The organism is Microcoleus sp. Pol7_A1, assembly GCF_036701085.1.
Lineage (GTDB): Bacteria > Cyanobacteriota > Cyanobacteriia > Cyanobacteriales > Microcoleaceae > Microcoleus > Microcoleus asticus.
Map to the genome: position 1 here is coordinate 1 of NZ_JAUBQD010000009.1, position 57671 is coordinate 57671.

A 57671-nucleotide genomic window follows, 5' to 3' on the forward strand; every position below is an offset into this window, starting at 1 on the left:
GAATATCTACCAAAATGGAATTATCGTGCAGTTCCGACTATTTAGCAGACGCTAATGTTATTAAATTTTCATTCCTAGGGAACTTGATATCTGTTTGGAAGGTGTTTAATATAGATTTCGACAAAATCTGTTAGTTTTACCACAATTCATCGAGAGTTAAGTTGTGGGGGTTTTTGAGGATGAAGGCGTTGTCGTCTTTGATTAAGTCACCGGTACAGAGAATCGGTAAGCGTTCATGATAAGCTTTAATCGCCAGGATATAATCTTTGTCTGCGAGTGAAGTTTGAATTTTCCGCAATTTGGCAACTACAAGGCCGAGGAGAGTAATTTCGCCACTTAAATTTTTGGTATTTGGGGTGTGAATTTGCATAACAATTCCCTGAATAGTCGTGTTGGGAATGCGGGTAAGTAGTTCGCTTAAAATTTCAATTTGAGGGCGATTTTCTGCGTTTTCTAGGGTTTGGATTGCCTCGCGGATGCGGGCTGCATAATCTCCCAGGTTTTCCCGGTTAGGTAGCAATATTTCAAATTCTTCTGCATCGGCTGTTGGTTTGTGCCAAAGTGTGGCATTATCTAAAAAAGGTTGTTCTTCATGCCAGCCGTGAGTTTGTAAGTAATTTCTCAGTTGATTTAGCTCGATTGTTTCGAGAGTTTGGCTATCTTTTACGGTGATTTTCATGGTTGAACTCCTTGGCTAATTCCCTCCATAATTGACTGAAGGGCGGCGACTGTAAATTGGTTGGTTTTGGGGATGGCGACGGTGACAGCGTTTGTGTTTTGTGTTTTTGGCTTTCCCCGCAGCGAGATCCAATATCCGCAGCCTCTGATGCAGAGTTCTGTTTCGGACTGGGTTAACCAGTCTTCGGGTGTTTCGGGGATTAAAACGACAACTAAAATTCGGGGAATGGCGAAGTCATCCATTCTTAAGTCGTCGTAGTTTTTGAGCTTGAGGGGGTAGCGGATAAAGCGATCGTCTTGGATATCTCTTGATGTAGATTTTCACTGCAATTCTCAGCGAGGTGCTCTGATGGGGCCAGTCGTGCCTTTGGCAGCTACTCCCGAATCCACGCTATCATCGTCTACGAATGGTTTGTAGAGGGAATAGCCGGCAACGGTGGTGACAGCTTGCAGGTAGATGTTGCTTAATTGTTCTTTTTGTTGGTGGATGTCATTAATTAATTCTCTCTGTATTTTAGTAGTTTACTTGACTAAGAAAGAAGATAAAATTACGTCAATTGCGGACAAAATAGCAGCGCATATTAGTGCCCAGATAGCCCCTTTAAACAAATCTGATATTTTGTCTCTATTTTTAGCCAATTCCTTGATGGATTGATTCCAGTTTTCTATGATTAAGAGTCTATACTCTTCCTCTGTTATGTCAAAGCATTTTTCTATTAATTCGGCGGGCAAAATTATTTCCCCTGCTATTTGCGACTTAAATCCCAAGAAACAATAAATCAAAGAAATTATTAAAGCCAGGTAACTTGAAAATTTTAAAACCAAACAAAAATTACACTCCAAAGAAATATCCAAAGCATCAATATTTACTGCAAGCGAACGATCTGGCAAGCTGGAAAAAAAGCGAATTAGAGCTGCATCAAATCCCAGCACTATACCTAGTTTTGTAGCAAGCCTATTGCTACTCATATCTAAATCTTTTAATGCCTGCTCTGCGTATTCGTAAATTAGCGTTATATTGGGATTACATTCATTATTACTCAAAGGAACCTCCATGTCTAATAATTCAGCAGATCAGCAAGAGTCTAATACTTCTCGAAAACCTCCAGAACGTCCAGAACCTCCAAAACCTCCTGAACGAATCAAGTTTGAAAAGACGGTGCATAGGAGAAATGATGGTGCGGGTTCCTGATATTTCTAGCTAGGTTCTCTAAATCCTTCACCCGAATCTCACCTGAGAGAACCTTGGGCAGCAAAACATCACGGGTTACAGCTAGGGTGAAGGATTGCTCTAAGATTTTTCATAATACTTATCTTTACTTCGCACTATCTAATTTTATCATTCCTCCTCAATTTCCACATCCACCGCTTCTAACTGCTCAATTGTCGGCAAACATCCTTTCAGGAAAAGCTATTTGTAAGTAAACAGCTAAATTGTCTATAACTTTTGCTCCCCATCCTCGCGGCTGTTGCCTGTTTAAAATATTCCGTCCAATTGGCCAGTAAAGCAACACTAATTCGCAGTTGACACAAAGTACGGTCCGCACTTGATATTGCACAATACGTTCCTTAAGTTCTCGCCAAAAATCATGATAATCATCAGCAATTGACGAACTATCTGCCAGAACCCACCCTCTGCCGATTTTCCCGAATCATCGCCTCTAACTTGGCACTCTCGGCAAATTGCCTCTCCAACTTCGCCGTCAAATGCAGCATCTTCTCGTCCAAACCCTCCTCCTCCTCCAATGCCTCCGCCTCCGCCCCCACATACCTCTCAGGAGTTAAAACATCACAGTTACCGTTTTGCTTTTTTGTTGCCTTTTGACTCCGCACAAGTGTTACAACTCTTCTGGAAAGTACATTTGCAGCAAATTTGCCCCGCCCTAACCCAACTAGCCTAACTTCTCTAGGACTTAGGTAAAAAGCACCTAAAGTATGATGCGAAACTAGGGCAAAACTCTTATTCTATAAATCGATCGGGCATTAAACCGATTATCCACAACCGCCAAGATTTCTTGCCAAAAATTAAATCTTTCCGGCGAAAAGTTGCTATTTAATGAATAAGACTTTACAATCCAGCAAGGTAAATGAAACTCTCAACGAGCAGCCCTGCAAGCACGAACCCGAAATGGGTCGCAAGTGCCAAAAAGCAGCAAAAGCTACCTTTTTTAAGTCTTTCAACAGCAAAGCATTGGCAAAAACACCAGGGATCGACGGTTGGCATCTTGGAACGAATGCTTTGCTAGCAATACTACAAATGTATCAAAACTTATCTGCCAAAATTTACCCCTAACAGATGCCTCGCTACAACTCTTGCTGCGTAAGGTTTCAGTTTCTAATTAGGCTGGTTTTATTGTCTTTAACTACTTGAGGATTCGATCGCATGGTTTCGATTTCTACAACTCAATCCGATGTGCTACCTTTGTCTGCGCCAACCGTAAAGGCTGCAACCCAAAGCAGTGTGGCTGCTGCAACTGGGGTCTGCGTGACGGTTCACGGTCACTTTTACCAGCCACCCCGGGAAAACCCTTACCTGGACGCGATCGAACGCCAAGCCAGCGCCTCTCCAGCCCACGACTGGAACGAACGCATTGACAACGAGTGCTACCGCCCCAACGCCTTTGCCCGCATAATCAACGATCGCGGCGAAGTCACGGGGATCGTCAACAACTACGAGTATATGAGCTTCAACATCGGGCCGACCCTGATGAGCTGGCTCGAACGCTACGACACGGAAGTCTACCAGCGGATTCTGGAGGCCGATCGGAAAAGCTGTCAGCGGCTCAACGGTCACGGCAACGCGATCGCCCAAGTATACAATCACATCATCATGCCGCTGGCTAACGAGCGAGACAAATACACCCAAATTCGCTGGGGGATCGCAGATTTTCGCTCCCGGTTCGATCGCGATCCCGAAGGAATGTGGCTCGCCGAAACCGCAGTAGACTACGCCACCCTCGAAGTTTTAGTCGCTGAAGGCATCCGCTTCATTGTCTTAGCCCCCTCCCAAGCCGAACGCTGCCGCCCCCTTATCGGGCAAAACCACGAAGGGGAACCAGGGCATAATTCCGAATGGCACGAAGTCGGCGGGGGTCAAATCGATCCGACTCGCCCGTACCGCTGCTATTTGAAACCAGAAATGCGATTGATGGCTGACCATCAACTCTCGCCGCTGAGCACTCACTATTTTGGCCGCCAGCACTCCCACAATTCTCCAGCCCCAACTGCCAACACTCCCTACATCGATATCTTTTTCTACGACGGCCCGATCTCGCGGGATATGGGCTTCAATGACGTTCTCAGCAGCAGCCACCACTTGGTCGGCCGCTTGGGTCAAGCAGTGCGGGGAGACCACCGACCGGCTCAATTAATCTGCGTGGCGACGGACGGCGAAACTTTCGGCCACCACAAAAACGGTACCGAAAAATGTCTCGCTTACGCCTTCACAGAAGAGTTTCCCCGTCGAAACTGGACGGTGACGAATTTTGCTCATTATTTAAGTCAAAATCCGAGCGCTTGGGAAGTGGAACTCAAACCCGTGACGGCCTGGAGTTGCTCTCACGGGGTCGATCGCTGGCAAGAAGATTGCGGCTGCGGCGGCGGTGGCGAGTGGAACCAAAAATGGCGCCGCCCCTTGCGGGATACTCTCAATTGGCTACGCGATCGACTGATTCCGATTTACGAAGAAGCGGGGCGCAAGCTGTTGCGCGATCCCTGGAAAGCCAGAGATGAATATATTGAGGTCATCCGCGATCGATCGCCCGCTAACGTTGACAGTTTCCTCGAACGCCATCAAATCCGCCCCCTCGATGCCGGAGAACAGGTGGACGTCCTGCGACTGCTGGAAATGCAGCGCCACACCCTGTTAATGTTCACTAGCTGCGGCTGGTTTTTTGAAGAAATCTCGCGGCCAGAAGGCGTGCAAATTCTGCGCTACGCGGCCCGGGCGCTGGAATTGGCTGCCGAAGTTACCGGCGTCCAGCTAGAAAAGGATTTTGTCGCTCAACTAGCCCTCGTACCCAGCAACGTTGACTATTTCAAAACAGGGGCGGAAGTTTACCGCAAACTCGTGGTGACAGCCCAAATTAGTCTCAGACAAGTGGCCGCCCACTACGCGATCAGTTCTCTGTTTGCCAAATATCCCCGGGAACAGCGAGTTTACTGCTATCAGGCCCTGCAGGAAGATTTCCAAATTCAGCGCATGGGCTCGATGACTCTGGCTGTGGGTCAATTGCAGTTAACCTCGGAAATTACGCGGGAAACAGAGGTTTATGTGTTTGCTGCGCTGCACCTCGGCGGCTGGGACTTCCACTGCTGCATTCAGCCTTTTGGCAGCCGCCGGTCTTACACTATGCTCAAAGAGCGGTTGTTTGGAGTTCTGCAAGAAGCATCGGCGGCCCACGCGATTCTGGAAATGGTGCGACTGTTTGGGGATCAGTCCTTTAGCTTGCGGGATTTGTTTGCTGAGGAACGCCACCGGATCGTGCAGTTGCTGAGTCAGGAAAATTTGACTCGGTTGGATCAGCTTTACACCCAGGTTTACCGCGAAAATTACGGGGTGATGATGGCGTTCCACCGCGACGAGTTGCCAGTGCCGGTAGAGTTGCAGGTTGCTGCTGAGGTGGCTTTGGGACACCGCTGTTTGACGGCGGCCAAGGCCCTGGAACTGGAAACGGAGGATGTGGAACCGCTGCTGGCAGAAATAGAGGCGATCGCCACTGAAAGCGGCCATCTCCGCTGTCGGTTGAACGTTCCCGAAGTCAAGCAAATTTTGGAAAAAATGGTTTGGCGATCGCTTGACGCGCTGCTGCAAGCAGGCTCGGGCGCGGAGGACCGCTCGCCTGTCAAGTTAGAAACTGATATCCGCACGATCGAGCGTTTGATTGCTGTGGGCGATCGGCTGAGTCTGGGTTTGTGTCTGGATCGATCGCAGGAACTGTATTTCGATTCTCTGTACAGTCAAATTGTGCCTCTGTGTTTGGGCTGGCTGCAACTGCAAGATGCCTCGGCGGGCGATAGTGTGGTCGCTGCCGTTGCCTTGGGGATTGCAGGTTCCGGCGTCGGCTGGGACTTGCCTTCGATCCGGCAGTTGCTGGAGTTGGGCCGAACCTTGGCCGTTGATGTTGAGTGTTGGTTAAATCAGTTAAGTTGATCGTTTCTCGATTAGCCAAGGCAATCAATTCCCGCGCTTGAGAACCCGCCCGATCGGGCTTTAAATGCCGATCGGGCTTGCGGGATCAACCCAGAATCATCAACATTTCGGCTGGCGTGGATCGGGGCTGGGGATCAAATCAGCGACAGGGAACCGCCAACTTTGTTTAAGTTTTCGCTCTACTTGTGGGAAGATAAGAAGACTGTCGGCAAAGCCTACAAGTGTTAAGCACCCGTAGGCTTTGCAGAGTTTTGAAGAGAGAACACTAAATATAAGTCTATGAAAGTTGGCGATCGCGTTTGCATTAAAAACTCTGTTGTTGTCTACCACCACCCTCAAAATCGCAGTCAACCATTTGATATTAAGGGTATGGAAGGAGAAATCGTGGCGATCGTTCACGAATGGCACGGCCGACCTGTCAGTGCCAATTGGCCGGTTCTAGTTCAGTTTGACAAAAAATTTCGAGCTCACCTGAAAGAGGATGAGGTCGAAGTGATATCTTAGGAAGTCTAGCTGTCTCAAAAGTTGAAGCCGGAGGCAAAAGACAATATCCAATCCTGTCAGTAGATTTTAGATTTTAGATTTACTCCACAGATGAATCTGGAAGCTTGAACTAGGGTCTAAAATTTTGCGCCGCGACTCCTGTCGTTCGCAAGTATCCGTTTTTGGGCGGGAGTCATATAGCTGTTGTACAGTTTGTAGTGAGGACTTCAGTTTTTTCTATAGCTTTTAGTCGATCGGCCGGACTAAAGTCCTTACTACCAACCATCTTTTTTATTTAATCATTAATTTTTCGACCGTCCGCGGCTGAACCAACCGAAGATATTCAAATCTCCCTGCATTTTCTGCAATTCCTGCTGATGCTGCTTGGCTGTAGCGTAATACCACTGGCAGTGAAGTTCTAGTTCTTGACGGTACTTAATTTCATCGTAAAACTCCCGGACAATTTGGTGTCTCTGAAAAATTTCGGCCGCGGGAGTCGGTTCTGGGGCAATGTTTTGCAACTCGTGGGGCAGCATGATTGTTTGGGGGCGACTGTGGCTAATATTTGCTGTAATGACTTTAAGCTAACACAATAAATCATAGGATTTTAGATTTTAGATTTTAGATTTTAGATTTTAGATTTTAGATCGTATCAGTTTGATTCGGAATTTTATCTGATGAAGTTTTGTATGGGCGGGTTCGCCCAGATATTTGATAAGTATAGACAAATTATATAAACCCGCCCCGCCCCTATAATTGGGATGCAACCGGATTTGATATTAGTTTAAATTCTTCAATCTAAAATCCAATATTTAAAATATAAAATTTTGTTAAAGCCATCCCCGCAGACGATAAACTATTAAGCCGAGGTATTCTTTCAAAGCTTTAGTTGACTGGTGTAACTGATAAGTATCCGGCAATAAATCCAAGGCGACTGCTTGCCAATTGCTTTGGGATGCTGCGATATCCTGCTGCGTTATCTGAAAGTCTGTTGGTGCGGCAATTGCTTTTATTCCCTGACGCTGGAAAATTAAGAGCGATCGAGTCATGTGCATCGCCGATGTCACTAGCAAAACCGGCCCTTTTATAGCTTTAGCATCTAAAATTTTCCGCACGTTGACGGCATTTTGATAGGTGTTGTGTGAATCGGGGTCTTGCAGAATTGCTGATGCCGGTACGCCGATTGTTTGGGCAATTTCTGCCATGTCTGCCGATTCTGGAGACCCCCCACCTTTCCAATCTACTCTACCGCCGCTGAGAATTAACAGGGAAGCTTTGCCTTGCTTGTAAAGTCGGGAACCGTAGATTATTCGATCGCCTGCTTCCGCTAATTCTACCCAAGGACGGGGAGGTAAAGCTGCTTTGACACCGCCGCCCAAGACGATAATCGCTTCAGCTTGGGGGAGTTCGGCGGTTGGCAAGTTTTGCCATTCGAGCGATCGAACTAACGATTTTGAAACCCAACCGCTACTTCCGAGCAGTAAAATAATTAGAGCCATAGCAATTGGTGCAGCCACCCATTTGGGACGCTTCCAAAGTGTGATTAAAGCCGCTATCATTAACAGGCAACTCAACCCCAAAGGATAAATAAACAGCGGCAGGAGTTTCGATAGAAATACAAACATTAAGCAAGTAATTCAAATTGCTCGTTAGCGGGAAGGGGTAATGGGCGGTAATCGCTAATCAGTAATTAGTAATTTAGGTGGCGAAAGTTGTTAATTTTTAGTATTGAGTTTTGAATTCTGAACTCTTTAACTTCAAACCCCGCAGCGTTGCGAGGAAATAAGCAATCTCAATACTCAAAACTCTTTTCGGTGCTAGCGGCGATCCTCTGGCCCTGACAACCAGCCAAACAATGTAGCAGCATCACTCCTAGAGGTTTTGCTATATTTATGGCCGTCCGTTTGCACTACGTCTTTATTGAGGATAGCATCCGAGGTTTTATCCTTGGAATTTAAATTCGGGTTGAGTATTAATTCGTTGTGCCACCAAGCGACAACTAAACCTGCTGCCACGCCGCCCATGACACCAAAGCCGAGACTCAGGGGCAGCGTACATCCTACTAAGCGAAACCCAACGGTAAACAACACAAACCATATCAGCGCGGGGCTAAACCCCTTGGAGTCTCCGGTAAATTTTGGCATGAGCTGCAAGTTTTGTTTGTATTCACACAGAAAGATATTTACAATATTAGCAGACAATCAAATTGCCAAGGGCGATCTATCTACAACTACTCCCTACAAATCAAGTTTAATTGTACCTCTAAGTCTTGCGCGGTATCTACTATGTTTACAGAAATTTGTTCTTTTTCTGTAAAAGGTTCAAAAGCTGCTTGCTGCGAACTCAATAGTTCTGCTGTCGCGTCGGCAATATCGCCCCGGCGCTGTTGCAGCCGTTCTCGCAATACTTCAATTGGTGCGGTGCAGTAAATAATTTGCAGGGGCAAGCCGCGGGATTGAGCCTGATTAATTGCATCCGTTCTCAAGTTTTGGCGATCGAACTTTGCATCTAAAATCACATCCCAACCTCGGTCAGCCAAAATTATCCCCAACTCTAACAATCTACCATAAGTCTGCGCGGTCATTTCATCCGAGTACAAATCTTGTCCGCCGCGTTCATTTAAAGAAATCCCGCCTAAATGTTTGCGAACAGCATCGGATCGAATATGAATTGCCCCAGTGCGGCGAGCCAAATATCGAGCTGCTGTACTCTTGCCAGAACCAGACAAACCGGACATCAAAGTTAACTTTCCCCGGCGCGGTTGTGTGTATTGCCAAGCCAGTTTATAGTAATCAGCGGCAGTCTGTGAAATCTCTGCTTTTTGCGCTGTTGAAATAGCGGCATCGTCCAACATTAACGAAGTTACTTTCGCTCTAACATAAGCTTGACGGCTCAAATACAGAGGCAACAGTTGCAGTCCTTTCCAATCCCCTGTTTGTTCGATGTAAGTATTGAGAAAAGCATTGCCCAAGTCTCTGCGCCCCCGCGATTCCAAATCCATTACTGTAAAAGCGACATCGTACATGACATCAACAAAGCGAAAATCTTCATTAAATTCAATGCAGTCGAACAGCAATATTTTATCTTGCCACAATGCTATATTCCGCAAGTGCAAATCTCCGTGGCACTCGCGAATTTTATTATTGGCAATCCGCCGGTTAAATAATTCTTGATTTTTTTCAAAAAACTCATCTGTATAATCTTTAGTTTCCTGAAATTGTACCTGAGTCTGCGGCCCGCCGATATATTTTTGCGAAATCAGATAATTGTTGTCTATTGCGATCCGAATCTGATTGACTTCGCCAAATGTGCGAATGTAGCTATTACTAATTGTCGTGCTGTGAAACTTGGCAACTTCCCGCCCTAAGTCTGCCATAATTTGCTCGGTCAACATTCCATTTTCCAACAAACTAAGCAACAGCGAATCTTGAGGAAACTCCCGCATTTTCAGCACATATTCTACAGCTATTTTGGCGGAATTTATAGCAGGTAAGTTGCTGCCCAATTGGAACGAATCGCCACTTTGAATAACGGGCAAAACTTCTAGATAAATTTCTGGTGCAGTGCGTCGGTTCATCCGCAATTCTTGGGTGCAGAAATGCTGCCTTTTATCCAAGGTTGAATAGTCGAAAAAGCCAAAATTGACTGGTTTCTTGATTTTGTAAGTATAATATCCTGTCAGCAGGATAAAGGAAGCGTGAGTCTGAATTAGCTGCACTGGTTCTGTCACCCCGTGCGGGTAAAAGCCGGGCTGCAACATTTGCTGAATCAGAGGTGGGAGACAAGTCATAGCGATTTTAGATTTTGGATTTTAGATTTTAGATTGGGGATTTTGGATTGTGAATTTTAGATTTTAAGTTGGGGACTTTAGATTGGGAGTGGGGATGTTGACTTTAATACGATTTATTATAGAGTTGATAGTTAGTGTAAAAAAAAGCAGCGATGACAGAAAATAATCAAGAATCTGGTTCCGTGGATGTGTTTGGCGTGGGAAATGCCCTGGTAGACATCCTAGCATTGGTGCAAGATGAATTTGTACTCGGCCACGGGCTGAATCGCGGCGGGATGACGCTGATGAATTCGGAAACGCAGGGGGGGATTTTGCACGATTTAGAGCACAATTCGCTGCAAATGCGATCGGGCGGTTCGGCAGCAAATACGATGATTGGTTTGGCTCAGAGCGGCGGTAAAGCGTATTATTCGGGGAAGGTTGCTAAGGATACTAACGGGGAATTTTACCGGCAAGATTTGCTGGCGGCGGGGATTGATTTTAACGTGCATCCTGCTGCTGAGTCGAACGAGCCCACTGGTACTTGTGTAGTGCTGACTACGCCGGATGCGGAACGCACGATGTGTACTAATTTGGGTGTTTCTACTACTCTGGCGGCGAGTGATATTGATGTCGATCGCCTGGCTCACTGCAAGTACAGTTATGTTGAGGGCTATCTTTGGGATGCTCCCGATCCGAGAAAGGCTAGCATTGAGACGATGGAACAGTCTAAGCGTCTGGGTGTGAAGGTGGCTTTTACTTTTTCGGATGGCTTTTTAGTCGATCGATTTGCTGATGATTTTCACAAGGTGGTTTCGGAATATTGCGATGTAATTTTTTGCAATGCTGATGAAGTTCGGAGCTTTTTTAAGGAGGAATCTCTGGAAGAGTGCGCTCGGAAAATGAGCGAGATTTCGGATTTGGCTTTTATCACTAATGGGGAGAAAGGCTGCATGGTGGTGGAGAACAAACACATTGTTGATGTGGCTGGATTTCCGGTAAAGGCGATCGATTCTGTGGGTGCTGGAGATGCTTTTGCTGGCGGTGTTTTGTTTGGAATTACTAACGGTTTGAGTTCTGCACAAGCGGCTCGCTGGGGCAATTTCTTGGCTTCTAGGGTGGTGCAGATTCATGGGCCTCGGCTGGAGGGTTCTCAGGCTCATCTTTTGAGTGAGGTGATTTCTGGTTAGGAATTGAAAGGGGCGATCGCACTTTTTGCGTTAAGGGCGATCGCTCTTTTTTGAACCGCAGATGAAGGCGGATGAACGGGGAGGGATAAAGGGCGATCGCACTTTTTGTCGTAAGGGCGAGCGTACTTCTTAATATTGCTGTGACTCAACTATTGGGCGACTTTCCTACAACATTCCTATCTGGGTGATTGGGTCGTTCAGGGGTATAGTGAACGAGGAACTTTTCACAATATCGGGCGGCGTGTTGATGACAACACCAAAGATATTTGTATATACACCAAAAATTTGACTGGTTTCTGTGTATTGGATAATGGTGTCTGGAGTGCCATCTTGATTCACATCAGTAGGAGTGAAGATGAGAATGTCTATGGGTACGCCTCCATTGATACCAATGCGATCGCCCTCGCTAGCATTGAAGTCAATTAACAAATCAGCAGTAGCAGGATTGGTTTCTTCTGTACCTGTGTCTGTTCTCAGGATAAAGATATCGCTTCCACCTCCACCAGTCAGGCGATCCGTTCCTCTTTCACCGATTAAGATATCTTCTCCATCATCGCCAAAGATTTGATCGTTGCCTTTTCCTCCCCTCACTAAATCATCAGCAACACCTCCTGAGACGAAATCATTACCTTTATTACCAGCGAGAATGTCGTTAGCATCCTCTCCTAAAATGCGATCGTCACCTTTTCCTCCCAGCAAATAATCGCCACCAGCAGCACCTTCAAGAGTGTCAGCACCCCTAGCAGCTAATACCACATCTGTTACGGAAGAGCCGATAATGCGATCGTTATTTTCAGTCCCCAGCAGCCCTCCGGGATATTGAGCTATTACTGCTTCAGTAATCTGAAAAGTTGAATTTTGCTCGGCTGAGGCTTGTAAGTTTTGGGCAACTCGTGGTGGCGGAAAAAGAACGCTAGACACATTAGCAGATAAACCATCCAACAAGCCTTTACTAAAATTGGAAACTCTGGTGTTAAAGTCATCTATTGTCTCTCCTATCTTATTTGTTATCTTCTCTGGTAGCTTTGCTGCCAACTCAATCGCAATGTCGTTTTCGTTTCCAAAAATTGATACTTGTTTAATTTGACCAATCAACTGAGCCTCAGAAAATTGTTGTTCAGGCGTATTAAATCGCCCTAGTGTTGTTTGACCGCTATCAGCAGAAAATCCCACTAATTGCAGTCGATAGTCTGTTCCTTGAAAGTTGAATTTTTCTTTAGCAATACCATCAGAAAAGCGAAGAATATCTCCATCTTTCACAGGATCGAGAGTTGTATTTTCTGTAGTAGTCAAGTTAAATGGGAAATTAAAAGTCTGGGTGTTAGGTACAGGATTAGTGAGAGACAGCGTGACATTGAGAGGAAAATCACCTTCAGGTTCTGAACCAAAAACAGTAAGTCCATTGCGGTAGGTCAGATTGCCAAGCTCGAAAGGAATATCAGTGGCTGTGATCAATCTATTGCCGTCAAACTGTACATAGCTTTCACTATCTCCACCAGCAGGAGTTCCTAAAATTTTCTTATTCCCGCTGCTGCCAAAAGTTCCCGATGTTGAGCCTGTAAAAAGAGCTTTAGTGCTGTCAACGTCTATTTTATCAGTTTCAGCAGAATTCAACCTATTCAGATCTAAAACTTTTCCATCAGATTGAGGGAAAACTGTTCCTTTAATGAGGTCTGTGTATAGTTCATTCGCGTAGCCATGATTATCAACAAAGTTTGATTTACCTGGCTGAAAAAAATTATTCCAGTTGACAAAGATATCAAATTCTCCTATTGCATCATCATGTCCTAAAGTCTTGCTTGTATGGAGAGCCACTACTCTCTTAGCATCATCGGGGTCTAAGCGATCGCTTGGAGGAACTGGCTCCCGCTCTGGAACTTGGACAGTTCTAAAAGTACCTGACCTCGCGCCTGGCACTAACACTGTTGTAAAATTCCCTGTTTCTCTAGTTTCAAAATTAGGCCCTGCTGGGTCTAAACCAGTGATGCGATTTAGTTCGTTGCCTGTGAGTTCTTCATATTTAGCACCAGCAAAACCTGATACATGAGCGCCTAAACTGTGACCCATAAGCTCTATTTTGTTTGGGTCAAGATTCCGTGCTTTTAGATATTGAGCAAGTTGATCTCCCACTTCTCTGGTGTTAGTGGCTGCTTCATTATAAATGTTTAAACCCAGTGCAGGTTTAGCACCGTCTTCCCAATCTACGAGAATGATATTAGCATCCGGTTCTCGTTCTCGAAGAGCCTTAGCCCTTTCTGACATCCAGGTTTCAGGTATAAATTGATTATTCTGATTACCACCCGTGTCAATTTTTGCATTACCACCCTGGTTTTGAAATCCATGAATGATTACATAAGTATTTTTATCGGCAGTTGTTCCAAATGGCTGATTGATATCAAGGAGCCCAACTGGGTTGGCAGACCTTAATGCAGAATCATCTACTCCCAGTGTGCTAGGAGTAGATTGAACTATTCTGTCCTTACCCCATATATTGAAATTCACATTAACCATAATCCCATCTCCTCAAAAATATAGTTGCGTCAAATCCAGCAAAGCCCGCCTAGCAAGCTTTCCTAAATATCTATCAGGACGTTCATCTGCTTTTTATGCAAATCGCCCTGTTTTTGTAATAAAACTTTACATTGCTCCAACAGCAGATAAGCTGTATCCCCGATCGCCCGCCAGATGCACCGTCAAACGTAGCTGACAGCCAAACACATCATTTCACAATACTCCACAATCCTGAATCTGTATCGGCTCAACGGCTCACCATTTGGCTCAACATAAAAGGATCATTTGGCTCATTTGGCTCACTTTTTGGCTCACAAAATCAGGTAATATTCTTTACTAAGGCATAATTTCCGTAGAGGAGTCGCAATGGCAGGTTTGCTCAGAGCATCCGAAGAAGGGCTAAAAATCATTGACATGGTAAGACGCAATCTCGGATGGAATAAAGCAGATGAGCTCTGGTGTCAGGCTGCTCTCACTTCAAAAGCAACTTTAAAGCGATTTTGGACGCAGCAACCAATTAGACGAGAGACTTTTATACACATTTGCAAAGCTGTAGGTGTGAAAAACTGGCAAGACATTGTTGCGCGGGAAATTCAAGAACCAGAATTACTATCAGCCGCGATCGCAGATATCCCCCTAGACAACCAAAACGATCGCACTTTCCCCCTCCCAGAAAACTTACCCCCCGTCAGAAATTGGGTACAGCGCACAAAAGAAATCGACATCTTAAAAACTACGATCGTTAACTCAGACATCACCGCCATCTCAATTGTCGGATTACCGGGCATCGGAAAAACCACCCTCGTCAGCCAACTAATTCGCCAACTCCACACAGAAAATACCCCCTTCACCTGCGCCGCTTGGCAATCCTTGCAATCGGCAACAGGCAAATCACCCCCCTTCGATCGCACAATTGACTCGCTGCTATTCACCCTCTCCAACGGCGACATTACCGCAGCCGTCAATGCTCAAAATGACTACTTCAAAAAAACCGAAAATCTGCTCAAAATCCTCAGAGAAAAACCTTGCTTGCTCGTTTTCGATCGCGCCGACACACTTTTGAAAGCTGGAGAAGCCAAAGCCGCTGGTTATTTCGCCGAAGATTGTGCAGAATATGCTTGGTTATTCAAACAACTATTAGAAACTGAACATCAAAGCAAAATTATTTTCACCAGTCGCGAAAGCTTAGCCGAATTGCCGTCAACAGTCACCCGCGAAATCCAGCTAAACGGATTGGATCGAGATGCCGAAGTTGCCCTATTGCAATCTTTTAATCTGACTGCAAATCCAGAAGAATTAGCCGAAATGTGCGATCGCTATTCAGGACATCCCAAAGCCTTACAACTCGTCGCAGCCTTGATTCGAGATGATACCGAGTTTCAGGGAAATGTCGGGATTTTTCTGCACCAGAGAGACTGGTTGCTGATTCGAGATATTGAAAGAGCGATCGATGAAATGATAGTGCGTCTCAGCGACGGCGAGCAAACTTGTCTCAGCAGAATTTCTGTCTACCAAACCTCAGAATATCCACTATCTTTTGCAGGAATTAGCGCTCAAATGCCAGAAGTTAGCAAGTATGAGCTTAAAGAAAACATTATTCAAGGACTGAAGCGCCGCCAATTGCTCTATTACGATCGCCACCTCAAATCCTATCAGTTGCATCCGCTAGTCCGAGAAAAGGGCGAGTACCTGCTAAGTCAAAACCCCGAAAATATCCGTACCGCCCACAGCAAAGCCTATCATTATTATATCAGCATTCCGCTCAAACCAAAATCGGAATGGCAAGATATCGAAGATATTAAACCATTAATCAGAGCGCACTATCATGCTTCTCAAGCACAAGATTTAGATGCAGCAAATGCGATTATTTCTGAAGTTTATGAGTATCTGCGGCAGTGGAATTGTGCAGAGTTAGTATGTGCAAATCTACCGTTGCCATTGTTAACGGAAGTAAAAAACATTAGCCTTTCAGAGGCAGGAAAGATGCCCACCCCGCAAGAAATTTGATGTGTTGTGGAACGTGCATCTTGCCCGTTTTTTTATTATTAGTCAGGGCGGGCAAGATGCCCACCCCACAAGAAACTTGATGTGGTGTGGAACGGGCATCTTGCCCGTTTTCTTAGTCCGCGAAGGCGGACTTTGTATGTGTAGCCACTGGGTTTCAACCGCCCGGTTTCAGCCGCCAATTTTATAAACTTCAACCACTAGAATAAATTCCTCTTTCTTGCAGTTGCTGCATAAAAAACTCTTCCAAACTAGGCTTAGCCAAATTCATCCCAATTAGCTGCCCTCCCGTACCGTTCAGACTAGAAAGAAACTCCTTCGGCTCGCCCTGCAAATGACCGTACCACAAATCATTATCAACTTCCATATCCGGTATCCACTTTTTCAGGATATTCAAGTGACCCCCCCTACCTTCAACCCGGTAAGTTTCAGTATTGCCGAGGAGTTGGTCGATCGCACCAATGCAAATTAACTCACCCTTCGCTAAAATTGCCACTCGATCGCAAATCTTCTCCACATCAGACAATATATGCGAATTAAAAAAAATTGTTTTTCCTTGATTTTTCAGAGATAAAATTATCTCCCGCATCTGATAGCGTCCCATCGGATCTAAACCCGACATCGGCTCATCTAAAAATACCACATCTGGATTGTTAATCAAAGCTTGAGCCATGCCGATCCGTTGCAGCATTCCCTTAGAATACTGGCGCAACTGTTTTTTAATTGCTGCCGATTGAGATAGCCCAACTAGGTCTAGCAAATTCGGAATTCGCTGCCGCTGAATTGAGGGGGGAATTTGAAATAACCCCGCCGCAAATTGCAAGAATTCCCAGCCCGTGAGATAATCGTAAAAATAGGGATTTTCTGGCAAATAGCCGACTCGCTGCTTCACAGTGCGATCGCCCAAAGGCCTTCCCAACAGCAGCGCCCGGCCAGAAGTAGGGCGCACTATACCCAGCAAAGTTTTCAGCAGCGTAGTTTTCCCCGCTCCATTTTGCCCTAACAACCCGAAAGTTTCCCCTTCAGAGACAGTCAGAGTGCAATTTTTGAGCGATTCAATTTTTTCATTCATCCAAAAGCCAGTACGGTAGAACTTGCCCAGATTAAATGTTTCCACTACTGGGGTAGCTCCGGGCATCTCGGTGGGAGTTGGCGCATCTAGAAGAGGTTCCATTTTCGTAAGCGAAATAAGTAGCACCTGATTATATTCTATGGCACAAGTTCATTAATAATTGTTCTTTTTAATGTTAAACTAATATTAGCTGCACTTAAATATTTCTGAATATGGATCGTTCAAAAATTATTGCTATTATCACTGGGGTGATTTCTATAATTTTAGCAGTTGCCTATCTGCTGCTCGTCACCATCCTCGACTTCCGAGGCGAAATGCTGCCCGCACCTCAAAGTCATTTGCCGGTCTCGCTGCCGATTCAGCAATTGGCTAATGCTACTCTGACTTTACCAGCACTGAGGATTTATCCTCAATTGTGACACAAATAATATAATTTAAATTCCGCAATTTCGCCCATAAATTATGTACGTAAAACTGTGGGCGAAATGCTGCTATTTGTAGGGTGCGCAATGCGCACCTTACCACTATTTAGTCCGCGCAGGACGTTCGGCAAATCGAGCGTCGAGCCGCGGACGAAAGTTTGAATCTTGAGCGGTTTCAACCGCCGAGTTTTCTCAATTAATACACGTGAATTGCTTTCATCATGTGATACGCAACCAGCAACTGCGTCAAAGCTAGCGGGTAACTTTGCAAAACTTCGCCAGTTGTGCCGATCAGTTTGCCAATTTCCGGGTTGCCTTGGGCGGTGCAAAATCCCCGCAGGTGTGGCAACTCGCTGCACAAGATCATTTCCAGTTCGTTTACTTGATCGCTGGTAGCGTGGGAGTCTACTTCCAAAACGTCAACAGGTTTGCCCATATCCCGATCGAGTTCCAAGCGAATTGCAGGTTTAAAACTCTCGCTGCCTAGACCTAAAATTTCAGTAAAATCAGGGTGAGGAATTGTCGGCCTGAGCACTAAACGGACGCTCAAATTCGATTCATTGTCCGCTTCGGGCGGGTAAAAACTAACTACAACGTCAGCCGATTCACGCTGAGGACGAATGAAGTCTTCCGAGTCCGGTTCCCGTTTTTTTATTTCTGCAAGCACCTGTTCTTCAGTATAACCGCGCTTCATGATATCCCGCTTAACTTTCCACTGAGTTCGCAACTCTTCGGGAGGAGCGAGATACACTTTTACGTCGTAAGAATCGCGGATTGTTCGGGTTGCGTAACCCAGCAAACCTTCAACTATGACAAATTTGCTGGGCTTGATGTATTCCGGCGCGTCGAATGTACCTGTGGTGTGGTTGTAGATGGGTTTGAGAATTGCTTGTCCCGTGCGCAGCAGGCTGAGGTGCTGCTGCATGATGTCGAGGTGATTGCAGTCGGGATGCAATGCTGTGATTCCGATTTCTGCCCGCTGCTTTCTGTCGTAGCGGTGATAGTCGTCAGTGCAAATCACAGTGACATTTTCTGGTCCCAATACTTGGGCAATTCCCCGCGTCAGGGTGGTTTTGCCCGCTGCGCTGTCTCCGACAATACCGAGAATAATTGGTCGATCGCTCATTGTTTTTACCCCGACGGACAATAGCAAATTTTGTTGTGAATCTTACATCTTATCAAAGTTGTGTTCGATCCGATCGCTCGATCCGATGGTTTGACCCGATCCCCCGGACTCTCCCTAATGTGTAAAATTATTGTCATATTTCTTAATATAATGCGGCACCTGAGACTGAAAGAGTATCTGATTAAAAAATCACGCCCATTTCTCAACTGCCCGCGATGTCGATCGTACTTTTGAATCCGGCTATTGTGGGAATTTCGGGAAAATTACCCCTGCACAGTGTCCCGGTAGTCTCTTTTCTAGTGCAAATTGCACCAGCGGTGGGAATGGTGGGATATTTTTGGTTTCAAAACGGCCAGCAAGCAGTAAATCAACTTGCCAGTCCATCAATCGACGCCGAAGCCGATCGAATTTACTCGCAATATGAAGTTTTAGCCACAGCTTTCGCTGTGCGCGACCAATTAGTATAAATTTGAGTTCAGGACGCAATCATGCTCTCAAAAACCTATTTCTTTTACTTTTGCTTGCTTGCTGTAACGAAGTTTTTCCGTGAAAAAAATCGGTTTCGACGCACCCATGCGTAATTTCTAAATTTAAAGAAATAAAAAATAAATTTTCGGTTAAAATGCGTGGTGCTGTTGAGATTAAAGATCAAGGAGAAATGATGGTTTATTTATGGCTGGGGCAACATTAGTTAATTACCCCTCAATCTGCGGTTTCAACCGCTCCTTGTCAAACAAAGTCGGCCTGCGCAGACTGAGAAATCCGGGCCATATTTAAGCCGGACTTGATATTACTAATTACCACTCATCGTTTCGCTTGTTGGTGTGGGTTTCCCAATCGTCGTGTTGCGGCGACTGATACAAAGGTTCTGGTTCCAATTCGGCTGACATTTCTAATTCGGGTTCGGATTCTTGCTGATAGATGTTCAGAGGTTCGACAACGCGGGCGATCGCATCTTTGACAAATGCTTTGACAAACTCGTCTTTCCGATTTAACTGAAACTGCCTTTGCACAACTTCGGTGATGCCACCATCGCCCCAATCTTGGTCGTGACGGAAATATTCAATAAAACTTTTACCGGCAATTCGGGTTAAATAAGCGGCGCTGACTGCTTGAATTGCTTTGCCAAGTACAAACCCGGCTACGCTTAATTGCAGCGCCCTTGACACTACTTGAATTACGCCTTCAACTATTCCCAAACTGGCTAGGGTTTTTGCTAGAGACAATGCCAATTCTTTGGCGCGATCGATATTTAATTCGCAGCCGTAAATCTTGGCAATTTCTACTACCATCTGAGCGTTAACTGCTGCTGTCGCTAACAAATCCACAACTGGCAAAGGCGTTACAGCAATTACTCCGGCTCCGATCCACTGAAATCGCTCTACTGCTTTATCAGCTTGCCGTCTCCTTTGAGCGTCAATTAACTTGCGCGCTTGGTCTCCCAAGTGCTGAGATTGCAGCAAAATATTGTCGGCAATTAAGTCTTCGCCTTCGGCTCGCAAAATCGCAGCGACGCGCCGAATTAATGGCATAATATCCGGGTCTGGCTGAAAAATTGTGCCGTCTTCTAGTACAACTTTTTGCGGATTGGCGCTAATCACTACTACATCCATTGCTGATACAAAACCTTTGACTCGCTGCCGCAGCCTAGTGAGAATTTCATCTCTGTCGGTGTCGGGATAAAGGTCAACTTTATTAAAAACCACGATCGACCTTTTGCCAATTTCCGCCAAAGTCCGCAGCGGTTCGTACTCGGATTTGCGCAAATCGCCGTCCAAAACAAATAAGATCAAATCTGCCCTCGCCGCCAACTGCCTCGCCAATTCCTCTCTGTAAGTTCCCGCGACTCCCGCTTCCAAGATCCCTGGGGTATCAGTAATTGCTAATTCTCGATCGATTCCTTTCAATTTCAGAGTGTAAGTTTCGCCAACTTCGGTAGTTCCCATCGGCGCGCCCACCTGTCCCGCCATCCGCCCCACCAGCGCATTGACAGCGGAAGTTTTGCCCGCAGAACCGGTGCCGAAAACAACTACTCGAACGCTGCCGCGAGCCATGCTAGCTTCAATTTCGCGAGCTCTCAACAGCAAAGCTTGCCGCGCTACTTCATCTTGAATGCGATCGACTTGCTGCCTGATTGCTTTGAGATTTTCCGAAGCAGCTTCACTTTTTACAACAGGAACCTTAGGATTAATGGGTCGTTTTCCCTTAACTTTCTGCGGGCGTTGCAGCAGCCTAAAATAGTAAAATAGCGCAAAAATTAACGTTCCCAAAAGTACAATTATCAGGAAAATCAGCAAATTAGCCAGCAGCGGAGAAGCAGACCACGCAACTTGACTGTAAAGCCCTGTTAAGGAACTCACCAGCCCAATAATCAGCCCCAGGGCGAGGCAGAAAGCAGCAATTAAGGTTAACAGGCGCGGCAAAGGCATGAGGAAAGCGGCAAATAAAAGGGTTATTCTTTGATTTTTACATTTTCATGAGAATTCGGAAGTGATAAGCTATTGGCATTTAGATTGAAGCTCGATCGCGGGTTCTCCTCCCCGCGCCACCAGAGTTTAAGTAAACAGTAGCTTACAAATTAAATGCGCGACAGCTTACGAGTTAAAAAAAAGAATGCAACTGTAGGCAAGCCGCAAACCCCGATAGTCATCAGTCATTCCCCATCTAAAACCTAAAATCTCAAATCTAAAATGCTATGGCGAAGCGCCCGATCGTACTGCACCAGCCCGCAAACCCGATTCTGTCCGTCTGCGGGCGCGATTTGCGGAGTTTGAGCGCCAGCGGGACGGACAAATGCGATCGCCCTCTTGCTGAAATTGTAGCTTGCACGACTACTCAGCTACAGCTTATCACCTGCCCGAACCGCAGACCAGTTTATTTGCATCTACCTACTTATTTATTTAATAGCGAGTCGAGCAATACTTTTTTATTAAGAAACCAATATGACATTAAGTACACAGAAACCAGGTTTTTTAACGCCAGTGCGTCCTGGAAGCTCCGAAAGTAGAAACGAGAAACCGGGTTTCTCAGGCAAGGTAAAAGCGTCCTAATTCACAAAAATTATCAAATTAAGTATCCATGCCGTACTCTCAAATCAGTCACGACTTAAGTTAGACTGAATTGTCAGTGCGTGAATTATTCACAGGTTAGCATCTATGCAGCTCAAACATCTGAATCAGCCTTCACAAACACTCGCTACCTCTTGCGAGCATAACATCAAAGAGAGCCAGCCAGCAAAGCTTAATTATTTCGCTCAAATAGCCCGTTCCTTTAGCAACCTCAGTATTAGCGACAAAATCTGGCGTGGGTACGCACTGGCTCTTTGTGTTGCGATTGGGGGAACGACTGTCGGGATGTTGGCGGGGAATCATTACTATCGCAGAACGAACAATCAAGTACACATCGATCTAGAAAGTCGGCTTTTAAATAAGTTGCAGGTGGCTTTACTGCGGACGCAAAACAGCCAAGAGCGGCTGATTTACTGGATCGAACAGCCTGAAATATTTGACCGCAAATACCAACAGCTACAAAACAATACCCGCAGTTTGAAGTTGTCCATATCTGAAATTGAAAGTCATAAAGACATGGAAGATGTAGAAGGTTTACAAAATTTTAAAACCAATTACGCTTCGCTACTGTCTAATTACCTTGATCGGCTAGAAATTGTCAATCAAAAAATAAGTAATTTGCCAAATAACCCTGCTCAAAAAAGTGTTAAACGCAAGTTGCTGTCGAATTTAGATCGAGATAAAATTGGGTTGGAACTAGATAGGGCGGTCAATGATATAGCAGAAATTATCGATCGCGCCCAAGAACAAGAAGATGCAGCGGGGGAGGCCCTGCTGCGAGCGCAGGCGCTGCGGGTGCAAATAATTTTTGGTAGCATGGCACTGTCGATCGTCGTTGCAGCACTGCTGGCGGGCTTCACCAGTCGGGCGATCGCCAAACCCCTCGCCGCTGTAACTAATATCGCTCAGCGAGTGACCCAAGAGTCTAATTTTCAGTTGCAAGTACCTGTTACCAGCACCGATGAAGTGGGAGTATTGGCAGCTTCGCTGAATCAACTGATTCAGAAAGTAAATCACTTGCTAGAAGAATTGAAAGCCGGACAAGAAAGCCACATACTTCAAAATGAGAAAATGGCAAGTTTGGGGCGGATGTTGGCCGGTGTCGCTCACGAAGTTAACAACCCAATCAATTTTATCTATGCCAATATCGACCCGGCGAAACATTATGTTGAAGATATTTTAGATTTGCTCAACACTTACGAAACAGAAATTTCCAAGCCGCCTGCCGCAGTGATCGCGAAAGGCGAAGAAATAGACATCGATTTTCTCAAAGAAGATTTGATGAAAATATTTGACTCGATGCAAGTAGGCGCTGAAAGAGCCAAAGCTATTATCTTAAGTTTGAAAGATTTTTCTCGCCTCGACGATGCGGCCCCTCATCCCGTCGATTTGCACGCCTGCATAGACAGCAGTTTGCTGATTCTCAACAGCCGAATCAAACAGGGCATTGAAGTGGCGCGAAATTACGGGAACATTCCGAATGTTGAAGGCTATATGGGTTTGCTTTACCAGGTGTTTGTGAACATTCTGAACAATGCACTAGATGCTGTCGAAGAGAAAGCAAAAAGTGAGAAAACAAGTTTTGAGGAGGCGAAAAAACAATCGGCTTCGGAGTCAATCAAACACGAAGCACCGAGTTTTTTGCCCAGGATTGTGATTGCTACAGAATACTTAGACGAAGACTCAGTGGTAGTGCGAATTTCCGATAACGGTACCGGAATAGCGCCAGCAAGTCAAGAAAAAATGTTTCAAACATTCTTTACGACTAAACCGAGAGGTGTAGGTACTGGTTTGGGATTGGCAATCGGTCGCGAAATTATTGTCAAGAAACACGGTGGGACAATTAACTTTTGGTCGGAGGTGGGAACGGGGACGGAATTTACGATCGCCCTGCCGATTAAGCAGGATGATTTAATGCCAAATACGCTCTTATAACCTCCAATTTCTCGCGAAGATAATTCCCTCTACAACGAGAAATTGTCAACCAAGTCCGAGGAGAGAGGAACTGTAAAAAAATAAAAATTATCAGTTTTTAGAGCCCTTTCAAAAAAGAAGACCATTCTCAGCCCGCAATCTAAACTCTGATGTCATAATTCATTCCAAATCTCAAATCTCAAATCTCAAATTGTATGAGATTGCTTACTGACCGAAAGCATCCAGGATACAAGCCCCCGGATTCATCAGTGGAGAAATAAAAAACCTGTATCCGATAAACAATCCCCCGAATTTATCCGTGGGATCAATTCTTCAATTATAAAATCTAAAATCTAAAATCTAAAATCGATTGACTGGCTGTCGCTACGCCAATAGATGAGTGATAAGACCCAACTCAAAACAATTTTTTGTAATCTTGAAAAACAGGAGTTGCTATAATTTAAAGTTGAGAAACAACTGTACGGAGCAAAAATTATGGGACTATTTGACCAAATTTTGAGCGCGATCGACAATCCCAACCAACAAGCAAGTCCCAATGAGTTGGGCAACATTCTGGGTGCGGTAGAGCAGTTGAGCAGCAACCAGGGCGTCAATACGGGCACGACTCAGCTAGCAATGTCGGTTTTGGGCGGATACGTGCGATCGGCATTGCAAAACGTGCGATCGCAGTCGGGAGACGCCCAAGCTCAAGAAGTTGTCAACGAATTTAGCGGCACAAATCCCAATCCGGAAGCGGTACAGAGTTTGTTCGGAGCAGGCGAACTGACGCAGATAGTGAACGATATCGCCCACAGAACCGGTTTGAATAACGCCACAGTGCAGGCGATGATACCTGTTTTGGTGCCGCTGGTGCTGAATTTGCTAAAAACCGGTAGCAACGCCCAAAACCCAGCCCCAGGCAGCAATCCCGTTTTGAATACGTTTTTAGATGCAGATGGAGACGGCGACGTAGATATTACTGACGCCATGTCGATGGCAGGCCGCTTTTTGAATCAGCGCAGTTAATTTGGGAATTTTGTAACCGCAGATATCAGCGGATGGAAACAGAGGAACGCAGATAGGATTTTATCTGCGTTCCTCTGCGTTTATCTGCCTCTATCTGCGGTTACAAAAACTCCTACTTTAACCCAAACCCAAATCAGTCACAGCACCAACACTGCTAGAAGAAACCAACTTAGCATATTTAGCCAAAACGCCTTTAGTATACCGAGGTTTAGGAGGCTGCCAAAGAGCGCGCCGCTGCTCCAATTCTGCATCAGAAACATTGAGCTGCAACAAGCGATTTTTAGCATCAATTGTAATCGAATCGCCCTCTTTTACCAAAGCAATTGTGCCGCCAACTTGCGCCTCTGGTGCAACGTGACCTACAACCATGCCGTATGTTCCGCCAGAGAAGCGACCGTCAGTAATTAACCCCACAGAATCGCCCAAACCTGCGCCAATAATTGCCGAAGTTGGTGCTAACATTTCGCGCATACCCGGCCCGCCTTTGGGCCCTTCGTAGCGGATCACAATCACATCTCCGGCTTGAATTTTGCCCGCTAAAATTGCATCCAAACAATTTTCTTCAGATTCAAATACCCGCGCCGGGCCGGTAATTATCGGTTTTTTAACGCCAGTAATTTTAGCAACGGCTCCTTCTGTTGCCAGATTTCCCCTGAGAATTGCTAAATGTCCTTGGGCGTAAAGCGGGTTGTTCCAAGGGCGGATGACATCTTGGTCGGTGCGGGGTTCGGCTGGAATATCTGCCAACACTTCAGCAACAGTTTGACCGGTAATTGTCAGCGCGTCGCCGTGCAGCAAACCCTGTTCTAACAGCATTTTCATTACTTGAGGAATGCCGCCGGCTTTGTGCAAATCGGTTGCTACGTATTTGCCGCTGGGTTTGAGGTCGCACAGCACCGGCACTTTCGCTCTAATAGTTTCAAAATCGTCGAGGGACAACTCAACTCCGATCGCATTTGAAATGGCCAATAAATGCAGCACAGCGTTCGTTGAACCGCCGATTGCCATAATTACCGCGATCGCATTTTCAAAAGCCTTGCGAGTCAAAATCTGGCTGGGTAACAACTGTTTGCGGACAGCTTCCACCAAAACTTTTGCAGATTCGGCAGCGCTGTCAGCTTTTTCGGCATCCTCAGCAGCCATTGTCGAAGAATAAGGCAAACTCATGCCCATCGCTTCAAAAGCGCTCGACATCGTATTTGCGGTGAACATTCCGCCGCAAGAACCAGCGCCGGGACAAGCTTTGTGTTCCACTGCATTGAGTTCTGTTTCGTCAATTTTGGCGGCGCTGAATTGACCGACTGCTTCAAAAACGCTGACTACGGTTAAATCCCGTCCGTTGTGGTGTCCGGGCTGGATCGTGCCGCCGTAAACAAAAATAGCAGGAATGTTCATGCGGGCGATCGCAATCATCGCCCCCGGCATATTTTTATCGCAACCGCCGACAGCCAGCAACCCGTCCATACTTTGGCCGTTGCAAACAGTTTCGATGGAATCAGCAATCACATCTCTCGACACCAGAGAATATTTCATCCCTTCAGTTCCCATCGAGATCCCGTCGCTGATAGTAATCGTGCCGAACATCTGCGGCATCGCGCCGGCTTCTCTTGCACCCGCAATAGCCCGCAAAGCGAGGTCGTTCAATCCCATATTGCAGGGCGTAATCGTGCTGTACCCGTTGGCAATCCCCACAATCGGCTTAGTGAAATCGCCGTCGCCAAAACCGACTGCCCGCAGCATTGCCCGGTTGGGCGCGCGCTGCACGCCTCCAGTCACAGCTTGGCTTCTCAAATTTTCAGGCATTTTAAAATTTCCTTTGTCAGTTGTCTGTTGTTGACTTGTCAGTTGTCTGTTTTTCTTTGCTGCTGGCTGTTTGAGTGCCCAGTGCCGAGAGTTTTACCCTATTGTTGATTTTCTCAGAAGCGTTGATATTTGTCAGGCCTTTTAGGAGGCAGCAGCACAGCATTGCCAGGAAAGCAGTGCAAAGATTCTACAGATACTACACGTGCAGGGTGAATACCGTAGTTATCTGGGATGATGTGGTAACACCCATCACTCTAACGTTTGAAAACAATTGCGAGGCGAATGACATGGAGGCCGATCGAATTCTGAGGCAATATGCGGCCGGAGAAAGAAATTTTCGAGAAATTAACCTCGCCGGGGCCGACTTACAAGGGGTAAACCTCAGCGAGGCTAACTTTACCAGAGCGAATTTCCAAGACGCAAACCTCAAAGGCGCTAACCTGACGGGAGCGAACTTGCGCGAGGTGAAATTGCCAGGGGTGGACTTGACGGAAGCTAATTTGACCGAAGCAAATCTGATCGGTACTGATTTGAGCCGCGCCAATCTCAGCGGGGCTAACCTGATGGGAGCAAACCTTCGCGGCTCAATGGCGAGAGAAGTCAACATGACCAAGGCTAATTTGACGGAAGCTAATTTGACCGAAGCCAACTTTACCGAAGCGAATTTGTTTGCGGCCAACTTAACCGACGCTAGCATGATTCGCATTAATTTGATGAAAGCAAATTTGAGTTGGTCAACTCTCAAAGCGGTAAACCTGACAAATGCCATCCTTAGCGAGTCGCTTTTAGAAAGAGCTAACCTGAATCAGGCAATTCTTAGCGGGGCTATGCTAAGCGGGGCCAACCTGACTGGTGCAGACTTGCGCCAAGTAACGATGGTTGGAGCTAATTTGAGCGAAGCTAATTTGAGCAATGCTAATTTGAGAGTTGCTAATGTGAGTTGGTCAACGCTGGCAAGAGCTAACTTGAGCGGTGCTAATTTGTACCGGGCAAAGCTTTGCTGGTCTAATTTTAGCGGGGCTATTTTGATGGAAGCGGTTTTGATTGATGCTAATCTCAATCGAACTAACTTCCGCGATGCAGATTTGAGGCGGGCAATTATGCCCGACGGCACAACTAATGATTCTTAAAATTTGATTGTTGATTGTTAACTGTTGACTGTTGACTGTTAACTGTTGACTGTTGACTGTTGACTGTTAACTACAGACTAATGACTAATGACTATCAGTGAATTATTGATTCTGGGTGCGGCCGGACTTTTTGCCGGAATTCTAGCTGGTTTTTTGGGTATCGGCGGCGGTACGGTGCTCGTACCTTTGTTGGTGGCTCTCAATTACGCTCCGGTGCAAGCGGTTGCTACTAGCGGTTTGTCGATCGTCATTACAGCTATTTCTGGCAGCATCCAGAATTGGCGCATGGGCTACCTCAGCTTGAGTCAAGTCGCCGGCATAGGATTTCCCGCCGTCATCACAGCACAAATCGGTGCTTATTTGGCGGGGATATTTCCGCCTTACTTGCTGTTACTTAGTTTTGGGCTGTTGCTGTGGCTGAATATTTATTTAATTGAAGTTCGCAAGCGCGTGACAGCTAAGAAGAAAGCGGAAGCAGAACAAGGGGAACTAGGAGAACAAGCGGGACAAGGGGAAAATCCTCAATTACCAATTACCAATTACCAATTACCACAAAATTCAAATATTTTATTCCATCCAACTTTTGCTAAAATTGCTACCGGCAGTGCTGCGGGTTTATTAGCGGGTTTGTTTGGCGTAGGCGGCGGCGTGATTATGGTTCCCCTGCAAATTTTGCTGTTAGGAGAAAGCATTAAAACTGCAATTCAAACGAGCTTGGGCGTCATCGTCATCACGGCAATTTCCGCGACGGCTGGACACGCGGCGCGCGGGAATGTTTTGTGGGTTGTGGGGTTGATTCTGGGCGGCGGCGGTTTGTTGGGGGTGCAGGTGAGCACGCGGTTTTTGCCGAGATTGCCCGATCGTATTGTTAGTTTAGCTTTTCGATCGCTCTTGGCAATCTTATCGATTTATATTTTCTGGCAAGCTTGGCAAAAATTTAGTAATGGGTAATTGGTAATTGGTAATTGGTAAGGTGCGCGGCCCGGCGCACCCTACGAAAGAAGGAGGGAAAGTGCGCGCAGCAGCCTACGAAAAACTCATAACTAACGACTAATTTGTTGATAGTTTCTTCACTGCGCGAGTCAGACGCTGCAAATAAGGCTTGACAATTTCTTGATTTTGCCGCTGCAATTCGGAAACTTGCTGCTGCAAATGCTGCATCTCGGTTTGCAGCATTTCTGTGTCTATTGTGGGTCTATCGAGCAAATCCTGCAATTGCTTCACAGAAGCTTGGATTGTATCAAAGTCTACTTCGTTCGATCGCTCCTGCAACTGAGCTGTAAGAGTTTTAACTTCAGTTAACTTTTCGTTCACCAATAAAAATCGGACGTTGACATTTTCCCAATCATGCTCTCTGAGGGCACTATTTTCCAAAATGCGCACTTTTTGCTGCAAATCCAACAGGATGGTGTTGAACTCCTGAGAATCTGCCGGAAGCGCCTGCGCTTGGCGTTCGAGGGAGGCTACGGCAGCTTGTACCTCGGCGATGGCGCCGGATTCCAAGCCCAGGATTTTGTGCTGCAAGTCGGAGACAGCGGTGTAGAGTTCCGCAGGTTGTCCAGGTAGTATCTGAACTTGCTGCGATCGACGTTCTACAGCGGCCTGTACGTCCGCGATCGCAGAATTTGCCTTGTGTTGCATTTGTTGCTCGAAACGCTGGCGATTGGCGAGATTCAGCGAGAGTGCTGCGGTTAAAGGGGCAACAGCGTAGAGAATTTGGCCTGACAATCCAGCAGCAATCGCGCCAATCGCTGAACCGGCAACAGAGGCGTATTCTGCGAATTCTAGCCAATCCGGCTGGTTCGGGGCACTTCTCAAAGCTGGGAATGATGCTTTTTCAATCTTCTGCATAGCCTTTTAGTCGTAGTCTGATAGATGGCGATAGGGACATGATAAAAGCGATCGGCAAATAAATCAGGGCTATTTGTCAAATTTTCGGGATTGTGGTATTTTTATTGACCGAAAGCATCCAGGATACAAGCCCCCAGATTCATCCGTGGAGAAATAAAAAACCTGTATCCGATAAAGGAACCCCCGAATTTATCCGTGGGGGCAATGCTTCAATCTAAAATCTAAAATCTAAAATCTAAAATCGATTGACCTCATGCCGAATACCTTGTGCGTTCAAAACGGTCAGTCTCAGGTAAAATTCAGGATTAAGTCGATCGCTCAATCAACAGTTAACTGATAACTGATAACCGTTAACCGCCGTCTGTCAGGAGTACACAGAAAATGGGTCTTAAGATTATTGAAAGCTACGATAGCAGTTTTGTCCTCGAACCTGATGCTAAAACTGCACTGTTCGGTTCATTAACCGGTGACAGCTTTCTCCAACAAGTAGCCCTACAATTGCAATGCTCGCGCATTGAGTTTGCCGAGTTACTTTTTCAGCCCGTCCCTTACAGCAGCGAGACGCCGAAGGGAATGCCTGCTGAATTTGAAAAGTATCACGAATCGAGCGATTTTGCGATCGTCAACGTCCCGCCTAATTTCATGTTCCAAGCCAAAATATTTAAACCCAGCCGTCTCTGTGCCGTTTATCGCGTTTTCAAGAGTTAGGTCAAGGCTGGTTCATCTGTGGTTTAATCTAAAATCTAAAATCTAAAATCTAAAATCGGATGACAGAAGACATTCACTCTCTCGCCAGCTTAGAATTCATTCCCTACATTGACTCCGAGGGGAAATTGCCCGATTTTATCCAGGGAAAAATTGGCGTTTACGCAATTTTTGACAGCGAGAAAGTCCTGCAATTTGTCGGTTATTCTCGCGACATTTACCTCAGCCTCAAACAGCATTTGGTACGGCAAACCCAATATTGCTACTGGCTGAAAATCCAAACTATCGACAAACCCAGCCGCACTATTCTAGAAAGCATCCGCTCGAGTTGGATTGCGGAAAACGGTTCCCAACCCCAAGGCAACGGTGTCGATGCTGCCAAGTGGAACGATCCCATCGACACCAAAACTGTGATGACTGCCCAAGAAACGGCAAATTATGAAGGTATCTTCGCCGATGAAATTGCCAAAGATAAATTGTTGAAAAATGTGGCGCGGCGCGTAGAAAATGAAATTTTTTCGCTGCTGAAAGCTCGCGGTGTAACTGAAGAAATCCGGTTTAATCCCAAGCTAAAAACTAGCGGATTGCTCGATTTAAAGTAAATACAATAGTCCTTACTGCGAACAGTAGGGAAACGACAATGCCGTTTCCCTAATTCCCGCGCCGGACACGGCATTGCCGTTTCCCAACAGATTCTCGGCTACAATCTATCTGATATATAGCACTCCTAAATCATTTGTGAAATTCTTACTCCCTCCCCTTACTAAGGGGAGGGTTGGGGTGGGGTAAAAAATTTACGACTCATTTAGGATTGCTATATCATCTCCGTCTGTTAACATTTTAACCGTTAAGATTTAACACAGATCGGAATCTGCACAATTAACTTGGCTCCTCGGCCCGGAGCAGAAATACAACTGATTTGCCCTCGATGTTTTTCCACTACAATATCGTGACTGATTGCCAACCCTAATCCAATACCGCTGCCTACAGGCTTCGTAGTAAAAAATGGGTCAAATATCTGGTGGCGCACTTCCTCACTCATCCCACAACCGTTATCGGCAATGTGAATAACAACCGATTTATAGTTGTGAGTGGCTAATTTTGAATCTTGATTGTGCAGGGCCGATTCTGACTCACAACTTACTGAAGTGCTGATGGTAATTTTTCGGGGAGACGGTTGAGTTTGCAGGGCATCAATAGCATTACTTAGCAGGTTCATGAACACCTGATTTAATTCACTGGCGTAACAGGTGACTCTTGGCAGTTGGCTGTAGTGTTTAATGACCTCTATCTCACCAGCTTTGTTTGCTCCCTTCAGCCGGTGCTGCAAAATAACTAAAGTATTGTCAATGCCTTCATGAATATCCACTGACTTGTACTTTTGTTCGCCAAGGCGGGAGAAGTTGCGCAAAGACATCACAATTTGACTGATCCGAGAAGCACCATCTTTCATCGAATTCAGCAGTTTTGGATAATCCTCTGCGATGAAGTCGGGTTGAATTTCGTCCAATTCGCCGATAATTTCTGGAAGGGGGTGCGGGTAGTAATGTCGGTACAATTCGACGAGGCGAAGCAAATCTCGCGCATAGTCCGCCGCTAGAGCAAGATTGCCGTAGATAAAGCTGACGGGATTGTTGATTTCGTGAGCAATCCCTGCCGCTAGCTGACCTAAAGAAGCCATTTTTTCCTTCTGTATTAACTGAGCTTGAGTCTTCTTGAGTTCAGTTACGGTTTGTTCGAGTTGCTGGGCATAGGATTGCGTTTGTTGAAACAACTGGCGCTGCACGAGTTGATTTGAGACGCGGGCCAGAACTTCTTGTTCGTGAAACGGTTTTGTGATATAATCTATACCACCAAGTTCAAAGGCTTTGACTTTATCAAACACTTCATTTAAAGCACTGATAAAAATAACCGGAATGTCCTTGGTTGTGGGAGAAGCTTTCAACGCTTGGCAGACTTTGTAGCCGTCCATACCGGGCATCATGATATCCAGCAATATCAAGTCAGGAGCAGTTAATTCGATCGACCGCAGAGCTAGTTTGCCGTCGGGTGCGGTGCGTGTTTTGTAGCCTTGCTGCGAGAGTATTTGAGCTAAAAGTTGCAAATTAGCCGGAATATCATCAACAATTAAAATATTCCCTTTTAAGACGGGAGTTGGTTCGCGATTCATATCTAGTTTGGTAAAATAACATTTATAGGTTTGTAGTGAATACGACCGTCCGAGCGGGTTTTATGAGGACGGTCGTACTCAATAAAAACCCGATATAATATCGTTTTTATTTTATTTCGGGATGGATGAGAGCTAGTATTTGGTTGAACTGAAACTCGTTAGCCAATGCGGCTAGAGCGCTAGCTAAAGCGTCATTTCGATCGCGAATTCGTTCAATTTGGATAAGTATTAACTCTAAATCGCACTCAATTGTGGCTTTCTCTAAAGCTGCGAGCCAATCTGCGGGTAAAGCTGCAACAGTCTCTGGAGTGGGAGCTTCGATTTGAGTTGAGTCGGGAACACTCTCCGGTTCATCGTAAATGTAACGCACTCCGAGATGTTTGTGCAGGGTGGCAAAGATTTCTGTATCTCGAAAGGGTTTGTGGATAAAGTCATCGCAATCATCTGATACAGTAACGGTTCGCGCTTCGTCGGCGTTACCGGCACTCAGGGCAATAATGGGGGTAGCTTGACCTTTAACCGTGGCTTTAATACGTTTCGTCGCTTCCTGTCCATCCATCACGGGCATCCACATATCCATAAAAATTAAGTGTGGCTCAAAACTCGACCACATTTCAATAGCTTCTATGCCGTTGCTGGCTTCTTGGAGTTCAAAGTTAAAGGCAGCGAGGAGTTCGATCAGCAGTTGGCGGTTGTCGGCTCGATCGTCCACAATCAAAATACGATAGCGCGGTTGGTTGCGTTCTAGAGCTATCACCCGACGCGGCGGCTGTAGGGGTTGAGTCGCCGGGGCCTCAACGGCGCTGACGGAGATATCAAACGCGAAAGTTGTGCCGCGTCCTTCTTCACTGCGCACAGTAATGATGCCACCCATCAGCTTGATAAACTGTTGGCTGATAGCCAGTCCCAAGCCTGTTCCCTGCTGAGATGCTGCCCCTGTTTTGGTTTGCACAAACGGTTGAAAAAGCCGCTCTAACTCTTCAGGAGCAATGCCGAAACCAGTGTCTTCTATTTCAAAATGTAATTGATAATTAGTGATTGGTAATTGTTGGTTTTCACCCTCCATCACTGCACTTACTCTTACCGCAATGCCTCCTTCTTTCGTAAACTTAATGGCGTTAGAAAGCAGATTAATTAAAACTTGGCGCAACTTAAGTTGATCTGTTTGCACGTATTCGGGAATATCGCTAGAGCAGTCAAATGTTAACTGTAATTGTTGCTCCCGTGCCTGAAGTTGGAACATCTCTTTTACATCGTTCAGCAAGCTGCTTAATTTAAAGTCTGTTGGGTTGAGGGTAATGCGTCCCGCCTCTATTTTGGCTAAATCTAATATTTGATTGATCAGAGCTAGCAAGTGTTCTCCGCTGCAGTTGATAATGCGGATATTTTCCTGCTGTTCGCGACTGAGGTTGGTAGAACGCTGCATCAATTGGGAGAATCCCAGAATTGCGTTGAGCGGGGTGCGGAGTTCGTGGCTCATATTTGCCAGGAAAGTGCTTTTCGCGACGTTGGCGGCTTCTGCTGCCCAGGCGGCTTGTTGGAGCAGTAGCGATTGCTGCTGAGTGGCTTCGAGCAATTGAGCTTGTTGTAAGGCGACTCCCAGTTGAGTGCTAATTTGCACCCCAATATTGATTTCTGCTTCGCGCCAAGTGCGGGGTGCAGAATTTTGATAGCTGGCGAGCAAACCCCAAAGTTGACTGCCGCAAAATATAGGAAAAATAACGTAGGCTCTAGCTTGAAATTGCTCTAACAGTTGCAGGTAACAAGGAGTCAACCCAGCGCTGTATATGTCTTCAATTATGTGGTAAGGAACGCCTCTAGCATACATACCGCCTTGATTTCTTTGTAGATAGGTATCTCGCACTGGTTCACCGGAGGCTTGCATAGTTTTCACGGTACAGCGAGAGTCTTCGAGAAGAGTGTTTGGAAAATTAAAATCGTCGGTTTGTTGCATCAGAGATATCCAGCCCGGAGCCAGTGACTCGGCAACAAATTCCCCGCTCCAATCAGGATTAAAACGATAGATACCGACACGATCGCATTTTAGGGTTTGTCGCAGTTCAGAGGTTGTAGTTTTGAATATTGTGTCAATATCTAAGGATTGACGGATGCGATCGATCGATCGGGCGATGGCTTGTTCCCCCTGCGCGCTTTCTCGCAAAGCTGACTCGGCTTGTTTGCGATCGCTAATATCCAAGACAGTGCCAAACAAACGCATCAACTGCCCTTTTTCATCGTAAAGCGGTTTCCCTCTGACTTCTATGTAACAGAGCGAGCCATCTCTTCGGATCAGCCGCAGATCGATTTCAAAGCTTTGTCCCGACATAGCTCGATCGCGAAGTATTGCGACATAGCGCGATCGATCTTCTGGATGAAAACGCTCGATTAATTGTTCGGTTGGCAGCGGTTTTTGAGTCGGATCGAACTCGTAAATGCGATAGAGTTCCTCACTCCAAGTGGTTGTATTTGTGGCGATATCGTGTTCCCAACTACCAATACGGGCAATTTTTTGAGCTTCCAGCAGTCGGGATTCGGCTAACTGGCGATCGCTAATGTCGCGCGCTACCCAAACCGCAGAGCGATCGGACAGCGGCGAAATTTTAGCAGCAAACCAAACTTCTTGATTATTAATCTGCTGACTGTAATCAAAACTAATCGTTTGTTTAATTTCCAATGCCTGTCGAACTTGAGCAAAATAAATCTCCTCGCTTTCCTCATGAAAAAATTGTTCGATGATCGAGTCAATCTGACTCGTCTGATAGTTGTAGTGAGAAATGCCCTTGGTGGGTATAATTTTGATCGTTTTTTCTGGCAATTCAAAAATTAATACAATATCTGCAATTGACTCAAATATTTGTAGAACTTGCTCGGTAGAAGTGTAAAGTTTTTGCTCGATCAATTGGCGCTCGGCTATTTCATATTCTAATATTTCGTTAGCACGAGCTAAGGCGTCGGTACGTTCCGCAACTTCGGATTCTAAAGTGCGATTGTAGTCAGTTAATATTTTTTCAGATTGTTTGCGCTGTGCGATGTTATAAAAAATAATCAGGGCATAAATAATGTTTCCGCCTTCGTCGAAAATTGGTGTGGCGCGCACCTCAAAAGGAATAAATTTCCCATCTCGATGAAGTTCTAAATCGTCAAGGAACACCGTTTCGCCGCGCAGCGCTCGGAATGCGGGCAGTTCTTCAGTTGGATACGGCTGGTTTTTGCGGTACATTTGATAAACTTTTACTGCTTCTTGTAAAGTCGCATCGGGGATAGTTTCTACGCCGAGCCAATGCTTGGCAGTTTCGTTGAAGTACACGGCTTGACCGGAGGCATCGTGGATAGCTACTCCCGCAGGTATGGCTTCGATAAATTGCTTGAGTTGGCTCTCGCTCTGCGCTAAAGCTTCATTTAAAGATTTTTGGTCTGCAAAAGCCTGTTGCAGTTGTGCTGCCATAAGATTAAAGGAATTGGCGAGTTCTCCGACTTCATCGAAGCGTCTAATTTCTAAAGGTCGATCCCATTTTCCTTTGGCAACATTTTTGGCGGCGGTATTCAAGCGCATAATTGGCTTTGTCACCCAACGGGAAGTCAACAATGCGATCGCGATCGCCAGCGGCAGCGTACAGGCGCACAACCACAATGTGTTGCGCGTATTTGCTTGAAGGCGAGCGATGAAATCAGACTCTGGCACCACCACCACAATCAACCAATCCAAGCCGCGGAAATCTCGATAAGGAGTGACGCGGACAAAATGCCGCTGGCGATCGCGGTTGTTCGCCAGGGTAAATTTCTGGGTTGTTTGCAGCGTGCGGAAGTTGCCAAATCGGTTGGCGAGTTGTCGAGCAATATCTCGCGTTCGGGCGTCCTTGCTGTTGATGGCTAGCAATGGCGTCGGTTGGTTTTTTGCTGGCGTCACCAAGGGTGTTTCTCGTGTGGATGTGGCAATCAGATTCCCCGATCGATCCATTATAAAAGTCTGTCCCGATGCAGAGAAGTGCAGCCGAGTCAGAAAGGTATTGATCGCCGACAGCCCATCAGGATCGGTGAGGCGATCGCTAATCCGTTCTCCTACTTGTTCGATTAGCTGATGCGCTACATTCTCAACTGATTTCTGACCGTTTTTGAAAGAAAGAAAGCTCGCTAGCGCGACTACACTTATCGTTTGCAAAACAAACGGAACAATCAGAACCGTTCGCAGGGGCAGCTTGCTGAAAAGTTTGGCTGCTGGGCGGTTGAAGAAATAAATGGGCATGGGTGTGAACCAATTGTGCTGGCGATCGAATTTTAACTGCTGTGGTCTGCCTTCACCCCGGCAATTGTCGCGCCTGGTAGGCTCTGAAATTTTCCTCCGGGTTCAATATAGCCAACTACCAGCGAAGATTGGGCGCGGCTGTCAAAATTTGCCTCTGTCAGTTCTGTTTCTAGCTGTTTTGCTGTTGATTCATTTCTACTAACAAAAACAGCCAGAGTTTTTATATGTTGTTTCTGTGTATGGGAAATCATATCTTTAATTAACAGCTCGATTAACGGCTTATTATTCGGCAAATAACTGCCCATAACTTGAATTTTAATTTCTGTTTGATTTCCCTCTCCATCTGTCAAAATCAAGCTAGAGGAGCTTTCGGAAATTTTATTAATAGTTTGATTGGGATGCTGGAAGTGCAACCATTTAACAACAGCAGCCTCAGTTGCGGCTACTGATTCGTGTAGCCGATCCGCCAAAGCATAGAAAGCCTCATTATCTTCTCGGTGAGCAAGTACATAAGCTCGCAATTCCTTTCTGCTCATAGCTTGAAAATTAGGCTTGTTCATCACAGTATCTCCATTGCCCGTTAGGATAAATCTCTATTTCAATAGTTTCACCAGCCAAAATATACAGGTAATTTGTGCGTTCATCGAGTCGCACTATGTAGATAGGCTGATACATATTTGTTAATTCATAGCAAACTACAAAGCATTTGAGTAACTGCGCTGCTGTAGGAATAATTTTTCCTCCTTCACTCTCGCACTTTTGGTTGTTTAGTTTACAAGAGTCAGAGTTTGCAGTAACGCCCGATCGCGTTACTGCAAATTTGTTAACTTTGCTAAAACGGCGGCGAATACAGCGGGTTCGATCGGCTTTGTTAAATGTTCGTTGTAACCGGCGGCGATCGCCCGAGCGCGGTCTTGTTCGCTAGCATAAGCTGTCAGCGCCACGGCCGGCAAGCGCTTGATTTTGTCGGATGCGGACGATCGCACTTGGCGGATCAGCGAGTCGCCGTCCTCATCGGGCATAGCGATATCGCTGATTAAAATATCCGGCGGCGACTGCTGTAAAATGTCGATCGCCTCCGCAGCCGAAGCTGCCGCAGTTGCAGTCGCCCCCAACTCTTCGATCGCCACAATCAAAAACTCGCGGTTGTCGGGTTCTCCATCAACTACCAATACCTTTAAACCTGCCAAAATACCCGGACGGATTTGAGGGGATTTGCTTTCCTCTCTCAACTTTGGCTGGTGATTCCGACGCTGTTTGAGCGGCAGTTTCACCGTAAATGTCGCACCCTTGTTTTTACCCGGACTTTCCGCAGTCACAGTGCCACCGTGGAGTTCCACCAAGTGCCGGACGATCGCCAATCCCAGTCCCAAACCGTTTTGATGCTTAGTAATCGAGCCGTCTGCTTGTCGGAAGCGATCGAACACGTAGGGCAGAAACTCTTGGGAAATGCCCTTTCCGGTATCGCTGACAGTAATTTGCACGTAATTAGGTGATGAGGAATCGGTAACAGCTACCGCCGATAAGCGCAGTTCCACATTTCCCCCCGAAGGCGTAAACTTGACGGCGTTAGTCAGCAAATTCGACACTACCTGCTGGACCCTCGGGGCGTCGCCCCACATCAAGCTGACTGCGGGGTCAAATTCTGAGGAAACGGTGACAGACTTAGCCTTGGCCGCCAAACGAACTGATTTCAGAGCAAACTCAATCGTCTGTCTCATGATGAACCAGCCGGGTTTCAGAGCCAGCTTACCTTGAATAATCCGGGAAACATCGAGCAAATCTTCCACTACCTGCACTTGCACCCTCGACTGACGCTCGATCGCTTCCAAACCGGAAGCTAAATCCTCTGCGGTGTACGGGCGGGTGCGCAACCTCTGTGCCCAGCCCATAATCACATTTAGAGGCGTGCGCAGTTCGTGGGAAAGAGTGGCTAGAAACTCGTCTTTCAGGCGGTTGATGGCTTCTGCTTGGGCCCGCGCGGCCTGTTCGCGATCGAGCAACTGAGCGCGTTGGGCCTCCAATTGCTTGCGATCGCTGATGTCGGTGACGATCGACATACAGTTGATGTTCCCGTTGCTGTCGCGGACTTGAGTTGCCCACAAACTGATGTCGATCGAGCTGCCGTCTTTCCTTTGGCGCTGGGTTTCCATGTCGGCGATCGCGTTTCCTTGGCGAATTCGTTTCAAATTCGCCATGAATTCCTCCCGCTTGTCTGCGGGAACGCTGGGCGCAAATTGATCTAACGCCTCTGATTCGGACCAGCCAAAAATCCTCTCGGCGGCTGGGTTCCACATTTTCACAGTGCCGTCGTCGGTGTCCAAAACGGTAATTGCCAGGGGACAAGCCTGAATCAAGGCTTCTAAAGTTTGATTGAGGTGCGATCGCGCTGCTTCTGCTTGTTTGCGATCGGTGATATCGACGTTCACGCCGATCGTCCGCCAAGGCAAACCGCGATCGTCGGGAAACCCCTTAGCCCTGCAAGCAATCCAGCCTACGCTTTTGTCGGGGCGGCAAATGCGGAACTCAATGTTTAATTCCTCCCCGGAAGCCCCCGCAGCTTTTACCTGCTGTTCGGTAACAGCGCGATCGTCTGGATGCAGCATTTGGGCCCAACTTTGATAGCTGTCTAAAGCGCCGACCGGCAGCCCGTACAAAGCCTCTAACTCCGGCGTACACGCGAGCTCGTCGGTTTGGACGTTCCATTCAAAAGTTCCGATTTTGCCTGCTTGCTGAGCGATTTGCAGCCGTTGTTGATTGTTTTTGAGTTCTGCTTCCACCCGCGATATCTCGGTCAAGTCGATGTAGAATGCGACGATCGTCTCTGGTTCGCGAGCGTCCGGGCACAGGATCGTGCCGCCCATCAGAATCGGCACGCGGCTGCCATCTTTGCGGATGTACTCTTTCTTGAAAGGAGTTGCGACTCCCTTAACTCGCAGTTCTTGCGCCGCCACGGCGTCGAGGTGCAGGTATTCGGGGGGGGTCATCCTGTCCCACCGCATTTGACCGGAGAGCAAATCTGAGCGGGTGTAGCCGACCATGTTGAGCAGGGATTGGTTGGCGTAGGCGATGCGGCCGCTCAAATCGCCGATCGCGACTCCGAAAATATTTGACTCGAACAGCCGCCGGAATATGGCTTCGCTTTGCTGCACTACTCGTTTTGCTTGGTTGCGATCGGTGATTTCGGCAACCACGGTGCTGACTCCCAGCAGTGTTCCGGATTCATCGATCGCGGGGTAAAAGCTGATTTGCCAATCCCGCAAAACTCCGGGCTGTTGCAGGGTTTCGGCCTTAATTTCCAAGTCGAGCACGGGGGTTTGCGTCGCCAGCACTTGGCGGTAAATCGGCTCTAGCATATCGGCGATTTCCGGACTCGCTTCTCTAACGGTGCGCCCGAGGTACTCTGCGATCGAGCGGCCGTTGATCTGAGCGAGGCATTCGTTGATGCGGATGTAGCGCAAATTGGTATCGACAAAGCACAGCCCGACTGGTGTGGTGTTGTAAACTAAGTCGAGTTCTGCTAGTTGGCGGCGAAGGCGTATTTCGTTTTCTAGAAGTTGGTTTTGGGCTTGTTTGCGATCGGTGATATCTAGTACGAAGAATGCTCCTTTGTCTGTGCATCCTTGGAAGTTTCCGCCGCCGACTAAAACTGGGAAGCGCGTGCCGTCTTTGCGGATCAATTCTTTTTCATAAGGCGGGCAACTTCCTCCGGCTGCGACTTGCGCGACGGCGGCGCGATCGAGTTCTCCGTATTCCGGCGCCGTAAATTCGACCCAGCGAATTTGTCCCGAAACTAAGTCTTCCCTCGTATATCCAATCATTTCCAGCAAGGCGTCGTTAGCGTCAGTAACTTCGCCGTTGGCCTCCCAGAAACCGATGCCGATCATGTTAGATTCTACCACGCTGCGGCAGCGCATTTCGCTTTCCCGCAAAGCTAATTCTGTTTGTTTTGCTGCGGTAATATCTGTGAGAATTAGGCCGACTCCGATTATTTCTTCTCTTTCATTTTTAACTGGGTAATAGTTTGCTACCCAGTAACCGAAATATCCCGGTTTCCCATCCGGTTCGCCACTCATTTCTAAGTTTAAAACAGGCTGGCCAGTTTCTAAAACTTGCTGAATTATCGGCGCAAATTTGGCTGCATATTTTGGCAACAATTGCCGGAAGTCTTGGCCGAGATGCTGTTCGATAGGCAAACCGTTGAGTTCTGCTAATACTTGATTGATATGGATGAAGCGCATTTCGCGATCGAAAAAGCAAATCGCTAGGGGAGATGCTTCTAACAGCGCGTCAATTAAGGCGAAGGATTGCGCTGTTTGAGATAGTGCTTGCTGCGCTTCTGCATAAAGTCTGGCGTTGTCGAGGGCGATCGCGACGCGGTATGCTAAATCTTCTAGCATTGCCATGTCTTCTGCACTGTAGCGGCGGCCAAACTTTGAGGTAAAGCAAGTGATCGAACCCATTACCCGCCCGCGCGCTTTCAGCGGTACGCAAGCGTGCGAGCCGATATTGAGCGATCGCAATATTTCCATTTCTGCTGCATTTTCGCATCCTGCTGCTAAAATTTCCTCATCCACTTCGGCAATTAGTTCGGATGTTCCGGTGCGGATTACCAGCGGATAGCCGTTAATAGCATTGTCGGCGATCGGACTGCGGATTCTCAAGTTATTCAGACTATCAACTATAGAGGCTTCTGCGTGAGCTGCTGCGACTCCGCGCACTTTTGAGTCGGTTTCGGTCAAATGAATGCAGCACCCGTCGGCGATCGAATTTACTGCTAATTCTGCTACCTTTTGCAGCACCGTTTCCCCGTCAAACGCATCAGCCAGCATTTTGCTGACTTCTGCTAAAAATGCCGAGCGCTGCTGTTGTATTTCCGCTTTTTCTCTCGCTGCTTGCTCGATTGTTAACTGCAATCTTTGAGTTTCTGCAAGTTTGAGTTCTGTGATATCGCGGCCGACAATTAAGGCGGATTCTGGTACGCCGTCTTTGCCAAATTCTGGAACGACGCGGGATTGATAACTTCGGATACCGTTGGTTGAGAATGCCTGAAATTCGATGATTTCTTCTCGACCTGTTTCTAACACTTTTTGCAGCGTTTCATCCCACACCTCGCACAGGTCCGGCGGCACTCCTATTTCTTGACTGGTTTTTCCCAGGAAGAATGAAAGCGGTTTTTCTTGGCTTGTTTCAACTGCTTTATTGACATACATATAACGCAGTTTTTTGTCCGTGCGGATAATGATATCTGGCGTATTTTCTAGCAGCGTTCTCAGTTGCTGTTCGCTGCTTGCCAAAGCTGCTTGCGCTTGTTGTCTTTCCGTGATATCTCTCACCGTACCCACGTATCCGATGAGTTCGCCGGAGTCGGAGAACATCCGCGAGGAACAAACGTTAATCCAGCGCACAATCCCCTCTGGTGTTTGCAAGCGATACTCGATCGCATATTCCCCACCTTCCCGAGTATAATCTAACCATCGGGCTAATACGCGATCGCAGTCTTCCGGGTGGATGCAATTCTCCCAACCGTCTCCTAAAAGTTCTGCCAAACTCAAGCCGCAAATAGCCTGACAGTGCGGGTTAGCGTAGGTGTAGCGCCCCTCAAAATCGGCCATAAAAATGCCGACTGGCGAACAGGAACTCAAACAGCGAAATCGTTCTTCTTGAGCTTGCAGCGCTTCTTTAGCTACTGTCAGTTCTGCTGTGCGCTCTTTGACGTGGCTTTCTAGCTTAGTGTAGGATAAAGCCAGGGCTATTTCTGCTTTTTGGCGGTCCGTAATATCGATGCCAGTTGCTATCACATATTCTACTAATCCCGCGCCATCGGTCGTCACAGTATTCGACCAAGAAATTAAGCGTTTATCGCCCTTTTTAGTACGCCAATAGTTTTGATATTCGCTGTGAAAATGTCCGGATTTTAGTTCGCTAAAAAAGGTTTTAACTGGTTCTATTTCTTCCGTAATCAAAAACAAATCCCACACATATTTATTGACAACTTCTGCTGTCGAGTAGCCTGTGGTTTTTTCGCAAGCTTGGTTGAAGCGGACAATCCGTCCTTGGCTATCGAGAACTACAATCAAGGAAGCCGTCGTGTCAATTACTTTTGAACTAATTTTACGTTCTATTTTTAATTCTTTTTCTGCGGACTTTAAGCCAGCATACCAAGCGCTAACCACTGCTGCGGTCAAAAGTAAGATTGCAGGAGCGACATTGAATGAAAACAGTAAAAGAGCGGTCAGCAGTAAAGCCGTGCCGGCACTAAATGTAGCAATGCTGTAAGATTGAATGGGTAAGGGCAAGACCTCAAACTGGCTCATTTTTTTTTGACCTGTAGCGCTGGCGCGATCGCACTATTGCTTATGTCGATGAAACAACCTTGTTAAAACTAAGCTAAAACTAAGTTAAAACTAATCATCTATTTTTTCTCTAGAAAACCACATTGGTCGGCGCTGTGTCATCTTCCCCGCGACAGATTTGCAGCGGGATTAGTGCTAAATAAACTGCTATTCTAGATGAAGAGACAAATTCGATCGGCTAATTTCTGGGAGTAATAAGCGAGTGAATAACAAGCGGGCAAAAATTATCGGATTATTTTTCGCAGCCGCCACCCTCTTTGGATTCGTCGGTTACGCGCTTCAAAATCCCAACTTCGCCAGCAACTCAGCGATGTCGATCGGCTTCCCCAATCTTACCATCGCGGCTGTCGGCGCGATCGACAACAAACGCGACCAAATCTATCTCAACGGAACTTGGCAATTTGTCCCCGCAGTTGGCAACTCCCAAAAACCCCCCGTCTCCCCAAGTTGGGGTTCCATCCAGGTGCCCGGAGACTGGCAAAAAGAAAACAACCAATCCGTACCCGGAATTATCACTCGCGGCAGCGGCAAAGATTGGGAAAACTTCAACAGTAAACAACTATCAAAAGCTTGGTATCAGAGAAATATAGACATTCCCGACAACTGGAGAAACCGCCGAGTTTTTATCGACTTAGCCAGAGTCAGCACCGATGCAGTCATCTTTGTCAACGGCATTAACTGCGGTCAAATCGCATGGCCTTACGGCACTATTGAAATTACCAAAGCAGCAAAACTAGGTCAAAACACCCTGTCTATTTTAGTCGTGGCAGTATCCGACGAAAAGGAAAAAGCCGTCATCATGGGCCCCAGTGAAATCTACACAGAAAAATCTAAGTTGCAATCGCGGGGAATCATCGGCGAAGTGCGGCTTCTGGCCGTTCCTCCAGGCCCGCTAATTAGCGACGTGTTCGTCCAAACTTCCACCAGAAAAAAGCAAGTTAAATTAGATATAGAACTCAAAGACGTTGCCCAAAGCGGTCAAGTTGAACTAATCGCACAAATGCTAGACGACCAAGGCAAAGTCGAACAAAAAATCACCGGAACCGCCAGGGTTCAAGCTAAAGCAATTCAAACCGTACAAGTCCAGTGGAATTGGCCAAATCCCCGTATTTGGGAGGTCGGCAAACCAAACCTTTACACCCTCCAATTAGAAGTAAAAGGTAGCGGCGTTAACACGCAATACGACCAACCTTTTGGCTTCCGGGAATTTTGGATAGAAGGGCGCAAATTTTTCTTAAATGGAACTGAATTTCGGCTGCGACCAAACTTGCACTCCGATTCTTGGCAAGGTGGGACAGTAGAAGTTTCTGACAGCCTAATTGATGGCTACGTAAAAGCCGGTTTTAACATAACAGAAATGTGGCCTTGGAATCATGACGAACGGGGTAGGTGGCACTTCCGAGAGTTATTTGCGGAAAGAGCAGACCTCAAAGGTTTTCCAATTATGGCTCCCGCTTTAGACATTAGTCCTATCGCTTGGAACGGCAAGTGGAAGAACCCCCTGTGGAAAAACCGCTGGAAAGCCCGAATGGTGACTGAAATGCGTCGCTACCGCAATCATCCATCAGTATTAATGTGGGCGACAAGTCCTAATTTTTTCGGCAACGGTGACGACCTAAATCCCCGTCGCATCGGCACAAGAAAAGTAGAAGGAACTCTCAGTCAGTCGGACAACGAGCGTTTGCGGGTGAACACTCCCCTAGGAAATGACGCTATAGCTGCGATTAAATCCGCAGACCCAACCAGACCTGTGATGGTACACCAAGGCGCAAACTTCGGCGATGTTTATGCGCTGAATACTTATTTAAATATGATTCCGTTGCAAGAACGGGAAGAGTGGATTTCTGAGTGGAGCAAAACCGGGGAAAGGCCCTACATGGCAGTCGAGTTTGGGACTCCTCTGCACGCAACGATGATGCGGGCCCGCAAAGGTTTTGGTCAGGCAATTCTCAGCGAACCTTGGATGACTGAGTTTGCGGCAATTTATTTTGGCAAGCAGGCTTACGAGTTGGAAACGGCCGCTTATAAAGCTAAAATTCGCGAGCAATTTGTTAAGGGTCAGGAGTATCAAAGCTGGCATTTTAAAAAAGAGTTAGATTTTGCACCAGCTTTTCAAAAGTTGCAGGAGTTATTCAGTACAAATACTTGGCGGAGTTGGCGGACTTTTGGAATGTCTGGCGGGATGATTCCTTGGAATGACGGACACGGTTGGGAAGTTTCCGAGGCTGGCAAAAAAAAGGTGGATATTGGGCTCTTTCAACCTGGCCGCCGGGGAGTTTATTTGAAGCAAGTCTCGAATAATCTTTTGAATTATTTGCAGCCAGAAGGTTACACTGTCCATCCTGGGGGCAAGGCAATTATGAATAATAATAGCTCGACTTTGGCTTGGATTGCTGGTGCTAGCCCGGTTTTTACTGCGAAAGAACACAATTTGTTGGTGGGCGGAAAACTGGCAAAGCAAGTAGTGTTAATTAACGATACGCGGGCGCCACAAGAATTTTCGTTTAATTGGCGGGTTTTGGTGGGGGGTAAAGAAGTAAAAAATGGCGAGCAAAAAGGGACGATTGAGTCGGCAGTAACGCTGTTTTTTCCAATAGACGTAAATTTGCCAAATACCATTTCTAGCAAGACTGACGGCGAAATTCGCTTGACGGCACGGGTGGGCGAGCGATCGCATTCTGATACATTTGCTTTCCGGGTTTTCCCCAACCCAGCCAAAAGCAAGGATACGCTGACAATCTTCGATCCAGCGGGCAAAACATCGGCAATGTTAAAAGAATTAGGTCATCAGCTTGTCCCGTGGAATGGTTCGCAAGTTTCATCGCTATTAATTATCGGTAGGGAAGCATTTTCTAACGGGGAAAATTTGCCAGGAAGTTTAGAAAGTTTTGTGCGAAACGGCGGCAAAGCAATTGTGTTTCCTCAGCGCAGGGAATGGCTGGAAAATACGGGTTTCCGGGTTGCTGCCCACGTCAGCCGCCGCGCTTATCCAGTTAACAGCAACCATCCCGCAATTAGCGGTTTAGACAGTGAAGATTTGCGGGATTGGGTGGGGGAAAGCACGCTGCTTGAAGCTTATCCAGATACGATCCAAACTGGCCCCAATTTGAGTCCGGCAAATAAACATTGGTACGGCTGGCGTTGGGGAAATCGCGGCGGTGTCAGCAGCGCTTCTATTGAGAAGCCCCACCGCAGCGGTTGGCGCCCAATTTTGGAATCTGAGTTTGATTTAGCTTATTCGCCGCTGATGGAATTGGATTACGGAAAAGGGCGGTTGATTTTAAACGAGTTGGATTTGGAAGACCATTATTCGGTAGATGCTGGGGCGGCGCAGTTACTACAACAAATTGTGAGTTACGGGATGAATTCTCCGGTACTTGGAAAGCCGGATAAAGTGGTTTTAATTGGCGGAGATGGGGATGCACAAAAGCTGGACAGTTTGGGGGTAATTTATCAGCGCGCTAATTCGCTTTCTAATGATGTTGGTTTGGCAATTGTGGGGAGAGAAGCGAATCTGAAAGATGCAGATTTGCGCGGTTATTTGAATGCTGGCGGGAAGGCGTTTTTCTTGCCGCGTCAAGTGCCTGTTGCGGGTTTGGACGTGGGTTTGCAGCAAGCGCAGGATTTTGGGGGTTCGCTGGCGGTTCCGAGTTGGGATGAGGTGAAGGGGATTAGCGCTTCAGATTTGCGATCGCGCTCTTTTTATGATACTTGGTTGATTAAATCTGGGGGAGAAATCGGTGCTGACGGTTTGTTAAGTCGGGTAAAAGTTGGCAAAGGTGTGGCAATTTTTTCTCAGATTGAACCGGACAGTTTGAATGCGGATACTAAGACTTATTTGCGCTTTACTCGCTGGCGGCAAACCCGGGCAAATGCTCAGATTTTGGCTAATTTAGGGGCGAGTTTTAAGGCGGATGGATCTGTGTTTAACGGTTCGAGTCGGGAGTTTTATCACTGGGATTACAAGACGGATTTTGAGAATGGGGACGATCCTTATCGGTATTATCGATGGTAGGATTTTTTAACAGCAGATTAGCGCGCATTAACGCGGATGGTATGGAGGATATTACAGGTCAAAGTGACGGCGGAAGCGGGGGTCTAGTTTGTCGGTTTTCTTTTGGTTGCAGATGCCGCAGAGGGTTTGCAAGTTGCTGATGTCGTTGCTGCCGCCGCGCGCTAGGGGGATGATATGATCGATCGTCAGTTGGGTTTCTAGTTTGGTTTGGCCGCAGCTTTGGCACTGGTATTTATTGCGATCGAATACGTATTTTCTGACTTCTGGGGGAATGGGAATTCTGGGCGTTTTAGACATGATGATTTTTAACCGCAGATGAACGCGAATAAACGCGGATGTTTGATGGACTAGCTGGGTGAGTTTTCTTGATTGAGAAGTTGGCGACGCAAATCGTCAAGGGGAGATTCTGGTTTGCTAGTTTCTGATTCGTTGTTTTCTGGTGTTTCTTCAACGTCTGGTTCGTCTGGGCAAAATTCTATAGTGACATTGAGTTTGAGCTTAATCTTTCCTTTCTTCCAGCCATTAGCACCCACTCTGAGAATTTCACAATCTATACCTTCACCAAACCATTTCTCATATAAATAACGTGTTTGGTCAGTAGTTAAACCGACATCAATATTTAGATTCTGTTGGCTTAACGAACGATTAAGTGTCTCTCCTAACCCATTTTCAGGCAAAACTTTATTTACTGTTTTCTTGAGTGTTTCTATTTTAAGCATTGCGTTACCAAAAGATAAAGCATCATCATTACCGCAGTTGTGAAAATCAAATTTATCTTCCATATTGATATCTAACCTAATAGGTTTTTTAGCCATGAGTTTTAACCACATATGAACGCGAATGAACGAGAATTTTGGAGGGTTCAGTCTGCAAATAGTGCGTCATAAATGTCATTTTTCGCACTCAGCCAATCTTGATAAGCTTGGGATACAAGCATCGGCTGAATAGGTTCTTTTCCACTTTTCAAGAAGAGGGCTAGGTTCAGAAGTGTTGCTAACTTATCCTCTGGAAATTGCTCGATTATTGTTAGAAGTTTTTGGCGAATGTTCATAGGATTAAAGTCGCTCTTTGTTGGCTATTATAGCACAATAAACACCATAAAGAAACCAGGTGAATATAATTCACCCGGATTTCAATCATTCACCATCCACCGAAACGCTATCATTTTGTCCAATTACAGGCAACAAATGCTCGTGCAACTTCATCGCCTGCAAACAACTATTAATCCCCGAAACTGCCCGATCGTACTCTTGAATCTTTTGCTCATTCTCAGCTTGCCGCCGCAGATTCCCAGCAATCTTTTCCTCCGCCTCCTGTGCCAAAGTTTGCTCCAAATAATCGCGGGCTTGACTGTATTTCTGCAAAATGTCATCAGCTTGCTTTTGGGCCAGCGGCAACAAATGCTCTTTCAGGGTTTGGTTGACAGTTTGGCGAAAAGTTTGCCGAATAGTTCTAGATACTTTCGGCTCGAAATCTAGCCTTAATAATTGCCGAATTGCAGGTTGGGCGTCCACCATGTTTTCGCAGTCAAAACCTTGAGAAGTTTGCTGCAATGTTTCCCGGAATTGATAAATTGAAAATGTGCCTTCGTCGTAAAAACGGGGACTTTCTCGCACGTAGCGATCGCACTCAACGCCCGCCGCATTTACCAAAGCATCAGAAACCCGCTTGGATAACTCCTCTAACTGCTGTTCAATTCCCCCGTCGTTCCCCAACAACCGATAGAGTAATCGATAGTATTCCGACTTGCGAACGCTGTCTTTCAAATACTGGAAATAATTATCAACCAGTGACTTAGTAGCCTCTACTAAAATATCTTCCAACTGATTCGCTAAATAATAAAGTGCTTCAACTAAAACAGCAATTAAAGGTGCTGTGGCATTGCGGGGATGATTCCGCAAAGTGCGTCCGTAAGCCGCCTCAACAGAAAATCCGTCTAACAATTCATCCAAGCGCCGGATCATCCGAGATTGCAGTTGCCGAAAGTCTATATCGAAAATATCGCATCTGTTCATAATCATTTCATTGACTTCTTCGGCGATATGTTCCCGAAAATCCTGTCCGACTTGCTGCAATTCTTGATTTAGCCGCAAAAGTTCTTGTGCTTTCATCGCTTCAATTTCGCGGGGCTGGCTGTCCAAATTCCGCTGAATTGTTTGGTAATGTTTCCGCAGTTGAATGCACAAGTCTTCTAAGTCGTCAGCTAAATTTTTGAACAGTTGCGGGCGTTTTTCTTCTGTGAGGTAGCGGGTGATGGCTGTGCGAAAATCTTCGATCCCGCTATCTTGAATTAATTGACCAATTAATGGTTGTCCTTGCTCTGCAAGAATCCGCACGTAGTTTTCATTGGGTGTTTCGTAGCTGTTAACTGAAATCCGAAATCTGCTCGGAGATAGCTTGCCGGAATTCGCACAGTAGCGATTAAATTCACTAACAAATTGCGGAGTTTCTTCACTATTACCGAGCAATTCTGAATCTAATTTATCATCTCCAGAAACTCGCCCTTGACTGTTGGCAAAGATTGTATTTAAACCAAAGCGATCGCGCCCTGTTGTCCCTCGAATCAAACTCCCGTAAAAGCCCAACAATCCGCTAGTTTTGTAAACTCTGGCAGTATCGCGAAAGTCGGAATTAATCAGATTTTCTAAGCGCTGTCGCAGTTGTGTGTTGTACCAAGTATCGTCGATGCGGTTAAAAATGTAAAAAAGCCGATCGCGAATTCCCGGATTTCCCCGTGTTTTTTCCATCAACTCGGTTTCTTCCGTCGTCATTTCCCCAGACGAAGCCGCTTTCAAAACACAGACAACTGCCGAAGTATCGGGGCTTTCAATCTTATCATAAGTCAATTCTGCATCCCGCTGCACCGGCGCATCAATTCCCGGCGTATCGATAATAATATTGCCATCTTCCAGCAGCGGATGATAACAGTAATATTCTACTCGCTTGAGTACAGCACTGTTGCTACCGCGACGGGCATAACTAGCAGCTTCTTTGAGATTGGAAAAGTTAAACTGTTCCATCGAGTAGGTAGCGTTTTCTACACTTTGGATGCGATCGCGATTTGCCTTAAAACCTTCTAACAGCAGCATCAAAGCCTTAGCTTGTTTGGCTATCTCCGATTTATTCTCGCCGCCTTCCGTCTCAATAATTATGTTACATCCCTGAGACAACAGGGACACTACATCTGTTTGATTAATATTAAGTTCAGTAGGTAAACCTAGCTGATCGCAAAGCACAGAAGCTTGCTGGCTAATTTCAAATTCGCTCAAAAAAGTGAGAACAACGCGTTCTTTTTCCGGCTCAGCAAAGGCGATATAACATTCAGTACCTGTCGCGTGTCCTTCTGCACTGTAGAGCAATTCTCGCTCCAGCAAAGCATTAATCAGCATCGATTTTCCGGCACTGAAAGCACCCGCAAATACAATCTCAAATTGGGGAGAAATTGCCTTTTTCAGAGAAGCTTGTACCGCCGTGATATCTTGTTGTCGCAAAGACGATTCCTGACGCAGCAGTTGCAGTAAAGATTCAACTTGCTCTTGCAGATTGTTGCATTGAGGGGGCATTTGAGTCATCGCGGCAGACTGCTCCAGATTGTGGGAAAATTACCTTATTGTTAATTCTCTGCTAGTTCAGGAATAATCACAACAGTAATTTTACTTATGCGATCCAGGATTGCTGAAAGTGTGATCGGCTATTCTGGGGACAAATCATATCGTTTACGGTTGTTTCGGAATGATTAAACCGCAGAGGCCGCAGAGGGCGCTGAGGAAGAGAAGAGAGAGATGAATAATTGCTATACCCACGGATTTGATATCATCTATTTACAGCCAAGTGGCTAAATCTGATATGTCAGTAAAATTTAGCTAAGCATCTCCTAATTTTTCGCACAAAATTAGTAGTAAAGTGCGCCTTATTGCGCCCCTAAAAAATTCAACCTCCCCATTGCGTACCCTACATTAAACCGATAAATCCTGACGCGGTTTAAAAGACTCAACCTGCCGCAACTTTTCGTATAATTCCCGTTCCTCCTCACTAATTTCTTTGGGAATTAACACTTGAATTTCTACCAATTGATCGCCCCGATCGCCATTTCCCGTCGGATAACCCTTGTTAGCCAGCCGCAACCGCTTTCCAGACGTTACTCCAGGCGGCAATTTCATCTTTACCAGGCCGTCCAGCGTCGGCACTTCAATATCTCCCCCCAACACCGCTTCGCTGGGAGTCAGCGGCAATTCGCAGCAAATATCCGAGATTTCCAATCGAAAAAATGGATGGGGAGAAACTGTGATTTTCAAATATAAATCCCCGCCGCCCATACCTTGATTTCGCAAGCGAATCCGCTGGCCCGATACCATCGCCGGAGGCATATTTACCTCGATCGATCGCCCATCTTCCAGACGAATTCGCTCAGTACCGCCCGAATAAGCCCTTTCCAAAGGCAGAGTCAGCCTGGCCTCAATGTCTCTTCTGGGTTCGCGATCGACTGTTTCCCTTCTGGTGTCGCGATCGACTGCTTCCCGTCGCATTTCGCGATCGTCCACATCCCTTCTGGTGTCGCGATCGACCATATCCCTTCTGGTGTCGCGATCGAATGTTTCCCTTCTGGTGTCGCGATCGACTATATCCCTTCTGGTGTCGCGATCGTCCACATCCCTTCTATCTTCCCTAGAATTAGCTACATAACTCGTTTTCTTAGAAGCCGTACTCCACGGTTCATAAGAAGCTGATCGCGGTGCATCATTCGCGGTCGCCATCCTCACTTCCCGGCGCCTTCCGAGCACTTGATCCAAAAATTTATTAAAATCAGAGTAATCGCTAAAATCGACATCTTCGGCCGGTTTTTTGCGGGTAGCTTTACCGTTTCCCCAAGTTTTGAAATTGGGAAGTCGCACCCCTTGCTTGCCTTGAAATCCCTTTTGTTTCCAGAATTTACTAAACTGATCGTATTGAGCTCGCTTGTCAATATCGGAAAGAATATCGTAAGCTTCATTAATATCCTTAAACCTATCTTCAGCAGATTTATCCCCCGGATTTACGTCAGGGTGCAACTGTCTGGCCAGCCGTCGATAGGCTTTCTTAATCTCATCAGCCGTGGCATCTTTGGGCACTCCCAAAATTAGATAGTAATTGCGAAAATTCTGCATAGTTAGAGAAGGAAGAAGGATGAGGGATGAAGGATGAGGGATGAAGGATGAAGGAAGAAGGAAGAAGGAAGAAGGAAGAAGGAAGAAGGAAGAAGGATGAGGGAAGAAGGATGAGGGATTAGGGATGAAGGAAGAAGGAAGAAGGAAGAAGGAAGAAGGATGAGGGATTAGGGAAGAAGGAAGAAGGAAGAAGGATGAGGGATTAGGGAAGAAGGAAGAAGGAAGAAGGATGAGGGATGAAGGATGAGGGATGAGGGATGAGGTTTTATCCTTGTAGTTTGTTGATTGTACTGACAATTAATCGCGTGAGTTCATCTGCTTCTTTTATAACTGGTGAGATTTTTTCTGGTGCTGCTAACCCTACTCTTTCAGAAATCACTAGATGAGTATCCAGTTCTCTGAGCGAACCTAGAGCTATTCGCAAATATCGAATATACTCTTGTCTAGTAACACGCCCATATCCCTCCGCAATGTTAGCTGGTACTGATACAGATGCACGGCGAATTTGACTGGTAATACCATAAATTTCAGACGAATGAAAAGATTTAGTTAATTCGTAGCAAAGTTGACAAAGATAAATACCCCGCTGCCAGATGTATTGTTCTCTATGGGTCATACAACATAATTTTCTCCTTACTTATCATAGTAATCTTTATCTAATTCAAAGAAGTCTAGTGTAGGAGAGGAGAAAGAAAGGATCCCAGAAGAATTAGGAAAAGAGCAGTCACAAATTCTCTGCTGAAAATCCGCTATTTTCCTTCTTCCTTCTTCCCTCTTCCTTCTTCCTTCTTCCTTCAATTACAGCCAATCGTCGTCATCATCCCAATCGTCACTTTGATTTTGATAAGGGCGACTTGGGCGATTAGCACTGCTTCTACGATCGCCCATACGATCGCCCATGCGATCGCCCGTGCGATCGCCCATACGATCGCCCATACGATCGTTCATACGATCGGGAATTGGATCGACAGTCGATCGGCGATACGGTTTAGCATTGGTATAATAGCTGTTGTCATCGCTGCGCCGCTTGGTACCGTCGCCAGTAAAAGTCCGCTTCACAGACTCAAAGAAATCATCATCATCGTCATCATCAGCAAAAGCTGAAACTTCCCGGCTCAAATCGTAAAGAGCATCTTGCAAATCCGAACCAACTTGGTCAACTCCTCGCTCATCATTGCGTTCCAAACTGTCTCGCAATTCCCGAATTAAAGTTTCAATGCGCTGGCGACTTCTTTGAGCAAACTGCATTCCGCGATCGAGGGCTACCTCTCGCAACTGCCGCTCCGCTTGATAAGCTAAAGCTTCAGAGCGATTGCGTTTTTCTACCTTTTCCCGCTGCAACTTATCAGCTTGAGCAAACTGTTCCGCATCGCGAATCATTTGATTCACTTCCTGCTGAGTCAGCGTCGAAGCACCTTGCACAGTAATGCTTTGTTCCCTGCCGGTAGTTTTGTCCAAAGCAGTCACCAACAGCATCCCGTTAGCATCAATATCAAAAGCTACTTGCACCTGCGGAATCCCTCGCGGTGCCGGCGGAATTCCAGTTAGTTTAAACCGTCCCAAAGACTTATTATCCCGGCCTAATTCCCGTTCCCCTTGGATTACGTGAATTTCTACCACAGTTTGGTTGTTTTCAGCAGTCGAAAAAATGTCCGATCGCCTGACGGGAATAGTAGTATTCCGAGGAATCAGTTTTTTCATCACCCCGCCGATAGTTTCCAAACCCAGCGACAGCGGTGTCACGTCCAACAGCAGCACATCGCGGACATCGCCACCCAAAATCCCCGCTTGAATTGCCGCACCCACCGCCACAACTTCATCCGGGTTGACATTTTGATTCGGTTCTCGATCGATCAAACTGCGAACAACTTCCTGAACCAAAGGAATGCGAGTCGAACCGCCGACTAGCACAACTTCATCAATGCGAGAAGGACTCAAATTTGCATCGGCCAAAGCTTGTTTCACCGGCCGCCGCAACCGCTGCACCAAATCTGTGCACAGCCCCTCAAATTGACCGCGAGTTAGTCGCGTTTCCAAATGCAAAGGTCCATCTTCATTCGCATCGATAAACGGCAAATTAATCTCCGTGACACCGACTCCCGACAGCTCAATCTTGGCTTTTTCTGCTGCTTCGATCAATCGCTGCAAAGCTTGGCGGTTGCGTCGCAAATCGATTCCTTCTTTTTCTAAGAATTGATCTGCCAACCAATCAACAATTTTCGAGTCAAAATCATTGCCGCCCAATTGAGTATCGCCGCTAGTTGCTTTGACTTCAAATACTCCGTCTCCCACGTCTAAAATCGACACATCAAAAGTACCGCCGCCCAAATCAAACACTAAAATAGTTTGACTTTCTCGCCTGTCCAAACCGTAAGCCAAAGAAGCCGCCGTCGGCTCATTTAAAATCCGCTTGACTTCAAGTCCGGCAATTCGTCCCGCATCCCGAGTCGCCTGTCGCTGCGAGTCGTTGAAATAAGCCGGAACAGTAATTACAGCCCCCGTCACCTCTTGCCCCAGATAGCGGCTGGCTTCATCGGCCAGTTTCCGCAACACCATCGCCGAAATTTCCTCTGGGGCAAAATCTTTTTTCAGGCGGGGACACTTGACTTTGATGTTCCCGTTTTCGTCGCGGCGAGTTGTGTAAGGGACGCGCTTCGATTCAGGAGTCAGTTCGGTATATTTGCGTCCGATGTACCGCTTGACGGCGTAAAACGTGTTTTGCGGGTTGAGAACAGTTTGGCGTCTGGCCATCTGTCCGACAAGGCGTTCTCCTTCCTTGGTGAAAGCAACCACCGAGGGAGTTGTGCGCATCCCTTCTGCGTTGGCAATCACAACCGGTTTGCCGCCTTCCATGACGGCTACTACTGAGTTTGTCGTTCCGAGGTCAATGCCAACTACTTTTCCCATACGTCCATTGTCTCCTGTGGCGTTGTGTGTAGCTTTTTCAATATCAGCGTTAAGTATGATTGCATTTATTGTACCGCGTCGAGAAGCGGGGGCTGCGGGGGGATTGCCTCACCTGCGGCTGAGCCTGGGGTGCGATCGCTCCGCTGGTGGATTGGCGATCGCCTTTAGGAGTAGGATTGTCAACTTGGGAAAGCCGTGTATGTGCATCTTTTGATTGCGAAAAAAATTGAGAATTGATTAACTACTGCGTTTTGCTAAACTAAAAGCAGCTAGCAGGATTGTTGAGAAAACAGGAACATAAAAATATGACTGTCAACTCTGTTCAGAATTCAGAATCCTCTCAAGAACACTCGATCGTTGACGTGCAGCAGACAAGCTGCTGCATAGTCGGAGGTGGACCTGCGGGTGCTGTTTTAGCATTACTTTTAGCGCGGCAAAACATTCCAGTCATGCTGCTAGAAGTACACAAAGATTTTGACCGAGAATTTCGCGGCGATACGCTGCATCCGTCAGTAATGGAAATTATGGATCAATTGGGTTTAGCAGAAAAATTGCTGGAATTGCCCCATACAAAAATGCGCCAACTCACCATCCAAGCTGCTGGAAATACCGCCACACTCGTAGATTTGTCCTGTCTCAAAACCAAGTATCCTTACATCACTATCCTTCCCCAAGTCAAGTTTCTCGAATTCATCATTGCCGAAGCGCAGCGCTACCCCTATTTTCAGCTAGTAATGGGAGCTAATGCACAAGAAACGATTGTAGAAAATGGCGTTGTGTGCGGAATTCGATACCGGGGACGCGGGGGATGGCATGAAGTGCGATCGACCCTCACTGTCGGTGCAGACGGTCGCTTTTCCCGCCTTCGCCAATTAGCAGGTTTTGAACCGATTAAAACTTCCTCGCCGATGGATGTCCTTTGGTTTCGTTTGCCGCGCAGTGCCGATGATGTCAAAGATTCCGGCGTGGGAGGTCGAGCTGTTGGAGGTCATTTATTAGTCACGATCGACCGCTTGGATTATTGGCAACTCGGTTACATTATTCTGAAAGGCAGCTATCAGAAATTGCGCGAATCAGGAATAGAAGCTTTGCAAAAATCTGTTGCTGAATTAGCACCAGAATTTGCAGATAGGGTAGAGCAACTAAAAGATTGGTCGCAAATTTCTTTTCTGTCCGTTGAATCGAGTCGCCTTCCCCGCTGGTATCGTCCCGGTTTGCTCTTAATTGGGGATGCCGCTCACGTCATGTCGCCCGTAGGCGGTGTGGGAATTAACTATGCTATTCAAGATGCTGTCGTCGCGGCCAATGTACTCAGCAACCCCCTGAAAAACCATCACTTGCATCTGTGGGATTTGGCAGAAGTGCAGCGACAGCGGGAGTTGCCCACGCGGGTAATTCAAGCATTTCAGTCCTTGATACAGAAGCAAATTATTAAAGGGGCATTAAATAGCGATCGACCGTTTACACCGCCAGCTTTGTTGCAGTTACCAATTTTGCGAAATATTCCAGCGCGATTAATTGGTTTTGGATTAACTCGGGTTCGGGTGCGAAATTAATGAGATACACCAATCCTAAATATAGAGGTAGAATGACGCACGGGTGGTCAGAACCGGGTTTTTTGACGAAAATCTTTCGCACTCACCCACATATTGGGTAAAAAACCCGGTTTCTTTGGCATAGATGAGTAATTCCTGACAATATTGAATTTCAGTACAAACTTAATGAGGCCAGAGTTATGCAAAGTATTAAAATACGATCGCGCGTCGGTGGGGACGGGATGTTGCATTTGCAAGTCCCGGTTGGGATTAAAGATACAGATTTGGAAGTTATTGTAGTTTTCCAGCGCATATCACCTGCAACTGAAGCTAAAACACCGGAAGATTTAGGCTGGTCTCCCGGTTTTTTTGAGACAGTAATAGGAAGTTGGGAAGGAGAACCGCTTGTTCGTCCCGATCAGTTGGAATATGAAATGCGGGAAGAATTGCTGTGATTTATCTTTTAGACACTAATAGTTGTATCCGTTTGTTAAACGAAGACCGCAACTCAGCCGTATCTCGCCGACTAGCAATGATGCGATCGGTTGATGTAACATTATGCTCTGTCGTTAAAGCAGAACTTTACTGGGGTGCTTTTAGAAGTTCGCGTGAAGATAGCAATCTAGCTAGACTAGAACGTTTTTTCAGTGAGTTTGTAAGCTTGCCTTTTGATGACCAGTCTGCCGTAATTTACGGTCAAATTCGCGCTCAACTAGCTGCATCTGGGACACCTATCGGTCCTAATGACCTCTTGATTGCCTCTATTGCTCTTGCCAACAACCTAATTCTTGTAACTCACAATACCCGCGAGTTCAGCCGCGTTGAGGGTTTGCGTCTGGAGGATTGGGAGATAGAGGGCTGAGTTAGATGGATCGAGTTTGCATCTACTCAAAATCAAAACTTCTTTCAAAACAATGCTTGCGACCCAAATAACATTATGAAATTTACCCTAGATGTAGAAAACAACCCTACAGGCTGGCCAGACCACACTCAGCTACCAGAATCCGACGGTACTTTTGTTGAAAATTTTCAAAAACATCCCCAAAGTATTCTGTTAACCGATTCAATTACTCCCGTCTTCCAAAGCATTCATCCAGATGGTAACTATTGTATCGGTCAAGATAGCGGGATTTATTGGCGATTAACTGAGCCGCTAGAACGGGGTGCAGAAGCGCCTGACTGGTTTTATGTGCCTAATGTTCCGCCAACTATTGACGGTCAATTGCGCCGTTATTATGTGATGTGGCAAGAATTTGTAGCACCGTTAATTGTGTTAGAATTTGTATCGGGCAATGGTGCAGAAGAACGGGACAGAACGCCTTTGTTGCGTTCCGATCAACAGGAAACTAAGCCGGGTAAATTCTGGATTTATGAAAATGTCATCCGTCCGGCATTTT

The 57671-nt window shown here is 46.4% G+C and carries 48 protein-coding genes and 1 pseudogene (1 of these 49 running past the window's edge); 21 read left to right on the plus strand and 28 right to left on the minus strand.

Translation table 11 applies throughout. From position 1 onward, the window contains the following. Positions 1-136 precede the first annotated feature (136 nt). The 3 genes and pseudogenes from QUA20_RS07745 to QUA20_RS07755 all read right to left on the minus strand — a co-directional run bounded on the left by QUA20_RS07745 (position 137) and on the right by QUA20_RS07755 (position 1722). Positions 137-679, minus strand: coding sequence for a hypothetical protein (locus QUA20_RS07745; RefSeq protein ID WP_333187285.1), 543 nt, complete (start codon positions 677-679; stop codon positions 137-139). Next, a pseudogene (locus QUA20_RS07750) lies at positions 676-987 on the minus strand (DUF4365 domain-containing protein); the annotation flags it as partial. The gene QUA20_RS07745 and the pseudogene QUA20_RS07750, both read right to left, overlap by 4 nt. Positions 988-1200: 213 nt before the next feature. Continuing rightward, positions 1201-1722: a hypothetical protein gene (locus tag QUA20_RS07755; protein WP_333187288.1), complete on the minus strand. Its 522-nt coding sequence runs from the start codon at positions 1720-1722 to the stop codon at positions 1201-1203. 10 nt (positions 1723-1732) lie between these two features. On the opposite strand from QUA20_RS07755, the gene QUA20_RS07760 reads away from it, so the two are divergent. Further along, on the plus strand, positions 1733-1870 hold the full coding sequence (locus QUA20_RS07760) for a hypothetical protein (RefSeq protein WP_333187290.1): 138 nt from the start codon (positions 1733-1735) through the stop codon (positions 1868-1870). 187 nt (positions 1871-2057) lie between these two features. Here QUA20_RS07760 and QUA20_RS07765 read toward each other — a convergent pair whose 3' ends face one another. Together QUA20_RS07765 and QUA20_RS07770 are read right to left on the minus strand one after the other, a co-directional pair. Beyond that, positions 2058-2321 (minus strand): DUF1016 N-terminal domain-containing protein, encoded by a 264-nt coding sequence (locus tag QUA20_RS07765; RefSeq protein ID WP_333187561.1) that lies wholly within the window; start codon positions 2319-2321, stop codon positions 2058-2060. After that, positions 2293-2511, minus strand: a complete 219-nt coding sequence (locus tag QUA20_RS07770; protein WP_333187293.1) for a hypothetical protein — start codon at positions 2509-2511, stop codon at positions 2293-2295. Before QUA20_RS07770 ends, QUA20_RS07765 begins: the two co-directional genes overlap by 29 nt. Positions 2512-2734: 223 nt before the next feature. Between QUA20_RS07770 and QUA20_RS07775 the strand changes: the two genes are divergently transcribed. The 3 genes from QUA20_RS07775 to QUA20_RS07785 all read left to right on the plus strand — a co-directional run bounded on the left by QUA20_RS07775 (position 2735) and on the right by QUA20_RS07785 (position 6334). Then, complete coding sequence (locus QUA20_RS07775) at positions 2735-2971, plus strand: hypothetical protein (RefSeq protein ID WP_172186610.1); 237 nt, start codon at positions 2735-2737, stop codon at positions 2969-2971. A 90-nt stretch (positions 2972-3061) separates the two neighbouring features. Next, positions 3062-5830, plus strand: a complete 2769-nt coding sequence (locus tag QUA20_RS07780) for a DUF3536 domain-containing protein (RefSeq protein WP_333187297.1) — start codon at positions 3062-3064, stop codon at positions 5828-5830. 279 nt (positions 5831-6109) lie between these two features. Next, complete coding sequence (locus QUA20_RS07785; protein ID WP_172186608.1) at positions 6110-6334, plus strand: ferredoxin-thioredoxin reductase variable chain; 225 nt, start codon at positions 6110-6112, stop codon at positions 6332-6334. Between the two features lie 281 nt (positions 6335-6615). Here the strand turns inward: QUA20_RS07785 and QUA20_RS07790 are convergent, their stop codons facing one another. From QUA20_RS07790 to QUA20_RS07805, 4 genes are all read right to left on the minus strand, one after another. Beyond that, entirely contained in the window at positions 6616-6849 is a 234-nt protein-coding gene (locus QUA20_RS07790) for a hypothetical protein (RefSeq protein WP_172186607.1), read from the minus strand. Positions 6850-7143: 294 nt separating this feature from the next. Beyond that, a complete protein-coding gene (locus tag QUA20_RS07795) occupies positions 7144-7938 on the minus strand; it encodes a YdcF family protein (RefSeq protein WP_333187300.1) in 795 nt (264 codons plus the stop codon). Positions 7939-8130: 192 nt separating this feature from the next. After that, the gene (locus QUA20_RS07800) at positions 8131-8457 is read right to left on the minus strand and encodes a hypothetical protein (RefSeq protein WP_333187303.1); all 327 of its coding nucleotides are present in this window, start codon (positions 8455-8457) and stop codon (positions 8131-8133) included. 86 nt (positions 8458-8543) lie between these two features. Next, entirely contained in the window at positions 8544-10103 is a 1560-nt protein-coding gene (locus tag QUA20_RS07805; protein WP_333187305.1) for an AAA family ATPase, read from the minus strand. A gap of 152 nt (positions 10104-10255) precedes the next feature. On the opposite strand from QUA20_RS07805, the gene QUA20_RS07810 reads away from it, so the two are divergent. After that, complete coding sequence (locus QUA20_RS07810) at positions 10256-11272, plus strand: adenosine kinase (protein WP_333187307.1); 1017 nt, start codon at positions 10256-10258, stop codon at positions 11270-11272. Here the strand turns inward: QUA20_RS07810 and QUA20_RS07815 are convergent. Continuing rightward, positions 11269-11421, minus strand: coding sequence for a hypothetical protein (locus QUA20_RS07815; RefSeq protein WP_333187308.1), 153 nt, complete (start codon positions 11419-11421; stop codon positions 11269-11271). The genes QUA20_RS07810 and QUA20_RS07815 overlap by 4 nt on opposite strands. A gap of 16 nt (positions 11422-11437) precedes the next feature. After that, positions 11438-13783 (minus strand): choice-of-anchor K domain-containing protein, encoded by a 2346-nt coding sequence (locus tag QUA20_RS07820; RefSeq protein ID WP_333187311.1) that lies wholly within the window; start codon positions 13781-13783, stop codon positions 11438-11440. 366 nt (positions 13784-14149) lie between these two features. Between QUA20_RS07820 and QUA20_RS07825 the strand changes: the two genes are divergently transcribed. Continuing rightward, a complete protein-coding gene (locus tag QUA20_RS07825; protein WP_333187313.1) occupies positions 14150-15790 on the plus strand; it encodes an ATP-binding protein in 1641 nt (546 codons plus the stop codon). 190 nt (positions 15791-15980) lie between these two features. On the opposite strand, the gene QUA20_RS07830 is transcribed toward QUA20_RS07825, so the two are convergent. Then, positions 15981-16961, minus strand: a complete 981-nt coding sequence (locus QUA20_RS07830; protein ID WP_333187315.1) for an ABC transporter ATP-binding protein — start codon at positions 16959-16961, stop codon at positions 15981-15983. 110 nt (positions 16962-17071) lie between these two features. Between QUA20_RS07830 and QUA20_RS07835 the strand changes: the two genes are divergently transcribed. Next, positions 17072-17278, plus strand: a complete 207-nt coding sequence (locus tag QUA20_RS07835; RefSeq protein ID WP_333187318.1) for a hypothetical protein — start codon at positions 17072-17074, stop codon at positions 17276-17278. Positions 17279-17477: 199 nt separating this feature from the next. On the opposite strand, the gene QUA20_RS07840 is transcribed toward QUA20_RS07835, so the two are convergent. Beyond that, on the minus strand, positions 17478-18407 hold the full coding sequence (locus QUA20_RS07840) for a phosphoribulokinase (protein WP_172186600.1): 930 nt from the start codon (positions 18405-18407) through the stop codon (positions 17478-17480). Positions 18408-18622: 215 nt separating this feature from the next. Here QUA20_RS07840 and QUA20_RS07845 point away from each other — a divergent pair, with 215 nt between their 5' ends. Continuing rightward, the gene (locus QUA20_RS07845; protein ID WP_333187320.1) at positions 18623-18874 is read left to right on the plus strand and encodes a hypothetical protein; all 252 of its coding nucleotides are present in this window, start codon (positions 18623-18625) and stop codon (positions 18872-18874) included. Positions 18875-19204: 330 nt separating this feature from the next. Here the strand turns inward: QUA20_RS07845 and QUA20_RS07850 are convergent, their stop codons facing one another. After that, positions 19205-20836, minus strand: a complete 1632-nt coding sequence (locus tag QUA20_RS07850; RefSeq protein ID WP_333187322.1) for a GTP-binding protein — start codon at positions 20834-20836, stop codon at positions 19205-19207. 266 nt (positions 20837-21102) lie between these two features. Between QUA20_RS07850 and QUA20_RS07855 the strand changes: the two genes are divergently transcribed. From QUA20_RS07855 to QUA20_RS07865, 3 genes are all read left to right on the plus strand, one after another. Continuing rightward, complete coding sequence (locus QUA20_RS07855) at positions 21103-21414, plus strand: hypothetical protein (RefSeq protein WP_333187325.1); 312 nt, start codon at positions 21103-21105, stop codon at positions 21412-21414. A 148-nt stretch (positions 21415-21562) separates the two neighbouring features. Continuing rightward, positions 21563-23410, plus strand: coding sequence for a HAMP domain-containing sensor histidine kinase (locus QUA20_RS07860; protein WP_333187327.1), 1848 nt, complete (start codon positions 21563-21565; stop codon positions 23408-23410). A 474-nt stretch (positions 23411-23884) separates the two neighbouring features. After that, complete coding sequence (locus tag QUA20_RS07865; protein ID WP_333187329.1) at positions 23885-24415, plus strand: DUF937 domain-containing protein; 531 nt, start codon at positions 23885-23887, stop codon at positions 24413-24415. Between the two features lie 117 nt (positions 24416-24532). Here QUA20_RS07865 and ilvD read toward each other — a convergent pair whose 3' ends face one another. Then, positions 24533-26218 (minus strand): dihydroxy-acid dehydratase, encoded by a 1686-nt coding sequence (gene ilvD / locus QUA20_RS07870; protein WP_333187330.1) that lies wholly within the window; start codon positions 26216-26218, stop codon positions 24533-24535. Positions 26219-26505: 287 nt separating this feature from the next. Between ilvD and QUA20_RS07875 the strand changes: the two genes are divergently transcribed. After that, the gene (locus QUA20_RS07875) at positions 26506-27348 is read left to right on the plus strand and encodes a pentapeptide repeat-containing protein (protein ID WP_333187564.1); all 843 of its coding nucleotides are present in this window, start codon (positions 26506-26508) and stop codon (positions 27346-27348) included. 87 nt (positions 27349-27435) lie between these two features. Next, on the plus strand, positions 27436-28299 hold the full coding sequence (locus QUA20_RS07880; RefSeq protein WP_333187331.1) for a sulfite exporter TauE/SafE family protein: 864 nt from the start codon (positions 27436-27438) through the stop codon (positions 28297-28299). A gap of 99 nt (positions 28300-28398) precedes the next feature. Here QUA20_RS07880 and QUA20_RS07885 read toward each other — a convergent pair whose 3' ends face one another. Then, positions 28399-29199, minus strand: coding sequence for a hypothetical protein (locus tag QUA20_RS07885; protein ID WP_333187334.1), 801 nt, complete (start codon positions 29197-29199; stop codon positions 28399-28401). Positions 29200-29580: 381 nt separating this feature from the next. Between QUA20_RS07885 and QUA20_RS07890 the strand changes: the two genes are divergently transcribed. Beyond that, a complete protein-coding gene (locus QUA20_RS07890; RefSeq protein WP_172186591.1) occupies positions 29581-29907 on the plus strand; it encodes a hypothetical protein in 327 nt (108 codons plus the stop codon). Positions 29908-29966: 59 nt separating this feature from the next. Next, a complete protein-coding gene (locus QUA20_RS07895) occupies positions 29967-30506 on the plus strand; it encodes a GIY-YIG nuclease family protein (RefSeq protein ID WP_333187337.1) in 540 nt (179 codons plus the stop codon). Between the two features lie 245 nt (positions 30507-30751). Here QUA20_RS07895 and QUA20_RS07900 read toward each other — a convergent pair whose 3' ends face one another. From QUA20_RS07900 to QUA20_RS07915, 5 genes are all read right to left on the minus strand, one after another. Continuing rightward, positions 30752-32074 carry a response regulator gene (locus QUA20_RS07900; RefSeq protein WP_333187340.1) on the minus strand — a complete coding sequence of 441 codons (1323 nt, stop codon included), beginning with the start codon at positions 32072-32074 and terminating at the stop codon, positions 30752-30754. A gap of 106 nt (positions 32075-32180) precedes the next feature. Continuing rightward, positions 32181-36317, minus strand: coding sequence for an ATP-binding protein (locus QUA20_RS07905; protein ID WP_333187343.1), 4137 nt, complete (start codon positions 36315-36317; stop codon positions 32181-32183). A 32-nt stretch (positions 36318-36349) separates the two neighbouring features. Beyond that, on the minus strand, positions 36350-36877 hold the full coding sequence (locus tag QUA20_RS07910; protein WP_333187345.1) for a DUF6887 family protein: 528 nt from the start codon (positions 36875-36877) through the stop codon (positions 36350-36352). Beyond that, the gene (locus QUA20_RS31945) at positions 36864-37166 is read right to left on the minus strand and encodes a DUF6888 family protein (protein WP_445304654.1); all 303 of its coding nucleotides are present in this window, start codon (positions 37164-37166) and stop codon (positions 36864-36866) included. Before QUA20_RS31945 ends, QUA20_RS07910 begins: the two co-directional genes overlap by 14 nt. Continuing rightward, positions 37127-42634, minus strand: a complete 5508-nt coding sequence (locus QUA20_RS07915) for a PAS domain S-box protein (RefSeq protein ID WP_333187347.1) — start codon at positions 42632-42634, stop codon at positions 37127-37129. Before QUA20_RS07915 ends, QUA20_RS31945 begins: the two co-directional genes overlap by 40 nt. Positions 42635-42875: 241 nt before the next feature. Between QUA20_RS07915 and QUA20_RS07920 the strand changes: the two genes are divergently transcribed. Continuing rightward, complete coding sequence (locus QUA20_RS07920; RefSeq protein ID WP_333187348.1) at positions 42876-46688, plus strand: glycoside hydrolase family 2 TIM barrel-domain containing protein; 3813 nt, start codon at positions 42876-42878, stop codon at positions 46686-46688. Between the two features lie 51 nt (positions 46689-46739). Here QUA20_RS07920 and QUA20_RS07925 read toward each other — a convergent pair whose 3' ends face one another. The 7 genes from QUA20_RS07925 to dnaK all read right to left on the minus strand — a co-directional run bounded on the left by QUA20_RS07925 (position 46740) and on the right by dnaK (position 54739). After that, a complete protein-coding gene (locus QUA20_RS07925; protein ID WP_333187351.1) occupies positions 46740-46985 on the minus strand; it encodes an HNH endonuclease in 246 nt (81 codons plus the stop codon). A gap of 50 nt (positions 46986-47035) precedes the next feature. Next, the gene (locus tag QUA20_RS07930; protein WP_333187353.1) at positions 47036-47503 is read right to left on the minus strand and encodes a KGK domain-containing protein; all 468 of its coding nucleotides are present in this window, start codon (positions 47501-47503) and stop codon (positions 47036-47038) included. A 47-nt stretch (positions 47504-47550) separates the two neighbouring features. Beyond that, positions 47551-47739 carry a hypothetical protein gene (locus QUA20_RS07935; protein ID WP_333187355.1) on the minus strand — a complete coding sequence of 63 codons (189 nt, stop codon included), beginning with the start codon at positions 47737-47739 and terminating at the stop codon, positions 47551-47553. Positions 47740-47824: 85 nt separating this feature from the next. Beyond that, the gene (locus QUA20_RS07940) at positions 47825-50260 is read right to left on the minus strand and encodes a dynamin-like GTPase family protein (RefSeq protein WP_333187357.1); all 2436 of its coding nucleotides are present in this window, start codon (positions 50258-50260) and stop codon (positions 47825-47827) included. Between the two features lie 384 nt (positions 50261-50644). Continuing rightward, the gene (locus tag QUA20_RS07945; RefSeq protein WP_333187359.1) at positions 50645-51832 is read right to left on the minus strand and encodes a J domain-containing protein; all 1188 of its coding nucleotides are present in this window, start codon (positions 51830-51832) and stop codon (positions 50645-50647) included. Between the two features lie 265 nt (positions 51833-52097). Further along, a complete protein-coding gene (locus QUA20_RS07950) occupies positions 52098-52448 on the minus strand; it encodes a four helix bundle protein (RefSeq protein ID WP_172186580.1) in 351 nt (116 codons plus the stop codon). Between the two features lie 182 nt (positions 52449-52630). After that, a complete protein-coding gene (dnaK, locus tag QUA20_RS07955; protein ID WP_333187363.1) occupies positions 52631-54739 on the minus strand; it encodes a molecular chaperone DnaK in 2109 nt (702 codons plus the stop codon). A gap of 55 nt (positions 54740-54794) precedes the next feature. Between dnaK and QUA20_RS07960 the strand changes: the two genes are divergently transcribed. The 5 genes from QUA20_RS07960 to QUA20_RS07980 all read left to right on the plus strand — a co-directional run. After that, positions 54795-54953: a hypothetical protein gene (locus tag QUA20_RS07960; protein ID WP_333187365.1), complete on the plus strand. Its 159-nt coding sequence runs from the start codon at positions 54795-54797 to the stop codon at positions 54951-54953. A gap of 91 nt (positions 54954-55044) precedes the next feature. Then, entirely contained in the window at positions 55045-56295 is a 1251-nt protein-coding gene (locus QUA20_RS07965; RefSeq protein WP_333187368.1) for an FAD-dependent oxidoreductase, read from the plus strand. A gap of 179 nt (positions 56296-56474) precedes the next feature. After that, positions 56475-56729 (plus strand): hypothetical protein, encoded by a 255-nt coding sequence (locus QUA20_RS07970; RefSeq protein WP_333187370.1) that lies wholly within the window; start codon positions 56475-56477, stop codon positions 56727-56729. Beyond that, a complete protein-coding gene (vapC, locus tag QUA20_RS07975) occupies positions 56726-57136 on the plus strand; it encodes a type II toxin-antitoxin system tRNA(fMet)-specific endonuclease VapC (protein WP_333187373.1) in 411 nt (136 codons plus the stop codon). The genes QUA20_RS07970 and vapC overlap by 4 nt, the downstream gene beginning before the upstream one ends. A gap of 75 nt (positions 57137-57211) precedes the next feature. After that, a protein-coding gene (locus QUA20_RS07980) for a Uma2 family endonuclease (RefSeq protein ID WP_333187376.1) crosses the window boundary here: on the plus strand, positions 57212-57671 show its 5' portion. 311 nt of this gene lie beyond the right edge of the window; the window shows 460 of its 771 coding nt (coding positions 1-460); the start codon lies at positions 57212-57214; the stop codon falls past the right edge of the window.

What these genes read in the sequence shown, in the direction of transcription:
- QUA20_RS07810 (WP_333187307.1), top strand. Translation starts at nt 10,256, where the DNA reads ATGACAGAAAATAATCAAGAATCTGGTTCCGTGGATGTGTTTGGCGTG.
- QUA20_RS07745 (WP_333187285.1), bottom strand. Translation starts at nt 679, where the DNA reads ATGAAAATCACCGTAAAAGATAGCCAAACTCTCGAAACAATCGAGCTA.
- QUA20_RS07800 (WP_333187303.1), bottom strand. Translation starts at nt 8,457, where the DNA reads ATGCCAAAATTTACCGGAGACTCCAAGGGGTTTAGCCCCGCGCTGATA.
- QUA20_RS07935 (WP_333187355.1), bottom strand. Translation starts at nt 47,739, where the DNA reads ATGAACATTCGCCAAAAACTTCTAACAATAATCGAGCAATTTCCAGAG.
- QUA20_RS07925 (WP_333187351.1), bottom strand. Translation starts at nt 46,985, where the DNA reads ATGTCTAAAACGCCCAGAATTCCCATTCCCCCAGAAGTCAGAAAATAC.
- QUA20_RS07900 (WP_333187340.1), bottom strand. Translation starts at nt 32,074, where the DNA reads ATGAATCGCGAACCAACTCCCGTCTTAAAAGGGAATATTTTAATTGTT.
- QUA20_RS07835 (WP_333187318.1), top strand. Translation starts at nt 17,072, where the DNA reads ATGGATCGTTCAAAAATTATTGCTATTATCACTGGGGTGATTTCTATA.
- QUA20_RS07840 (WP_172186600.1), bottom strand. Translation starts at nt 18,407, where the DNA reads ATGAGCGATCGACCAATTATTCTCGGTATTGTCGGAGACAGCGCAGCG.
- QUA20_RS07960 (WP_333187365.1), top strand. Translation starts at nt 54,795, where the DNA reads ATGATTGCATTTATTGTACCGCGTCGAGAAGCGGGGGCTGCGGGGGGA.
- QUA20_RS07950 (WP_172186580.1), bottom strand. Translation starts at nt 52,448, where the DNA reads ATGACCCATAGAGAACAATACATCTGGCAGCGGGGTATTTATCTTTGT.
- QUA20_RS07945 (WP_333187359.1), bottom strand. Translation starts at nt 51,832, where the DNA reads ATGCAGAATTTTCGCAATTACTATCTAATTTTGGGAGTGCCCAAAGAT.
- QUA20_RS07930 (WP_333187353.1), bottom strand. Translation starts at nt 47,503, where the DNA reads ATGGCTAAAAAACCTATTAGGTTAGATATCAATATGGAAGATAAATTT.
- QUA20_RS07905 (WP_333187343.1), bottom strand. Translation starts at nt 36,317, where the DNA reads ATGCCCATTTATTTCTTCAACCGCCCAGCAGCCAAACTTTTCAGCAAG.
- QUA20_RS07915 (WP_333187347.1), bottom strand. Translation starts at nt 42,634, where the DNA reads ATGAGCCAGTTTGAGGTCTTGCCCTTACCCATTCAATCTTACAGCATT.
- QUA20_RS07845 (WP_333187320.1), top strand. Translation starts at nt 18,623, where the DNA reads ATGTCGATCGTACTTTTGAATCCGGCTATTGTGGGAATTTCGGGAAAA.
- QUA20_RS07910 (WP_333187345.1), bottom strand. Translation starts at nt 36,877, where the DNA reads ATGAACAAGCCTAATTTTCAAGCTATGAGCAGAAAGGAATTGCGAGCT.
- QUA20_RS07825 (WP_333187313.1), top strand. Translation starts at nt 14,150, where the DNA reads ATGGCAGGTTTGCTCAGAGCATCCGAAGAAGGGCTAAAAATCATTGAC.
- QUA20_RS07895 (WP_333187337.1), top strand. Translation starts at nt 29,967, where the DNA reads ATGACAGAAGACATTCACTCTCTCGCCAGCTTAGAATTCATTCCCTAC.
- QUA20_RS07890 (WP_172186591.1), top strand. Translation starts at nt 29,581, where the DNA reads ATGGGTCTTAAGATTATTGAAAGCTACGATAGCAGTTTTGTCCTCGAA.
- QUA20_RS07865 (WP_333187329.1), top strand. Translation starts at nt 23,885, where the DNA reads ATGGGACTATTTGACCAAATTTTGAGCGCGATCGACAATCCCAACCAA.
- QUA20_RS07780 (WP_333187297.1), top strand. Translation starts at nt 3,062, where the DNA reads ATGGTTTCGATTTCTACAACTCAATCCGATGTGCTACCTTTGTCTGCG.
- QUA20_RS07760 (WP_333187290.1), top strand. Translation starts at nt 1,733, where the DNA reads ATGTCTAATAATTCAGCAGATCAGCAAGAGTCTAATACTTCTCGAAAA.
- QUA20_RS07855 (WP_333187325.1), top strand. Translation starts at nt 21,103, where the DNA reads ATGGCGAAGCGCCCGATCGTACTGCACCAGCCCGCAAACCCGATTCTG.
- QUA20_RS07875 (WP_333187564.1), top strand. Translation starts at nt 26,506, where the DNA reads ATGGAGGCCGATCGAATTCTGAGGCAATATGCGGCCGGAGAAAGAAAT.
- QUA20_RS07805 (WP_333187305.1), bottom strand. Translation starts at nt 10,103, where the DNA reads ATGACTTGTCTCCCACCTCTGATTCAGCAAATGTTGCAGCCCGGCTTT.
- QUA20_RS07860 (WP_333187327.1), top strand. Translation starts at nt 21,563, where the DNA reads ATGCAGCTCAAACATCTGAATCAGCCTTCACAAACACTCGCTACCTCT.
- QUA20_RS07820 (WP_333187311.1), bottom strand. Translation starts at nt 13,783, where the DNA reads ATGGTTAATGTGAATTTCAATATATGGGGTAAGGACAGAATAGTTCAA.
- QUA20_RS07880 (WP_333187331.1), top strand. Translation starts at nt 27,436, where the DNA reads ATGACTATCAGTGAATTATTGATTCTGGGTGCGGCCGGACTTTTTGCC.
- QUA20_RS07795 (WP_333187300.1), bottom strand. Translation starts at nt 7,938, where the DNA reads ATGTTTGTATTTCTATCGAAACTCCTGCCGCTGTTTATTTATCCTTTG.
- QUA20_RS07885 (WP_333187334.1), bottom strand. Translation starts at nt 29,199, where the DNA reads ATGCAGAAGATTGAAAAAGCATCATTCCCAGCTTTGAGAAGTGCCCCG.
- QUA20_RS07830 (WP_333187315.1), bottom strand. Translation starts at nt 16,961, where the DNA reads ATGGAACCTCTTCTAGATGCGCCAACTCCCACCGAGATGCCCGGAGCT.
- QUA20_RS07850 (WP_333187322.1), bottom strand. Translation starts at nt 20,836, where the DNA reads ATGCCTTTGCCGCGCCTGTTAACCTTAATTGCTGCTTTCTGCCTCGCC.
- QUA20_RS07940 (WP_333187357.1), bottom strand. Translation starts at nt 50,260, where the DNA reads ATGACTCAAATGCCCCCTCAATGCAACAATCTGCAAGAGCAAGTTGAA.
- QUA20_RS07970 (WP_333187370.1), top strand. Translation starts at nt 56,475, where the DNA reads ATGCAAAGTATTAAAATACGATCGCGCGTCGGTGGGGACGGGATGTTG.
- QUA20_RS07965 (WP_333187368.1), top strand. Translation starts at nt 55,045, where the DNA reads ATGACTGTCAACTCTGTTCAGAATTCAGAATCCTCTCAAGAACACTCG.
- QUA20_RS07785 (WP_172186608.1), top strand. Translation starts at nt 6,110, where the DNA reads ATGAAAGTTGGCGATCGCGTTTGCATTAAAAACTCTGTTGTTGTCTAC.
- QUA20_RS07775 (WP_172186610.1), top strand. Translation starts at nt 2,735, where the DNA reads ATGAATAAGACTTTACAATCCAGCAAGGTAAATGAAACTCTCAACGAG.
- QUA20_RS07790 (WP_172186607.1), bottom strand. Translation starts at nt 6,849, where the DNA reads ATGCTGCCCCACGAGTTGCAAAACATTGCCCCAGAACCGACTCCCGCG.
- ilvD (WP_333187330.1), bottom strand. Translation starts at nt 26,218, where the DNA reads ATGCCTGAAAATTTGAGAAGCCAAGCTGTGACTGGAGGCGTGCAGCGC.
- dnaK (WP_333187363.1), bottom strand. Translation starts at nt 54,739, where the DNA reads ATGGGAAAAGTAGTTGGCATTGACCTCGGAACGACAAACTCAGTAGTA.